Source organism: Rhodovulum sp. DZ06 (genome assembly GCF_050586345.1).
Classification (GTDB): domain Bacteria; phylum Pseudomonadota; class Alphaproteobacteria; order Rhodobacterales; family Rhodobacteraceae; genus JBOCEF01.
This window is the reverse complement of record NZ_JBOCEF010000004.1, coordinates 1-54,864: the sequence shown is the minus strand read 5'-3', so window position 1 is coordinate 54,864 and position 54,864 is coordinate 1. Positions and strand designations below refer to the sequence as shown.

Here is a 54,864-nt window from a genome sequence, read left to right as displayed (position 1 = left end):
ATCGGGCCGGCGAAGAAGCCGACGCCGCCGAGGAAGGTGACCAGCAGGATCGAGCCGGAGGTGGCGAGGTTGAGGTTCTCTTCCGTCAGGATCTCGTAGTTGATCGCGAACAGCGCGCCGGCGACGCCGGCGAAGAAGCCGGAGGCGACGAAGGAGCCGTAGCGGACCCAGCGGGCGGAGTAGCCGAGGAACTCGGCCCGTTCGGCGTTGTCGCGCACGGCGTTGGCCATGCGGCCGAGCGGGGTGCGCGAGAACAGGAACATCCCCAGCGCGGCGATGAAGGTCCAGGCGGCGATCAGGTAGTAGACCTCGATCTGCTGGAGCCATTCGATGCCGAAGAAGGAGGTGTTCCAGGTCCGGTCGCCCGACACGCCTTCCTCGCCGCCGAAGAAGGCGGTGATGATGATCGAGCAGGCGGCCACCAGCTCGCCGATGCCGAGGCTGATCATCGCGAACACCGTGCCCGCGTTGCGGGTGGAGAAGGCGCCGATGACGGTGGCGAAGAACATGCCGAACAGGCCGCCCAGCAGGGGCAGGACCGGCAGCGGCAGGGTGACGTCATAGACCTCGAGGTAGTTGATCACGTGCATGGAGAAGAAGCCCCCCATGCCCATGTAGACCGCGTGGCCGAAGGAGAGCATCCCCCCCTGGCCGAGCAGCATGTTGTAGGCCAGCGCGAACACGATGGTGATCGCCATCTGGTTCATGATGGTGATGTCGCTGTTGGAGCTGAAGATCAGCGGCGCGACGACGAGGAAGATCGCGGCGATGATCCAGGGCATGGCGGCCCTGAACAGGCCGGACGAGGCGGCGGCGGGTCGGGTCATGGTTGTATCGGTCAATGTCCACGCTTTCCGAACAGGCCGTAGGGACGGAACACCAGGACCATCACCATCAGCAGGTAGGGCAGGATCGGACCGACCTGCGGCAGGCTCAGGGTCCAGAGGTCGCGGAACAGGCTGTCATAGACGGCGTCCGGCTTCTCGAAGCCCAGGAACTCCAGCAGGCTCGCCATCTCCAGGTTGTAGGTGGCGGCGAAGGTGGTGATCCAGCCGATCAGCAGCGAGGCGACGAGCGCGCCCCAGAGCGAGCCGAGCCCGCCGATGACGATGGTCACGAAGACGATGGAGCCGAGCACGATGGCCATGCCGGGGAAGGTGCCGAGCACCGGGCCCGCGATCACGCCGGCGACGCCCGCCAGCGCGGTGCCGACGCCGAACACGCCCATGAACACCAGCGGCACGTTGTGCCCCAGCGCCTGCACGGTGGCGGGGTAGGACAGCGCGGCCTGGATGATCAGCCCGACGCGGGTGCGCGTCAGCACCAGCAGCAGCCCGGCGAAGATGGCGATCGAGATGAAGATCATGAAGATCTTGTAGGCCTGGATGTCCATGCCGGAGATCGAGAAGGCGGCGCCTTCGAGGATTTCGGGCTTGGCGAAGGGCACCTGGTTCTTGCCCCAGAAGAACTGCACGATCTCTTCGATCAGCAGCGCGAGGCCGAAGGTGAAGATCAGCTCGGGCACGTGCCCGTACTGGTGCACGCGGCGCAGGCCGTAGCGTTCCACCAGCGCGCCGACGACGCCCACGAGCGGCGGCGCGATGAGAAGGGCCGGCCAGAAGCCGACATAGATGGAGATGGTGTAACCGAAATAGGCGCCCAGCATGTAGAAGCTGGCATGCGCGAAGTTCAGCACGCCCATCATCGAGAAGATCAGGGTCAGACCGCTGGACAGCATGAACAGCAGCAGCCCGGTGACCAGCCCGTCGATGATATTGACGAGGACAAGTTCCATGTCGCCCAGTCCCTCCGGCGAATGGTTCACGGGTATCGGGTGAAGTCGGGGGGCGCGCAGCGGCGGCGCCCGGAAGGGCGCGGGCCGGCCGGGATCCGGCCGGCCCGCTGGCGTCCGACGCGCCCCCCGAGCGCGGGGGGCGCGGGCCGGTCAGGCCGGGATCACGGGCGGCGCATCTTGCAGGTGGTCGGCGCGTCGGCCGAGGCCATCTCGACCGTCGATTCGACCACCGGGGCGTAGCCGGAGTTGTCGTAGTCGTGCACGACGCCCTCGTCGGTGTGGACCATGATGTGCACGTCCTGGATGATCTGGTGATCCTCCGCGCGCATCTTCAGCTTGCTGCCGAAGATCGAGTCGTACTCCATGCCCTCGAGCGCGTAGGCCACCTTGACCACGTCGTCCGCGGTGCCGGCTTCCTCGATCGCCTTGGCCAGCATCCCGACCACGTTCACGATGCGCGACTGGGACATGTTGCCGTCAGGGTAGCGCTTCTCGAACTCGCGCAGCATCGCCACCACGTTCTCGTTCGGGGCCGGGCTCAGCTGGCCCTCGGAGACCAGGCGGATCTTGCCCTTGCCCGCCTCGCCGAACGCCGCGGTGATGCCGTCGGCGGCCCCGTAGTAGGTGTAGATCGGGCCGTCGAAGCCGGCCTCGATGATCGCGGTGCCGAGGCCGAGCATGTCGGTGCCCCAGTTGCCGGTGATCACCGCGTCGGCGCCCGAGGCGACGATCTTGCGCGCGTAGGGGGTGAAGTCCTTCACCTTGCCGATCGGGTGCAGCTCGTCGCCGACGATCTCGACGTTCGGGGCCTTGTCCTTGAGCATCCGGTTCGCCGCGGCCGAGACGGCCTTGCCGAAGGAGTAGTCCTGGCCGATCACGTAGACCTTCTTGATGGACTCGTCCTGCGCGATGATGTCGGTCATCGCGTCCATCTTGATGTCGGCGTTCGCGTCGAAGCGGAAGTGCCAGAAGTTGCAGTCTTCGTTGGTCAGCGCCGGATCGACGGCCGAGTAGTTCAGGAACAGCACGCGGTCGTCGGGGTTGCGGCGGTTATGTTTGTTGATCGCGTCGGTCAGCGCGTGCGCGACGCCCGAGGAGTTGCCCTGGGTGACGTAGCGGATGCCTTGGTCGATGGCGACCTTGAGCTGGATCAGCGATTCCTTGGGGCTGATCTTGTTGTCGAAGCCGATGACTTCCATCTTGGCGCCGCCCAGCAGGCCGCCCTTTTCGTTGACGAAGTAATCGGCGGCGAACTGGTACTGCTTCAGGCCGTTCGAGCCGGTCGAGGCGAAGCCGCCCGACAGCGGGTCGATGAAGGCGATCTTGATGGTGTCGGACGCCATGGCGGTCGTCGCGATGACCGAGGTCGCGGCGGCGAGCGCAAGGCTGCGAAGGGTCTTCTTCATGGGTTTCCTCCCGTGGGTGCGCGCCGGTGGGACCTCCCATGTCCTCCCGACGCCAAACCTGTGCGAAACATCGTTTCACAGTTGCATTCCATGTCAAGCGCCCATCGGCGTCTTGCGCAAGGAAATTGCGTGACCGGCACGTAAACCGGCGTTTCCTGTCAGGATCCGCGCAGGGCGGTCTTCAGGATCTTTCCGTTGGCGTTCCGCGGCAGCGGCTCGGACCGGAAGGTCCAGCGCTCGGGCCGGCGGAAATCGGCGAGGCGGGCGGCGGCCAGCGCCTCGAGCTCGGCCTGCACCTGCGCGGGGTCGGCGCCGTCCTTGAGGACGAGGACCGCGCGCACCCGCTCGCCCAGCACCTCGCAGGGATAGCCGAGCACGGCGCATTCGGCGACGGCGGCGGATTTCATCAGCACGTTCTCGACCTCGGTCGAGAAGATCTTGTAGCCGCCGCGGTTGATCATGTCCTTCTTGCGGTCGAGCACCTCGACGAAGCCGCGGGCGTCGATGCGCCCCAGGTCGCCGGATTTCCACATCCCGCCCGCGAACTCGCTCGCGTTCGCGTCGGGGCGGTTCCAGTAGCCGGGGATGACCAGCGGCCCGCCGATCCAGATCTCGCCGATCTCGCCCGCGGGCAGTTCGCGCCCGTCGTCGTCGAACACGGCGAGGGAGGAGAAATGCATCGCCTTGCCGACCGCGTTGGGCACGGATTTCGTGGCATGGGTGGGCATCATGGTGACGGCGGAGGCGGTTTCGGTGGCGCCGTAGCCCTGCTGGAGCGCGAGGGTGGGCAGGCGCGCCTCCAGCGCCTCGATCACCGGGACGGGCATCGGCGCGCCGCCGAAACCGCCGAGCCGCCAGGCCGACAGGTCCCGGTCGTCGAAGCTCGGGTCCATCAGGCAGAGCTGGTACATCGCCGGGACCATCAGCGAATGGGTCACCCGCTCGCGCTCCATCACCTCCAGGAACGGGCCGGCCTTGAAGGCGCGGACCACCACCACGGTGCAGCCGGCGGTGAGGAAGGCGAGGATGTTGGCGACGAGGCCGGTGACATGGCTGGCCGGGACCGACAGCACGGTGCGGTCGCCGGGGCGGATGTCCATCCCGGCGTGGAACTGCAGGCAGGAATGCACGAGGTTGAAATGCGTGAGCATCGCGCCCTTGGGCTTCCCGGTGGTGCCGGAGGTGTAGAGGATGACGGCGAGGTCTTCCTCCTCCCCCGGGTCGGGATCGGGCGCGGGGCCTTCCCCGGCGAAGAGCGGCGCGCCGTCCTGCACCGCGATGCGGGCGCGCAGGCCGGGGGTGTCGGCTTCGGGCGGCAGCTGGCCCGCCATCTCGGCGTCATGCACCAGGATCGCGGCGCCGCTGTCATTGACGGCGAAGGCGATCTCGGGCGGGGCGTAGCGGGGGTTGAGGGGCAGCATCGCGAGGCCCTGGCGCATGCAGGCCAGGAACAGCTCGATGAACACCGCCTTGTTGCCGATCTGGGCCGCCACCCGGTCGCCCTTGCGCAGGCCGAGCGCGTGCAGGCCGGCGGCGATTTCCGCGGCGCGGGCGTGGAGGGCGTCGTGGGTGAGGCGCGCTTCCTCGGCCGCCACGGCGTCGGCGCCGGGATTGGCGGCGCGGGCGGCGTCGAGCATGGCGTGGAGAGTCGCGGGCCGGTCCGGCGCGCAGGGCATGATCCGCCCGAAATGCAGTTCCCTGCGCGCGGCGACCGGCGCAAGGGTCATCCAGCCATCAGCAAGCCCGCCCGACCCGGCCTGCTGGCCAGGGGTCGCGGCGCCGCCTGCGCGGTCCGATCCGTCCATGGACGACTCCCAATCCTCCCCTGCAGGGCCCCCGTCATTGCTCGCGGGCGCTCCTGCGTCGGGACTCACGCTAGCGGCGAGACGGGCGGGGCGCAATGCCGCAGGCATGGGAAACTGAACAATTGGCCAGCCGCCGGCGCCGGGGCGGGTCCGCGGCGGCGCGGGGTTCCGCGCGGTGGATCGCGGCGCCGTTGATCGGCGGCGCGCGGCGGTCCACTGTGCCGCGCAATGACATGACAACGACAGGGAGAGAGCGTCATGCGGATGGAGGGCAAGCGCTGCATCGTCACCGGCGCGGCGCAGGGATTCGGCCTCGGCATCGCCGAGGCGTTCCTGCGCGAGGGCGGGCAGGTCGCGATGATGGACATCCAGGAGGACAAGGTGGCGGAGGCCGCCGCGGGGCTGGGCGCGGGCGCCCATGCGATTCCCTGCGACGTGTCGGACGGCGCCTCGGTGGCGGCGGCCTGCGATGCGGCGGCGGCGGCGATGGGCGGGATCGACGTGGTGGTGAACAACGCCGGCTGGACCCATGTGAACATGCCGATGCTCGACGTGACGGAAGAGCAGTTCGACCGGGTCTTCGACATCAACGTGAAGTCGATCTACCACTTCGCCAAGGCCGTGGTGCCCCGATGGCGCGCGCAGGGCGGGGGCGTGATGCTGAACATCGGGTCCACGGCGGGGATCCGGCCGCGGCCGGGGCTGACATGGTACAACGCCTCGAAAGGGGCGGTGAACCTGATGAGCCGGTCGATGGCCGTCGAACTGGCGCCCGACCAGATCCGGGTGAACTGCATCGCGCCGGTGGCGGGGGAGACGCCGCTGCTGACCTCCTTCATGGGCGAGGACACGCCCGAGAAACGCGCCGCCTTCCGCGCCACGATCCCGCTGGGGCGGCTGAGCACGCCGCGCGACATCGCCAACGCCTCGGTGTTCCTGTGCTCGGACGAGGCGGACATGGTGACGGGCGTGGTGCTCGAAGTCGACGGCGGCCGCACGATCTGACCGGCGGCCGAGCCGGGACGCGCGGGGCGGCGGGGGGCGTCAGCGTCCCCCGTCGCGTCGCGCCCGCGCCTGCGCCCGACCCTGCGCGGCACCCTGCGCGGAAACCTGCGCGCGAACCTGAGCCCGGGCCCGCCGGGGGCGGCGCAGCGCGGTCAGCCCCAGCAGCCCGAGGGCCGAGGCCATCAGCGCCATCGGCGCGGGCGGGGGCACGTCGGCGGGCGGGGGCGGCGGCTCGGACGTGATGGTGAGCGCGATCATGTCGACCTGGAAACTGCCCGAGGCGGTGTCATTGCTGATATGGGTTCCCGCGAGGCTGACGGTCCCGTCGGCCAGCAGCGGGAAGAATTCCTGGGGCAGCACGTAGTTCACCACCCGCACCTCGTTGGTGTCGAGGCTGGAGAAATAGGTGAAGAACTGGTCCGGGACCGCCAGCCCGTCCAGCACCAGCCGGTTGGGCCCGTCGAACGGGTTGGGCCCGCGGTCGAAGGCGCCCATGCGCATGGTCAGGCGGGCGAAGGTCACCACCCCCTCGGTGCTGAAGACCGGGAAGCCGCCGGTCGGCGCGAAGGGCGGGGCGGCGCAGGCGATCACGCCGCAATCATCGGCGATCAGCCGTGTATCGGTCAGCGGCGCGTCCGAGCCGTCGGCCTGGCTGGTGAGCGGATCGATCACCTCGCCCGTGGCGAACTTGCCGACGCCGAAGCCGTCATCGTCGCCGTAATAGACCGTGATCGTCGCCGCCCCGGCGGAAACGGGCAGGGCGCAGGCGAGGGCCGTCGCGGCCGCGCGGCGCAGCAGGCGCGGAAAAGACATGGGACGCTCCATCATCCTTAAGAAGATGCGAACGAGCCTCGGGCCTCTTGCCTAATGATCCGTTAAGGGCGCGGCCAATTAATGAAGAATTGGCGGTCGGGGCCGCCTCAGAAGCAGGCGGGCGCGACCAGGCCCGGGGGCAGGCGGGTGCCCGCGTCGCCGCAGGCCTCGTCCAGTTGCCGCTGGCTGAGCCCCCCGGCGCCCGAGAGGTCGGCCCCGCGCAGGTCGGTCCGGCGCAGCAGCGCCCCGCGCAGCTCGGCCCCGCGCAGGTCCGCGCCGCGCAGCGCGGCCGAGGACAGCCGCACCCCGGTCAGGTCCGCGCCGCGCAGGTCGGCGCCCGCCGCCTCGGCGCGGTCGAGATCGGCGTCCTGCATCTCGGCCCGGCGCAGATCGGCGCCGATCAGCGTCGCGCGCTCGAGATCCGCCTCGGTCATCCTTGCGCCGGCCAGGTTCGCCTCGGCCAGTTCGGCCCGCCGCAGGAAGGCGCCGCGCATGTCGGCCCCGGCGAAGGAGGCGCGGGCGGCCGCGACATCGGCGAGATCGGCCCGGCGCAGGTCCGCGCCGGTGAAATCGGCCGCCTGCATCGCCGCTTTCTCGAGGTCGGCGCCGCGCAGCTTGGCGCCCGCCAGCCGCGCCTCGGGCAGCGTCGCCTTCTCCATCTCGGCCCGGCGCAGGTCGGCGCCGGCCAGGTCGGCGCCGGTGAAATCGGCGCCCTTCAGGTCCGCCTCGCGCAGGGTGACCCCGCGCAGGTCCGCCCCCGCGGCGGCGAGGCCGCGCAGCGACAGCCCGGCGAGGTCGCAATCCGCGCAGCCGCCCTGCGTTTCGATTCGCGACCGCGCGGTCTGGGAGGGGTCTGCGGCGGCCGCGCCCCCGGCGAGAATCGCGCAAAGGGCGAGGGCGGCGGCCGCGGGACGGGCATGCATGGGCGGATCCTCCGGGTCTTTCGGGGGAATATGGAGCCCCGGGGCCGCCGGGTCCAGATGCGCCGCTCTGCGCCGCCCCGCGGCGCGCCCCTCCCCACCGGCCCCCCCCACCGCGACCCATTGACGATTGACGGCTCGCCGGGCGTCTGGCACTGCGGAGTATGCGTCCGGTCCCGCGACCGCGCCCCGACCGGGGGCGTGCGAGCGGGAGCAAGAGGGAATGCAGTGCGGCGCGCGGGGGCCTTTCCCCCGTTCGCCAAGTCTGCGGCTGCCCCCGCAACTGTAAGCGGTAGCAACGGCCGAGATGCCCACTGGAGCGATCCGGGAAGGGCGGCCCACGCGACGATCCGCGAGCCAGGAGACCTGCCGGGCGCATGTCTCCGCCGTCCCCCGACCGGGGGGCGCGGGGCATTTCCACCGGACGCCGGGGTGCGCGTCTGGCCGGACCGGCGCGCCGCGCCGCCCGCGCCATTCTGTCCCCTCGTCCTTTCATGGCGCGAGTCCCCCTTCCGGGACCGCATCTGGAAGAGGACGTGTATATGACCTTTCCGACGAGGGCCGCGCTTGGCGGCCTCCTCGCCCTCGCCTTCGCGCCCCTGCCGGCGCAGGCGCATTTCCTGTTGCAGCACACGCCCGCGGCGCTGTTCGACCGCCCCGGCGACGTGCCGGTCAAGCTGGTGTTCTGGCACCCGATGGCGGTCGGCCCGGCCATGGACCTGGAGCGCCCGCGCGAGGTGTTCTTCGTCCAGCGCGGCCTGCGCACCGACCTGTCGGACCGCCTGGTCGAGACGGTGTTCGACGGCGGCGGCGAAGCGGCGACGGCCTGGGACCTGACGCTGCCGGTGAAACGCTCGGGCGATTACGTGCTGGTCACCGTGCCGGAGCCTTATTTCGAAGAGGCCGAGGACAAGTACATCCAGCAGATCGCCAAGACGGTGTTCAACCGCAACGGCCTGCCCACCGACTGGGACGCCCCGGTGGGCCTGAAGACCGAGATCCTGCCGCTGACCAAGCCCTATAACGTCATCGCCGGGTCGACCTTCACCGGCCGGGTGCTGGCGGATGGCGCGCCCGTGGCGGGGGCCGAGATCGAGGTGGAGTTCGTCGCCGCCGAGCCGCTGATGGACGGGACCGGCGCCGCGCCCGCCACCGCCTCGGCCCCGCCGGGCGGCGCGATCGTGGTCGTCTCGGACGCCGACGGCGAATTCACCTTCGGCGTGCCGCGCGCCGGGTGGTGGGGCTTCGCCGCGCTTGATGTCGGGCCGGACAAGGAGCATGACGGCAAGCCGCTGAGCCAGGACGCCGTCCTGTGGATCCGCGCCCACGGGATGGACCGCTGAGATGCATGTCGTCGATGACGCGCTGTCCGCCGAGGTGGTGATCGGGGCCGCGGTCCTGGCCGCCGGGGGCGTCGCCATGGGCCTCTCGCGCCTGACGCTGGAGAGGATCCCGACCGCGGGGGTGCTGTCGGCCTGTTTCTTCGTCGCCTCGTTGATCCACGTGCCGCTGGGGCCGAGCTCGGTGCACCTGATCCTCAACGGGCTGGCCGGGCTGGCGCTGGGATGGGCGGCGTTCCCGGCGCTGCTGGTGGGGCTGCTGCTGCAGGCGGTGTTCTTCGGCTTCGGCGGGGTCACGGCGCTGGGGGTCAACGTGCTGGCCATCGCCGGACCCGCGGTGATCGTGGGGATGGCGCTGCGGGGGCCGGTGGCAAGGGCGACCCCGCGGGGGGCGGCGGTGCTGGGCGGGATCGCCGGGGCCGGGTCCATCGCGCTGACCGCGATCTTCGTGGCCGGGGCGCTGGCGCTGACCGGCGACGCGTTCCTGCCCGCGGCGCAGCTGGTGCTCGCCGCCCATGTGCCGGTGATGGTGGTGGAGGGGCTGGTGACCGCCGCCGCCGTGCACCTGGCGCGCAAGGTGAAGCCCGAACTCTTCGCGGCGCTGGCATGAGGGGCGCGGCCATGATCCCCCGCGCCCCCCTCGCCGCGCTGGCCCTGTGCGCGGCGCTGGCGGTCCCATCGGCCGCGCTGGCGCACAAGGTGATCGCGGGCCTGTTCCCCGGCGGCGACGTGATCGAGGGCGAGATCGGCCTGTCCAACGGCGCCATGGCCGTGGACACCCCGGTCGAGGTGTTCGGCCCGGGCGGCGAGAAGCTGGGCGAGACGCGCACCGATGCCGACGGGTTCTTCCGCTGGACCCCGACCGCGCCGGTCGCGCACAGCTTCCGCGTCGACATGGGCGCGGGCCATGTCGCGGTGGTGGAGATGCCGGCGGAGGAGGTCGCGGCGCTGATGCCCGCGGCGGACGCCGCCGCCCCGGCCGCCCCGACGAGCGCCGCCGCGCCCGCCCCCTCGGCCGCCTCCTCGACTCCCGTGGCGCAGGCCGCGCCGCAGGTCGTGGCCGCGTCCCTGACCGAGGAGGAGAAGCGCGCCATCGCCACGCTTCTGCGGGACGAGATCCGCCCCCTTCGGCGCGAGATCGCGGCCTACAAGGAGAAGAACGACCTGCAGACCATCCTCGGCGGGCTTGGATATATCGCCGGGCTGTTCGGTCTGGGCTTTTATCTGGCCGCAAGGCGCCGCATGGAAGGGTCCGGATCATGACCCACGTTCTCGCCCCCTCCAGCGCCGAGCTGACGGACCCCTCCGTCCTCGGCGCCCCCGTCCCCGGCGCGCCCTGGCGGCTGTCGGGGCTGGACCCGCGCATGCGCATCGCCGCGGCGGGGCTGTTCGCCGTGTTCACCGTGGCGCTGTCGGACCTCTCGGCGCTGGCGCTGTGCCTTGCGGTCGCCGTGGGGCTGCTGGCGCTGTCGCGGCGGCCGATGGGCGCGACGCTCAAGCGGATGGCGATGATGGACGGGTTCATCTTCGCCATGCTCGCCATGCTGCCCTTCACCACCCCCGGAACCCCGATCGCCGAGATCTGGGGCCTGACCGCCAGCGCCGAGGGGCTGCGCCACGCGGCCGAGATCGCGCTGACGGCCAACGCGGTGATCCTGGCGCTGATGGCGCTTGCGGGGGGGATGGAGCCGGTGACGCTGGGCCACGCGCTGCACGCGCTGCGCTGCCCGGAAAAGCTGGTGCACCTGATGATGTTCACCATCCGCTACGTGGACGTGCTGCGGCAGGAATACCTGCGGCTGCGGACCTCGATGAAGGTGCGCGGGTTCCGGCCGGGGATGAACATGCACACCTACCGCAGCTACGGCTACCTGGTGGGGATGATGCTGGTGCGGGCGGTGGAACGCTCGGAACGGGTGATGGACGCGATGAAATGCCGGGGCTTCGCGGGGCGGCTGGTGCTGCTCGACCGCTTCGCCCTGCGCCCGCGGGACTACGTCTTCGCGGCGCTGTTCCTGGCGGCGCTTGCGGCGCCCGGCGCGGTGGAGCTGTTCGGGTGAGCGGGGACGCGCCGCTGCTGGCCCTCTCAAGCGTCCATTTCTCCTATCCCGGGCAGGCCCCGGTGCTGGCGGGCGCGTCGCTGTCCCTCGCCCCCGGCGCGCGGCTGGCGGTCGAGGGCGCGAACGGCGCCGGCAAGTCGACGCTGCTGAAGCTCCTGGTCGGCCTCGTGCGTCCCGATGCGGGCGAGGTGATCGCCTTCGGCGCCAGGCGGCGCGAGGAGGCGGACTTCCACGAGGTTCGCCGCCGCGCGGGGCTGGTGTTCCAGGACCCGGACGACCAGCTGTTCTGCCCCACGGTGGCCGAGGACGTGGCCTTCGGGCCGCTCAATATCGGCAAGAGCAAGGACGAGGCGCTGGCGCTGGTGGACGCGGCGCTGGCGCAGCTCGACCTCATGCACCTGCGGGACCGGGTGACGCACAAGCTGTCGGGCGGCGAGAAGCGGCTGGTGGCGCTGGCGGCGGTGCTGGCGATGGAGCCGGACGCGCTGCTGCTCGATGAGCCGTCGAATGCGCTGGACGAGGCGAACGAGGCCCGGTTGGTGGAGATCCTGACCCACCTGCCGCAGGCGATGATCCTGGTCAGCCACGACGCGCGGTTCCGCGAGAAGATCGCGACCGAGGGGCTGCGGCTGCGGGACGGGGCGCTGACGCCGGTCTGAGGCGGGCGCCGGGGGCGGCGCCGGGTCAGAACCCGTCGCCGACCCGCAGAAGATAGGTGTCCATGATCCAGCCATGCGCGGCCCGCGCCTCGGCCCGCCGCGCCACGATGCGCGGCCCGGCCTCGGGCAAGGGCCCATGGTCGAGGATCTGTTCCGGCATCCCCAGATAGGCGCCCCACCAGATCTGCAGCCCCGGCACGTCCAGCGCCTGGAAGCTGCATTCGCCGTCGAGCATGACGATGACGGTCGAGGCGCCCTCGGGCCAGCCATGGTCGCGCAGCCGCCGCCCGGTGGTGACCTGCACCGCGCCGTTGACGGAATTGAACGGGATCGCGTGGGCCGAGGTCAGGGCCTGCAGCGCGGTGACGCCGGGAATGACGCGGACCTTCGGCGCGGGCGAGAGGCGCCGGGCGATGCGCAGGGTGGAATCGTACAGGCCCGGATCGCCCCAGACCAGCAGCGCCACGGGGCCGTCGGGCGCGCCCGCCCCGTCGCAGGCCCGCGCGATGGCGTCGATCCAGCGGTCCGCGATGGCGTCATGCCAGCGGGCGACCCGCTCCTGGTAGGGCAGGGCGGGGTCGCGCACCGGGTAGTCGAACTCCACCACCTTGGCCTCCGCCCCCGCGTCGCGCAGGATCGCGTGGCGCAGGTGGGCGAGGTCTTCCTTGCCCTCTCCCTTCCTCGGCACCAGCACCAGCGCCGCCTCGCGCAGGGCGCGCACGGCTTCGAGCGTCACGTGCCCCGGCGCGCCGGTTCCGATCCCGACCAGCAGCAGCTCCATCCCGCTCATGCCTGCACCATCACTCGGGGTCGGCCAGCGGGCCGTACATGATCAGCGCGGGCGTGGTCGCGTATTCCTCGGAAAGCTGCTTGGCCAGCCCCGCCACGGTGGAGCGCACGATGCGCTGGTCGGCCTTGCTCACGTCCTCGGCCAGGAGGGCGGGGGTGTCGGGCGAGAGGCCCTTCTCGATCAGCATGGCGGCGAGGCGCGGGAAGGTGCGCTTGCCCATGAACACCACCGTGCAGGCGCCCTTGTCGGCGAGCGCGTCGAGGTCGATGTCCGTCGGCAGGTCTCCGGTCACGTCATGGCCGGTCACGAACTGCACCCGCCGCGCGGTGAGGCGCCGGGTCAGCGGGATCCCCGCGGCGGCGGCGGCGGCGTTGGCCGAGGGCACGCCGGGGATGATCTCATGCGCGATGCCCCTGGCGCGGATCGCGGTCAGCTCTTCCTCCAGCCGCCCGAACACGCCCGGATCGCCGGACTTGAGGCGCACGACGCGCTTGCCCGCCAGCGCGTGCTCCAGCAGCAGCGCGTTGACATGCTCCTGCTTGGCCGAGGGGCGCCCGGCGCGCTTGCCGACGGCGATCAGCTCGGCGCCCTCGCCGGCATGTTCCAGCATCCGACCCGAGGAGAGGTCGTCGAACAGCACCACCTCGGCGCGTTGCAGCCGGTCGCGGCCCTTGAGGGTCAGCAGTTCAGGGTCGCCGGGGCCGGAGCCCACGAAGCTGATGAAGCCGCTCATGCCGCTTCCTCCGCGATAAGGTGGAAGAAGGACCCGGTGACGTGGCCGCGGGCCGAGCCGGTTTCCGGCGTCGGGTTCCCGTCCGCATCGGCGATCTGCGCCAGCGGGGCGTCGGGTTCTTCGAGAATGGTGGAGTAGTGGAATTCGTGCCCGCGCAGCGCCGCGCCGGGGGCGAAGCCGGGCATGGGCGCGCTCAGCACCGCGCGGCGATACCCGAGGTGGAACTTGCGTTTTTCGTAAGACGTGACGAGGCCGAGGAGGCCCGCCATCTCGTGCCGCACGCCCGCCTTGTCGATCAGCGCCTGCCCGAGGGCCATATAGCCGCCGCACTCGCCATGCACGGGCTTCGTCTCGGCGTGCTTGCGCAGGCCCGCGCGGTAGGTGGCGGCGGCGGCGAGCGTGCCGCCGTGAAGCTCGGGGTAGCCGCCGGGCAGCCACACGAGGTCGGCGTCCGGGGCGGGGGCTTCATCGGCGAGGGGCGAGAAGGGCAGGATCTCGGCCCCCGCGTCGCGCCAGCCCTGCAGCACGTGCGGATAGGTGAAGGAGAACGCCGCGTCCTGCGCCAGCGCGATGCGCTGCGCCGGGGGGCGCGGCAGGGCGCCGGGCGCGGGGGCCGCGCCCGCGGCGGCGGCGGCGCGGATGGCGGCGACGTCCACGTGCTCGCGCAGGAAACCGGCATAGCCCTTGATGGCGGCGTCGAGGTCGGGGTGCTCGACCGCCTGGATCAGCCCGAGATGCCGTTCGGGCAGCGCGAGATCCCCGCGGCGGGGCAGGACGCCGAGGACGTTGAGGCCCACATGCTCCATGCCGCGGCGGATCAGGCGTTCGTGCCGCGGGGAAGCGACGCGGTTCAGGATCACCCCCGCGAAGGGCAGGTCGGGCGCGTAATTGGCGAAGCCGAGCGCGGTGGCGGCGGCGGATTGCGCCTGCCCCCCGGCGTCGACGACCAGCACGACGGGCCAGCCCATGGCGCGGGCGGTCTCGGCCGAGGAGCCGAACCCGGTCATCCCCTTCGTCGCGACCCCGTCATAAAGGCCCATGGACCCCTCGCCGACGCAGATATCGGCGCCCGCGGCCTGCGCGGCGACGGCGCCGAACAGGGCCGGGCCCATGGCCCAGCTGTCCAGGTTGAAGCTCGCCCGTCCCGCCGCCGCGCGGTGAAAGGCGGGGTCGATATAGTCCGGGCCGCTCTTGAACGGCTGGACGGTCAGGCCGTCATCGGCCAGCGCCCGCAGAAGCCCCAGCGTCACGGTGGTCTTGCCGGTTCCCGAGGCGGGGGCCGAGATCATCACGCCCTTGGGGGCGCCGCCGCCCGTCATCTCGTCAGTCATCGCCATGTCGCCACTCCGACCAGGGGCTGTCCGCGGTCTGCGGCCGGTACCGCCGGTCGTAATCGGCCGCGTAAAGGCGGCTTTCGGTGAAACCTTCGCCCGCCAGCGCCGGGCCGACAAGGATCAGGGCGGTGCGCTTGACGTCCCCCGGAGTCGCAGCCTCGAGGGTGGAGAGGGTCGCGCGCACGATCTTCTCATCCGGCCAGGAGGCGCGGTAGACGATGGCGACGGGGCAGTCGGGGCCGTAATGGGGGGTCAGCTCGCGCACCACCTTGGGCAGGTTCCCGATCGACAGGTGCAGCGCCAGCGTGGCGCCGGTGCGGCCGAAATTCTCCAGGGTCTCGCCTTCCGGCATGGACGAGGCGCGGCCCTGGGTGCGGGTCAGGATGACGGACTGGCCGAGGCCGGGCAGCGTCAGCTCGGTCCCGAGCGAGGCCGCGGCGGCGGCGAAGGCGGGCACGCCGGGGGTGACGGTGAAGGGGATGCCCTCGGCGCGCAGGCGCCGGATCTGCTCGCCCATCGCCGACCAGACCGAGAGGTCGCCGGAATGGAGCCGCGCCACGTCCTGGCCCGCCGCGTGCGCCGCCTTGATCTCCTCGATGATGGCGTCGAGGTCCATGGGCGCGGTGTTGACGATCTTCGCGCCCTCGGGGCAGTGGCCGAGGATGGCTTCGGGGACCAGCGAGCCGGCATAGAGGCAGACCGGGCAGGCGGCGATCAGGTCGCGCCCGCGCAGGGTCAGCAGGTCGGGCGCGCCGGGGCCGGCGCCGATGAAATGCACGGTCATGGGGTGGGTCCTTCCATCAGGGCGAGCGCGCAGGTGGCCATGCCGCAGGGCGAGACCGCCCGCGGGGCCAGCAGCCGCGCGCCGGGGCCGAGGGCGGCGAGGGCGGAGGCCTCGGCCACGCTGCCCACGCCGCGGGCGGCCTCGCTGGCGGCGGAGCGGGTGAGGCAGGCGGGATCGGCGGCGGCCAGCGCGTCCTGCGGGATCGGGGCGGCGGGCAGGCCGAGCGTGTCGGCCAGCGCCTCGAAGGCCGGGCCCTGCGCCTTGTCGGCGGGGGCGGCGAGCATCCAGGGGGCGGCGCCGCTTTGTCCGGGCGCGCCTGCCATCGCCGCATCCAGCGCGGCGCGCAGGGCGGCGGGGGACGCGCCCTCGCGGAAGCCGAAACCGGCGACGATCATCATAGCGTCACGCTCCACTGCACCACGGGATAGGAGGACTTCCAGCCGCGTTTCGGCCCGATGGGCGCGGCGCGGGCGAGTTCGATGCGCAGCAGCTCCCCGCCATGCGCGGCATGGGCGGCGGCGAGGGCGGCCTCGGATTCCAGCGTCACGGCGTTGATGACGAGGCGCACGCCTTTCGGAAGCGCCACCAGCGTGTCCAGCAGCTCCGCCGACAGCCCGCCGCCGACGAAGACCACGTCTGGGGCGGGAAGATCGGCGAGGGCGGCGGGGGCGGCGCCGTGGACGACCTGCAGGCGGTCCACGCCAAGCGCGGCGGCGTTGGCGGCGATGCGCTCGGCCCGGTCGGCGCGGGGCTCGACGCTGACGGCCTGCAGCGTCGGATGCGCCAGCAGCCACTCGATGGCGATCGACCCCGACCCGCCGCCGATGTCCCACAGCCGCTCGCCCTGCCGCGGCGCGAGGGCCGAGAGGGTGAGGGCGCGCACCGGCCGCTTGGTGATCTGCCCGTCATTGGCGAAGAGCGCGTCGGGACGGCCGGAGGCGAGCGGGATCGGCTCGCCCGGCCCCGCGACCTCGATGGCGGCCAGCACCGGGTGGGCGATGCCGGCGGCGTCGAAGGTCTCGGCCACGCCCTCGCGGATCTTCTCGCGCGGGCCGCCCAGGGCCTGCAGCGCGTGGATGCGCGAGGCGCCGAAGCCCGCGTCGCAGAGGGTCTCGCACAGGGCCTCGACGGAAGCGCCTTCGCGCAGGGTGCAGAGGATGCGCGCGCCCGGGTGCAGGTGGGGCCGCAGGCGCGCGAGCGGCGCGGCATGGAGGCCGAGCACGGTGCAACGCTCCAGCGGCCAGGCGAGGCGCGCGGCGGCGAGGGCGAAGGAGGAGGGGCCGGGGATCGCCCGCCACTCCGCGCGCCCGAGGCGCCGGGCGATGACCGAGCCGGCGCCGAACCAGAACGGGTCGCCCGAGGCGAGGGCGACGGTTCGCCGCCCGCGGAACCCTTCCAGCAGGGCGAGGCCGTCCACGAAGGGGACGGGCCATTCCACGCGCTCGGCGGAGAGCTCCGGCAGCAGCGACAGGTGGCGGGGGGGCGCGACGATGACCTCGGCGGCGTCCAGCGCGGCGCGGCTTGCAGGGGGGAGGCCGTCCGGGCCATCTTCGCCCATTCCCACGATGGTCAGCCAGGGCTCAGACATGCGAAACCCCCTTGTGCTCGGAGGCGCCACGGAAGGCGCGGCGCTGGCGAAGGCCATGGCCGAGGCGGGGATCCCCGGAACGGTGTCCCTTGCGGGCCGCGTGGCGCGGCCCAGGCCGCTGCCGCTGCCCACCCGCGTGGGCGGCTTCGGCGGGGCGGCGGGGCTGGCGGATTACATCCGCCTGCATGGCGTGACCCACGTGATCGACGCGACCCACCCCTTCGCCGCGCGGATGTCGCGCAACGCGGCGGAGGCCTGCGCGGCGACCGGGGCGCCGCTGCTCGCCCTCACCCGCGCGCCCTGGGCGGCGGTTGCGGGGGATGACTGGCGCGCGGTCCCGGACATCGCGGGGGCGGTCGAGGCGCTGGCGGGGATGCCCCCCGCGACCGTCTTCCTCGGCACCGGGCGCAATGACCTCGAGGCGTTCCGGCCCGTTGCCGCCCGCCATCGCCTTATCCTGCGCGTCGTGGACGATCCGGGCGCGGCGCCGCTGCCGGGCGCCGAGGTGATCGTGGCCCGCGGGCCCTTCGACGCGGATGCGGACCGGGAGATGCTGGAGGCGCGGGGCGTGGGCGTCGTGGTGTCGAAGAACTCCGGCGGGACGGGCGCTTACGCCAAGATCGCCGCCGCCCGCGCGCTGGGCCTGCCGGTGGTCATGGTGGATCGCCCCCCAAGCCCGGAGCGGGCGGAGGTCCATGATATCGGCGAGGTCCTGCGCTGGCTCGCTCATGCCGGGATGGAGCGCGGGGTGTAGACGATGGGCGCCCCCTCCGGCCGCGCGATCAGCCGGGTGCGGGAGGAGCCGAGGATCACCATGGTGCGCATGTCCGCCATCTCGGGCCGCGCGTCGGGGAGGGGGACGATGCGGATCGCTTCCTCGGGGGTCGAGACGGCGCGGGCGAAGATGATCGGGCGGGCGTCGCCGCAGGCGTCTTTCAGGATTTCCAGCGCCGCCGCGAAGCCCTCGGGGCGGGACTTGGAGCGCGGGTTGTAGAAGGCCATGGCGAAATCCGCCTCGGCCGCCAGCCGCAGCCGCGCCTCGATCACCGCCCAGGGCTTGAGGTTGTCCGACAGGTTGATGACGCAGAAGTCGTGCCCCAGCGGCGCCCCGGCGCGGGCCGAGGCGGCGAGGCAGGCGGTGATGCCGGGCAGGACCTGGATGTCGATGGCGCGCCACGCGGCGGGGCCTGCTTCCAGCGCCTCGAACACCGCCGAGGCCATGGCGAAGACGCCGGGATCGCCGGAGGAGACGACGATGACGTCCCGCCCCGCGGCGGCCAGTTCCAGCGCGTGGCGGGAGCGGTCGATCTCGACGCGGTTGTCGGTGGCGTGTTTCACCAGCCCCTCGCGGTCCGGCACGCGGGCGACATAGGGGATGTAGCCGATGACGTCGGTGGCCTCTTCCATGGCGGCGGAGACCTCGGGGGTCACCAGCGCCTCGGCGCCCGGGCCGAGGCCGAGGATGCGCAGCCGGCCCGTCATGGTCCCCGCGCTCATGGCCGCCGCCCTTCGCCATGCACGACGATGATCGAGAAATAGGGGGTGGGCTTGCCCTCGACCTCCGACAGGCGCTGGACGGTCTGGCCTTCCATGCTGGCATATTCCACCAGCCAGGCGCGCTCGTATTTCCCGGCGCGCTTCAGCGCGTTGCGCACGCGGTCGATGTTGCGGCCGATCTTCATCACCACCACGGCCTCGGCGGCGCCCAGGCGCTCGGCCAGCTCGTCTTCCGGCAGGGTCGCCATGCAGACCGAGAGCATGTCGTCGCCCCAGGTCACCGGCGCGCCGGTGGCGGTCCAGGCGGCGGACATGCCGGTGATGGCGGGGACCACCTGCACCGGGCGGATGTCCTTGAGGCGCTCATAGAGATGCATGAAGGAGCCGTAGAAGAACGGGTCGCCCTCGCAGAGCACCACGACATCCTCGCCCGCGTCCGAGAGGGCGGCGAGATGGGCGGCGGCGGCGGCGTAGAACTCGGACAGGATCTCGTTGTAGCGGGGGTCCGAGAAGTGGATTTCCGTGGTCACGGGGTATTCCATGGGGAATTCCACCGCGCCGGGGGCGAGCATCCCCTCGACGATGCCGCGGGCGCGGCCGGAGCGGCCCGCCTTGCGGAAATAGGCGACGTGGCGGGCGTTTCGCACCAGCCGGTCGGCGCGCACGCTCATCAGGTCGGGGTCGCCGGGGCCGAGGCCGACGCCGTGGATGGTTCCCTGTTTGGGGCCCTGTTTGGCCGTCTCGGTCATCGTCATTCCCTCGGGCTGGCGACGGCGTTGACCGCGGCGACGGTGACGGCGGAGCCGCCGAGGCGGCCCTTGACGATCATGCAGGGGACCGGCTGCGCCTCCCACAGCGCATCCTTGGATTCGCGCGCGCCGACGAAGCCGACGGGGCAGCCGATGATGGCGGCGGGACGCGGGCAGGCCGGGTCCTCGAGCATGTTGAGCAGGTGGAACAGCGCCGTCGGGGCGTTGCCGATGGCGACGACGGCGCCGGCCAGCTTGGGCCGCCACAGTTCGAGCGCGGCGGCGGAGCGGGTGTTGGACATCTCCTTCGCCAGCGGCGGCACGGCGGGATCGTGCAGCGTGCAGATCACCTCGTTATCCGCCGGAAGGCGGGGGCGGGTGATGCCTTCCGAGACCATGCGCGCGTCGCAGAAGATCGGCGCCCCGGCGTTGAGGGCGCCGCGGGCGGCCTCCATGAAATCGGGGGAGATCAGCACGTCCTTTTCCAGCCCCACGAGGCCCGCGGCATGGATCATGCGCACGGCGACCTTCTCTTCCTCCGGGCCGAAACGGGCGAGGTCGGCCTCGGCGCGGATGGTGGCGAAGGACTCGGCATAGATGGCCGCGCCGTCGGTCTCGTATGTGTAGGGCATCAGAACAGCGTATCCGTGAGGTCTTCGGGGCGCAGCGCGCGTCGGGTCGGCTCATCCCATGCGCGCCCGTCCCGGACAAGGTCGAAAAGCCCGCCTCTGGCGGTCAGGGTGGTGTCGGCGGGGCCGGGATGGGCGCATCCCTTGGCGCAGCCGGAGACGTGGAGGGTGCGGCCCGGGGGGACCTGGGGCGCGAGGGCGGCGGCCAGCGCGCGGGTGGGCGCGGCGGCCTGCGGGCAGCCGGGCGCGCCGGTGCAGCAGGAGACGCGCAGGAGCGGGTCGGCGGGGTCGTGGATCAGGGGCGCCTCGGACGCCAGCGCGGCCGGGAGGGTCGAGAGCGGCAGGGCGAGCATCCGGAACGGGGTGACGCCGATGGCGGCGTCTTCCGGGCAGGCGGCGGCGATGGCGCGCAGGGCATGGCTCGGGAACTGGCCGAAGGCGGCGGCGAGGAGGAGGGTCTCGCCGTGGAGGCCGGGGGCGGGATCGGGCGCGGCCTCGGCCGGGGCCTCGGTCCCGGTCAGCCCGGGCGGCGGGACGGCCCCGGCGGCGAGGTGGCGGCGCATCCGCCCCCGCCCGTCGGCGCCGACGCCGCCCGAGGCCACGAACCACTCCGCCAGCGACAGCGCGATGCGGGCGGCGTCCGCGGCATTCGCCGCCGGGGTCCCGGTTTCCGTCCCGTCGGCACGGACCATCAGTGCGCCCGCGTCGTCCCGCTCGATGCGAATGTCGCCGCTGATCCCGGAGAGGCGCCGCTGCGGCCCGCAATCCACGAGGAAGCCGAACTTGCCCGGCAGGCGCGGGGCGTCCGCGGCGGTCAGCGCGGCGCAGAGGGCGCTCGCGATGGCGTCCACCTCCGCCGCCGCGGCGCCGGGGAAGGGGGTGAGGACCACGTTGCGCCGCGCCTCGGCCTCGGCGTCCGGGTCGAGGAGGCCGAGCGGGGCGAGGCCCGCCAGCAGCGCGGCGTGGCCCTCGGCGCTCAGACCGCGGACCTGGAGGTTGGCGCGCGCCGTCGCCTCGACCACGCCCGATCCGTGGGTTTCGGCGAGATCGGCGAGGGCGGAAAGCTGCGCGGGCGAGATGCGCGACAGGGTGGGCCGCACGCGCGCCACCAGCCCGTCGGCGGCCATCATCGGGCGGCGGGCGCCGGGGCACCAGCCCTGCACGACCCAGTCTGCGCCAGGCGCGTCGCCGGGGGCCTGGTCGGCCAGCACGGGGTCCTGTTTCACGCTCATGCCAGCCCCTCCAGCTCGGCGCGGATGGAATTCCTGCGGGTCTGCCACAGCCCGGCCTCCATCAGCGCGCGGAACCGCTCGCGCATCGCGTCCAGCGCCTCGGGATTGGCGTCCTGCATGAAGGCGGTGATCGCCTCGTCCCCCAGCGTCGCGTCGTAATAGAGGTCGAACAGATGCCCCGGCACCGCCTCGGCCAGCTGCGCGAAGGCGCCGAGATGTTCAAGCGTCATGGCGATCTCGGCCGCCCCGCGGAAGCCGTGGCGCTGCATCCCGGCCAGCCAGGCGGGGTTGGCGGCGCGGGCGCGGGTGATGCGGGCGATCTCTTCGGACAGGGTGCGGGCGCGGGGAGAGGACGGGTCGGTGATGTCGAGGTGATAGAGCCGCGCGCTCCCCCCCAGCGCCGCCTTGGCCGCGGCGAAGCCCCCTTCATGGGCCGCGTAGTCCCCGGCCAGCAGCAGGTCGGATTCCCCGAGGTCCTGCGCATGCACGAAGCTGTCGGCGGCGGCGACGCGGGCGCGGATCCCGGCCTCGTCCCGCGCGGCCTCGGCCCCGTCCAGCGCCCAGGACGATCCCTTCAGCCAGGCCTCTCCGGCGGCGATGCGCGCGTCGGTCCCGTAGGCGGCGTGGGGGTCGATCCCGAGGCCGTAGGAGGCCGGGGCGGGGCCGTAGACCCGCGCGGCCCCGGCGCCCGCATAAGGGTTCCAGTCCGGCGCCTCGTCCCGCGCGGCCAGCGCCCGGACGGCCTGGTTGAACAGCGTGGACAGCCCGGGGAACACGTCGCGGAACAGGCCCGAGACGCGCAGGGTGACGTCGATGCGGGGGCGGTCGAGCTCGGTGATCGGGATGATCTCGGTGCCGGTGACCCGCTCCGATTTCGGGTCCCAGGTGGGGCGGCAGCCGCAAAGGTGCAGCGCCATGGCGAATTCCTCGCCCGCCGTGCGCATGGTGGCGGAGCCCCAGAGGTCGACGACGAGGCCGCGGGGCCAGTCGCCTTCCTCCTGCAAGTGGCGGCGCACCAGCTCCTCGGCCAGCTTCACGCCCTGGGCGTAGGCGGCGCGTGTGGGCACGGCGCGCGGGTCGACGGCGAAGAGGTTGCGGCCGGTGGGCAGCACGTCCGTCCGCCCCCGGTGCGGGGATCCGGCGGGCCCTGCGGGCAGGCGGCGGGCGGCGAGTGCGTCGGCGATGGACCGCGCCTCGGCGGCCACGGATTCGGCGGGGTTGAAGGCGCAGGGGGCGTGGGGGGCGCGGCCCCAGACGTGGAGGCCGTCGCCGAACTGGCTCTCCTTCACGTCGCAGACGAAGCGGTCGATGCGGGTCAGGGCCTCGGCCGGGGAGGCGTCTTCCGGCAGGCCGAGGTCGGCCTCGACGCCGAGCGCCTGCGCTTCGGCCCGGATGCCGTCCTGCAGCCGGTCGCGGCGCTTGGGGTCGAGGCCGTCGGCATTGGAGAACTCGTCGAGCAGGGCCTCGAGCCGGGCGAAGCGTTCGGGGGTCCCGGCCTCGCGCAGCGGCGGGGGCAGGTGGCCGAGGGTGACGGCGCCGATGCGGCGGCGGGCCTGGGCGGCCTCGCCCGGGTCGTTGACGATGAAGGGGTAGATGACGGGAAGGGCGCCGGTCAGCGCCTCGGGCCAGCAGGCGCCGGAGAGGGCGACGGCCTTGCCCGGCAGCCATTCGAGGGTGCCATGGGCGCCCATGTGGATCAGCGCGTCGGCCTGTGTGCGCAGCCAGAGGTAGAAGGCGACATAGGCGTGGCGCGGGGTGCGGGACAGGTCGTGGTAGTCGTCGTCGCGGGCCGCGGGGGTCCCGCGCTCGGGCTGCAGGGCGACCAGCGCCTTGCCGCGGCGGAGGGCGGGGAAGGCGAAGGCCTCGCCCGTGCAGTCCGGGTCGGTTTCCGGGGCGCCCCAGGCGGCCGCCAGGTCGTCCTGCAGGGGCTGGGGCAGGGTGGCGAGCGCGGCGCGGTAGTCGGAGAGGGGGAAGGTGATGCGCTCGGAGGCCAGCGCCTTCTCCAGCGGCGCGCCGGGGGGCGTGTCATGGCCCGCGGCGGCGAGGTCTTCGAGCGCCGCCTCGGCCGAGGCGAGCGGGTCGAGGCCGACCGCGTGCGCCATGTTCCAGTCGCGCCCGGGATAGGTGGAGAGGACCAGCGCCACGCGGCGGTCCCCGGGGGCGCGCGCCCCAAGCCGATGCCAGGCGGCGGCGCGGTCGGCGATGGCGGCGATGCGCTCTTGGTCCGGCGCATGGGCGAAACGGGCGAATTGCAGGTCTTCGTCGCGGGCCTGCGGCTGCTTGAAGCTGGCGACCCCGGCGAAGACGCGGCCGTCGACCTCGGGGAGGACGACATGCATGGCGAGATCGGCGGGGGAGAGGCCGCGCTCCGCCTCGGCCCACGCCTTGCGCGGGTTGGTGGCGAGGGCGACCTGGAAGACGGGGACCCCGGCGGCGTCGAGGGGCGAGGGGCCGCCGTCGACGCGCGCCGAGAAGGCGGTGGCGTTGACCACCAGCGCCGGGCGCAGGGCGCGCAGCTGCCGGGCGATCCACGGGGCCGCGCCGGGCGCCTTCAGCGACGGGGCGAAGAGGCCGAGGACCCGGAAGCCGCGCGCCTCGAACGCCTCGGCCAGCGCCTCGATCGGGCCCATGTCGGCGGCGGCGAGGTAGGAGCGGTAGAAGGACAGCGCCACCAGCGGGCGGTCGTCCGCGATCTGCACCAGCGGGCAGCAGGGGCCGTGCGACAGGCTCCAGGCCCCGACCTGCGGCAGGGCGGCGGCGCCGAGGGCGCGGGGCGCGGGGGCGGCGTCCAGCCCCGCGGCCCCGGCCAGCGCCGCAAGCGCCGCGCGGGCCGCCCCGGCGCCGCCGGCGTCGCACAGGGCGGTGAGGCGCAGGCGCAGGGCCTCGTCCACCGTGCAGTAGCCGTCAAGCTGCGGGTCCGGGCGGCCATCGGCGGGCAGGACGGCCAGCGCAATGCCCTTGCGGCGGGCCAGCGACAGCACGCTGCGCAGCCCGTATTCCCAATAGGGCGCGCCGCCGATCAGCCGGATCAGCACCGCCTTCGCGCCCTCCAGCGTGTTCTCCACGTAGGTGTCGACCGACAGCGGGTGTTTCAGCGCCGCGAGGTTCGCCAGCCGCAGCGTCGGCAGCCCGCCCTCCGGCCCGCCGCCCTTGCGCCAGGCCTCCGCGAAGGCCCCGAGGTCGGAATCCGAGAAGGACAGCACCACCGTCTCCGCGGGCGTCTGCCCGAGGTCCTGCGGCGTCTCGGTTTCCTCGAGGCCATGGCTTTCGCGGAACACGACATGCATTTGCGTCAGTCCTCGCCCACCAGCGTGACGGTCGCGCCGATCCGGTCCTGGAGGCCCGGCAGCATGTCGGTGGTCGCATCCAGCAGCAGGCCCAGCTTGCTCTCGTCCGGGGTCGCCTCGTCTTCGCCCGGCAGGCGGCGGCGGGGGGTGTCGACGCCGCGCACGCCGTGGCGCGCGCCGTCGATGAGCACGGAAAGGACGCGCGCGGGAACCGGGTCGACCCGGTTCACCACGATGGCCAGCCCCCCGCCGGGGGTGAGCATCACGGCGGCGAGGCTGCTCGCCGCCATCCGCGCCGCGCCCATGGTTATTCCGCCGCCTCGGCCGCGGGGACCAGCACGCCGCGGATGGCGTCCGCGGAGATGTCGTCATGCTCGGCGATCACCACGACGCGGGAGCGGCGCTCCTCGCCCGCCTCCCACATCCGGTCATACTGCCAGCGCACGCGGGCGCCGACGGCCTGGACCAGCAGGCGCATCGGCTTGCCCTTCACCGCGGCATAGCCCTTCACGCGCAGGATGTTCTGGGCGTTGGCGAGCTCCTCGATCCGGGCGACGAGGGTCTCGGGGGCGTCCTGCTCGGGCAGCTCGATGACGACGGATTCGAAATCGTCATGCTCGTGGTCGTCATGGTCGTCGTGGTGCGAGGGGCGCGCGTCCATGTCGTCCTCGGCCGCGGCTTCCAGCCCGAGGATCACGCGCGGGTCCACCGCGCCCTCGGCCACTTCCACGACCGGCAGGGGGCGGGGGGCTTCCCTGGCGATGATCTCCTTCGCCTTCGCCACCCCCTCCGGCCCCGCGAGGTCCGGCTTGGTCAGCAGGATGATGTCGGCGCAGGAGATCTGGTCCTCGAACACCTCCGACAGCGGCGTTTCGTGGTCGAGGCTGTCATCCGCGGCGCGCTGGGCGTCGACGGCGGCCACGTCGGGGGCGAAGCGGCCCGCGGCCACGGCCTCGGCGTCCGCCAGCGCGATCACGCCGTCCACGGTGATGCGGGAGCGGATGTCGGGCCAGTCGAAGGCCTTCAGCAGCGGTTTCGGGAGCGCCAGCCCCGAGGTTTCGATCAGGATGTGATCGGGGCGGGGGGAGAGCGCCATCAGCGCCTCGATCGTCGGGATGAAGTCATCGGCCACGGTGCAGCAGATGCAGCCGTTGGCGAGCTCCATGATGTTCTCGGCCGGGCAGTCGGGGATGGCGCAGGATTTCAGGATCTCGCCATCCACGCCCACGTCGCCGAATTCGTTGACGACGACGGCGAGGCGGCGGCCGCCCGGGTTCTGCATCAGGTGGCGGATCAGCGTGGTCTTGCCCGAGCCGAGGAAGCCGGTGACGACGGTGACGGGAAGTTTCGCGAGGTCGGCCATGGTTCAGTCCTCCAGCGGGGGGATGCGGGCGATGCAGTTGCGTTTCAGGTGCTCGGGGCGGGTACGCCAGGGGATCAGCCCGTTCTCGGTGGCGGCATAGAGGGCGACGCCCTCGCGCAGGGTCTCGGCGGTCTCGGCCTCGTGGCAGTTGCCGTAGACATAGGTCCAGCGCTTCGGCCCGCCGCGCAGGGCGACCGAGCAGCCATGATCGCAGTTCGACAGGCACTCGACCGCGCGCAGGGCGACGTTCGGGGGCAGATCTGCGGCGGCGAGCGCGTCGTGGAGCGCCTGTCCGGGGCGGATGCCGCCCTCGGGGGTCTCGCTCCCGCGGCGGCATTTCACGCAGACGAGGAGTTCGACGGGCGCCGTTTCGGGCGTGTTGGGCGCGGGCGCGGCGTCGGCCGCCTGCGCGTCGTCGGTCTGCGGCGTGGCCGCGATCTCGGCGGCGGGGGAATCGGTCATCTCTCGCTCCGGGCCCTTGGGCGCTCTGGTCCGGGGGGCAAGGAGGACGAGACCGGCGGGACGGCGCGCGCGCCCGACCTGCCGATGCCGACGACCGGAGGACCCCCGTCCGGTTTCAGACGCATGCGGCGGCAGGTCTCCCGGCTTGCGGATCTCGGGGGCGCGGGCGGATGGGCCAGGTCCCCCGGCGGGCGCCCCGCCTTCCCGGTCCCGTCAGGGGGCCAGTGGCGGATGGGGCGACCTCTCCGGTCACGGTCGCGGGGGCGGCTGCGTTCGGGGGGCGTTGCGGCCCGCGGTCCCTTCGGCATTCCCTCTTCGGCCCGCTCTCGCGGGCGCCGTCGCAATCCTTGGCTTGGTGGGGCGCCGCGATGCGTGAGTCAATGGGGCGGAAAGGCGGGGTCATTGACGCGCCCGGCGCGGTCGGGCACGCATTGCCCCTTCCCCCGCGCGCAGGAGCCCTTCATGACCGATGCCGACGACGCCGCCCGCCACGCCGAGAAGATGAAGAAGATCAAGGCCGCGCGCGACCGGATGATGGAGACGAAGACCGAGGAGAAGGGCCTGATCATGGTCCATACCGGCAAGGGGAAGGGCAAGTCCTCGGCCGGGTTCGGGATGATCTTCCGCTGCATCGCCCATGACATGCCCTGCGCCGTGGTGCAGTTCATCAAGGGCGGCATGGCGACCGGGGAGCGGGACCTGATCCGCGGGCATTTCGCCGATAAATGCGAGTTCGTCGTCTCGGGCGAGGGGTTTACGTGGGAGACGCAGGACAAGGCCCGCGACAAAGAGATGGCCGAGGCGGGGTGGGAGAAGGCCAAGGCGCTGATCCTCGACCCGCGCATCCGCTTCGTGCTGCTCGACGAGATCAACATCGCCCTGCGCTACGACTATCTCGATATCGACGCGGTGGTGGACTTCCTGCTGCACGAGAAGCCGCGCATGACCCATGTGTGCCTGACGGGCCGCAACGCGAAGCCCGAGCTGCTCGAGGCGGCGGATCTCGTGACCGAGATGGAGCTGATCAAGCACCCCTTCCGCGACGGGGTGAAGGCGCAGGCGGGGGTGGAGTTTTAGAAATTCACCGGGCTGGGTGGCACGGAACTCACAAGTGCCAGAAAACCCCTCTCTGCCCTTTGAGATAGCGTCCATTCTCGGGTCTTAGGGGGGATGCGAATTTCATCACCGCGGACATCGTCTTCAATGCGAATTAGGCGTCGCTCCTCGAGCAGTAGGAGCGCCTCTTTCGCAAAATCCGTGTTCCACTGCGAACTGTGGCACATCGAGAAATCTGGTAGGCCTGTCAGACGTTCGAGTTTGTAGTGAAGGTTCAAAAAGACCCCACTGCGAGACCCAGAGCCGAGCAACTCCTCAAGTGCAAGGAAGCAGATAGAACGTGCAGGCCAATGGCCCTCTCTCCAGCCATCTGGCATAGGCGCGCGTAAGGGGATGTCATCGAAGGCGGTTTGGACGTCATCTCGGGAAAGGGTGTCTTCGTCTCCCTGCAGTCGCAGGAAATTTACAGGTAGCCACCCAACTGCAGGCTTGTGCTTCTGCAGCCATGTTAGCCCAAGAATGACATGCTGCCCCAGCTCCTTCGGGTCTTCCCAGAACTTCACCAGCGACCCGGCGCCCACCTTGGCCCGGAACGCCTCCAGCTTCCGCCGCCCTTCGTCCGACCGCTCCAGATGCGTTCCCGGCAGGCGGTCCGGCGCCTTGTGCAGCAACCGCAGCACCGGCGTGCCGGTGTCCACCGCGTAGTCGTACTCCATCTCGGTGTAGCTCAGCCCCGTCTCGGGGTGGATCGAGCCATAGCGGCCAGCCGAGATCAGGACGTAGTAGTCCGACTCGTCGATGATCCGCTTGATGAACTCGAACTGTTCCTCGTCCGCGGCGGGGAACAGCTCCATGCCCGCGGGGAAGCAGTCGGTCTGAAGCAGCGCCTGGCTGACCTCCTGCCGCGCGCCTTCGAGGTCGGTGAAGGTCGAGCTGATGAAGACCTGGTACCGCTTGTCCATCTGGCGCCCCCGCGCGTCGTCCCATACACAGGCTGAACAAACCCCAAGAATATCCCCACTGGCAACATTTCAGAGGACCGCATGACCAAGGCGCTGATGATCCAGGGCTGCGGCTCGAATGTCGGGAAATCCATGCTGGTGGCGGGGCTGTGCCGGGCGGCGCTGCGCCGGGGCGTCTCCGTGGCGCCGTTCAAACCGCAGAACATGTCCAACAACGCCGCCGTCACCGCGGATGGGGGCGAGATCGGCCGCGCGCAGGCGCTGCAGGCCATGGCCTGCCGCCTGCCGGCCCATACCGACATGAACCCGGTGCTGCTGAAGCCCGAATCCGACATGGGCTCCCAGGTCGTGGTGCAGGGGCGGCGGATCGCGACGGTTAAGGCGCGGGACTACGCGGCGCTGAAGCCCAAGCTGCTGGAGGCGGTGCTGGAGAGCTTCGGGCGCCTGAAGGCCTCCCATGACCTGGTGATCGTCGAAGGTGCGGGGAGCCCGGCGGAGGTGAACCTGCGGGCAGGCGACATCGCCAACATGGGCTTCGCCTGCGCCGCCGATGTGCCGGTGATCCTGGCGGGCGACATCGACCGCGGCGGGGTGATCGCGCAGGTGGTGGGCACGCAGGCGGTGATGGACGCGCGCGACAACGCCATGGTCGCGGGCTTCCTGGTCAACAAGTTCCGCGGCGACCCGCGCCTCTTCGACGACGGCTATGCGATGATCGAGGCGCGCACGGGCTGGAAGGGCTTCGGCGTCGCGCCCTGGTTCGACGGGGCCTGGAGGCTTCCGGCGGAGGATGCGCAGGACCTCGGGCGGACCGGGGGCGGAGAGGGGCTGCACGTGGTCTGCCTCGCCCTGTCGCGCATCGCCAATTTCGACGACATGGACCCGCTGATGCAGGAACCCGGGGTGCGCCTGACCATGCTGCGCGCAGGCCAGGCGATCCCCGGCGACGCGGACGTGGTGATCGTGCCGGGCAGCAAGTCGACGCGCGGGGACCTCGCCTACCTGCGGGCGCAGGGCTGGGACGTGGACCTGCTCGCCCATCGGCGGCGCGGCGGGCACGTGCTGGGCATCTGCGGCGGGTTCCAGATGCTCGGGGCCGAGGTGAGCGATCCCGAGGGGATCGAGGGCGCGGCGGGCGCGGATCCGGGCCTCGGGCTGCTGGACGTCGCCACGGTGATGACCGGCGACAAGCGGCTGACCGAGGTCGAGGCCGCCCATGCCGCCACCGGCGCGGGGTTCCGCGGCTACGAGATCCATATCGGCCGCACCGACGGGCCGGACCGCGCCCGCCCCTTCGCCCATGTGGACGGCCGCCCCGAGGGCGCCGTCAGCGCCGACGGCAAGGTCGAGGGCAGCTACCTGCACGGCATGTTCCGCGACGACGGGTTCCGCGCGGCCTGGCTGGGGCGCTTCGGCGCCGCCTCGGGGCTGTCCTATGACGACGGGGTGGAAGCGGCGCTCGAGGCGCTGGCCGACCACGTGGAGGCGCATCTCGACGTGGCGGGGATGCTGGCGGCGGCGCGGTAAGGGGCGCCCGCTCGCGCTTCACCCCCCCAGCGCCACCTCGAGCCGCAGCCAGCCGTTGACGTCGCCGGGCAGGCCGAGGCGGATCCAGCCCTCGGAATAGGGGAAGATGCGCGACCAGGTGCGGGCCTTCGCCAGCCGCTCCTGCGCCGCCTGCGCGTCCCCGGTCTCATAGGTGCGGAACAGGGGGCTGCCGCCCACCAGGGTCCAGCCCGCGCGGGCGGCGAGGGCGTCGAGCCGCGCGGCCTCCTCGCGCAGCCGCGCCGTGGTCGCGTCCTGCCAGGCCCGGTCGGCCAGCGCCTTGCAGCCGATCTCCACCGCCGCGCCGCTGACGGGCCAGGGGCCGGCCAGCTCGGCGATCCGCCCGGCCAGCGCGTCCCCGGCGAGCGCGAAGCCCAGCCGCAGCCCCGCCAGCCCGTAGAACTTGCCGAAGGAGCGCATGACGAGCAGGCCCCCGGTGTCTGGCGTCATGGCGGGGATGACGGAGAGGCCGTCCTCGGTGTCGGCGAAGCTTTCATCCACGACCAGCAGGCCGACCTTGGGGGCGAGCGCCAGCAGGGCCTCCGGCGCATGGCTGCGCCCGTCGGGATTGTTGGGGTTCACCACGACGGCGAGGTCCGCGCCCTCGAGCGCGGCGAGCTCGGAGACGGTTTCCACCGCCCAGCCCGCGGTCGCGAGGGCGGCGGCGTGTTCGTTATAGGTCGGGCCCAGCACCCGCGCCTTGCCCGGCGCGGCGAGGAGCGGCGCGAGCTGGATCGCGCCCGAGGCCCCGGCGAGCGGGATCGCCCTCACCCCCGCGCCGTAAGCCGCGCGGGCGGCGTCTTCGAGCGCGCGCAGGTCCGATTTGGTCGGCAGCGCGCCCCAGGCATGGGCCGAGAGCTTCGGGACCGGGTAGGGAACGGCGTTGATGCCGGTGGACAGGTCCACCCAGGCCTCCGCCGCGCCGCCATGGCGGGCGATGGCCGCGTCGAGGTCTCCGCCATGGTCGCGCATCGTGCTGGGTCCTTGCCCCGGGCGGGTCCGCTCGCCCGCGCCCGCCCGATACGGCGCCTTGCGGGGCCGGGTCAACGCGGATGGGGGCGGGGCGCCGCGGACCGAAGGGCCGCGCGGGCGGGCGAGCGGGGGCGTCATGCCCCCCCGAGCCCGGCCGCCCCTGCGAGAGGCCGCCGCCGCAGGGGGGCCATGCCCCCCAGTCGCCGCCGGAGGCGCCGCTGCACGCCGCCGGGCGCGCCCTCAGACCAGCGCCAGCCCCAGCAGCGCCGCCGCCATCAGCCCCATCGCCTTGAGATACATGTCGAGCCCGGCCCACATCGCCGCCCCGTCCGGGTCCGGCGCGCCCGCGTTCAGCCAGGGCTCCTCGGCCACCCGGTCGCCATAGACCCGCGGCCCGGACAGCCGCACGCCCAGCCCCGCGGCCATCGCCGCCTCGGGCCAGCCCGCATTGGGCGAGCGGTGCCGCGGCGCGTCGCGCAGCATCGCCCGCCAGGCGCCGCCGAACCGCCCGGAGACCGCGGCGAACAGCAGCCCCGTCAGCCGCGCGGGCAGGATGTTCACCGCGTCGTCGAGCCGCGCCGCCGCCCAGCCGAACGCCTCGTGCCGCGGGGTGCGGTGGCCGATCATCGAATCCATCGTGTTGATCGCCTTGTAGGCCGCGATCCCCGGCAGCCCCAGCAGCAGCCCCCAGAACACCGGCGCGACGATCCCGTCCGAGGCGTTCTCGGCAAGGCTCTCGAGCCCCGCGCGCGCCACGGCGGGGGCGTCCAGCGTCTCGGGGTCGCGCCCGACGATCATCGACACCGCCCGGCGGGCGCCCGCCAGGTCCCCGGCGGCGAGGGGGCGGGCGACCTCGGCCACGTGTTCGTGCAGGGACCGCGCGGCGACCAGCGGCCAGGCCAGCAGGCCGACCAGCAGCGCCTGCGCCCAGCCGCCGGGCAGCGCCGCCTGCAGCGCCAGCGCGGGCAGGGCGGCGGCGGCGGTGACGATCAGCACGGTCAGGACCCCGGCGGCGCGGCGGCGGGCGTCGGGGTCCCCGTCCCGGTTCAGCCCGCGGTCGAGCGCGCCGATCTGCGCCCCGATCCAGGTCACCGGGTGGCCGATCCGGCGGAACAGCGCGTCGGGCCAGCCGATCAGCGCGTCGGCGACCAGGGCGACCAGCATGGCGGCGGCGAAGATCATGCGCGGGGCCCCGGGGTCGCGGCGCCGGGGGCGTCGTCCGGGGCGTCGTCCGCGTCGCCCATGGGGGCCGCGGGCCGCCCGGCGGCGCTGCCGGAGGTGAAGCGGAACACCCGCTCGAACCCCGCGGCGCGCAGGGCGTCCCCGGCCCCGTCCGGGACCGTGCCGGGGGCGAAGACCAGCCCCCGCGCCGGGCCGGTATGCGCCCGGGCATGGCCGAGCGCCCCGAGGGCCCGTGCCAGGTCCGCGGTCGGATCGCCGGACGGCCCGCGCAGCGCGGTGCAGCGGTCGGCCGAGGCGGCGGCGAGGCGGGCGAGGGCGGGCAGGTCCCCGGCCCCGGCGGCGGCGCGCCACGGGCCCACGAGGTCCGAGATGTCGGGAAAGCGGTCGTCCGCGGGGTTCGTCGCCTCGGGCGCGCCCCAGAGGCCGCCGATGATCTCGGCCGGCGGCGGGGGCGGCAGGACCTCCAGCGCCTGCGCCTTGCGCGAGGCCCAGAGCAGCGCGTCGGGCGCCGGGGCCCAGAGCGGGTCGGACGCGCCCTCGGCGGCGAGGCAGGCGGCGGCGAGCGCCCCCGGCCCGGGCGCCTCGCGGCCATGGAGGGCGGCGGCGGCGCGGGCGGCGGCGACCAGCGCGGCGGTGGAGAAGCCGGCCCCCGCCCCCGGCGGCATCGGCGCGCGGAAGCGGAACGACGCCTCGGGCAGCGACAGGGCCGAGAGCAGGGCGCGCAGCACCGGCGCGGCCTCGCCCGCCTGCATGGGCACGAAGACCGCGGGGGGCGCGCCGGGGGCGGAGGCGTCCCCGGGGGGCGCGGCGATCTCGACCGCGGCGGAGAGGGGGCCGGGGCGGGCCTCGGCCGACAGGCTCAGCGCCGGGCAGGGCAGGGTGATCAGCGCCACCGGGCCGTTTTCGCCGATCCGGCCCTGCATCCACTCGCCCCAATGGCCCGGGGCCCGCGCGACGGCGCGGGCGGGGGCGGGCGGCACGCCGGGCTCGGGCTGGGACATGGGCGGGGCCTCGGGGCGTTGGGCGACGGGCGTCAGGCGTCGGGCGCGGGGCGGGAACGAAACCGGGCTTTCCGTTTGTCACGGGGGGGCGGGAAAGTCGATCCTCGCGCGCGCGGGAAGGCGTATGGGGGCGCGGGAGGGCGTATGGGGGGCGCGGGAGGGCGTATGGGGGGCGCGGGAGGGCGCGGAAGGGCGGGCGTTCGGAGGGCGTTGCCGGGCGTGGTTCGGGGCGCGGTTCGGGGCGGCCGCGCGCGGCGAAACCCGCCCTGTCCGCCCGGTCCCCGCGGCCAGGGCGGAGATCAAGACGGCGATCACGCGCGCGCGCGCCGGGCCGCCGCCCCGAGATGCCGCTGGACAGCGCCCGCGCCCGGCGGCAGCATTCGCGCCATGCCCCACGATCATCACCACGACCACCCGCACACGCTCCTGCCCTCGGACCCCGCCCTGCGGGTGAAGGCGCTGGAGACCATCCTGGCCGACAAGGGCCTCGTCGACCCGAAGGCGGTGGACGAGATCATCGACCTCTACCAGAACCGCATCGGCCCGCAGGGCGGCGCTTCGGTGGTGGCGAAGGCCTGGGCGGACCCGGCGTTCCTCGAGGCCCTGCGCGCCGACCCCTCGGGGGTGATCGCGGGGATGGGCCTTGGCGGGCGCCAGGCCGAGCACGTGATGATCGCCGAGAACACGCCGGAGCGGCACAACATGGTCGTGTGCACGCTCTGCTCCTGCTACCCGTGGGGCCTGCTGGGGATCCCGCCGGGCTGGTACAAGTCCGACGCCTACCGCGCCCGCGTGGTGCGCGACCCGCGCGGGGTTCTGGCCGAGTTCGGCGTGACCCTGCCGGAGGAGACGAAGATCCGCGTCTGGGATTCGACGGCCGAGGTGCGCTACCTGGTGATCCCGATGCGCCCCGCGGGGACCGAGGGGTGGGACGAGGCGCGCCTCGCCGCCCTCGTCACCCGCGATTCGATGATCGGGACGGGCCTGCCGCTCTCGCCCGCGGAGGCCTCGGCATGACCCGCGCGCATGACATGGGCGGGCGGTTCGGCGACGGCCCGGTGACGCCCGGCCCGGCGGACGAACCCGTCTTCGCCACCGACTGGCACGCCCGCGCCTGCGCGGTGACCGTGGCGGCGGGGGGGCTGGGGGCCTGGTCCATCGACCGCTCCCGCTTCTTCCGCGAGGCGCTGGCGCCGACGGATTACGCGGGCTTTTCCTATTACGAGAAATGGCTGGCCGGGCTGGCCGACCTGCTGGTCGATGCCGGGCTGGTGACGCGCGAGGAGCTGGCCGCCGGGAAGGCGGCCCCCGCCGCCGAACCGCATCCGAAGCGCCTGGCGCCCGAGCGGGTGGCCCCGGCCATGGCCGCCGGATCGCCCTATGTCCGGCCCGGCCCCGACCCGCGCTTCGCCGTCGGCGCGCGGGTCCGCACCCGGCTTCCGGCGCGCAACACGCTGGTCGAGGGCGGCCACACCCGCCTTCCCGCCTATGCCGCGGGGCATGTCGGCACGGTGATCGCCCGCCACGGATCGCACGTGTTCCCCGACGCCTCGGCCCACCGGCTCGGCGAGGCGCCGGAGCCGCTCTATACGCTCGTCTTCGACGCCGCCGACCTCTGGGGCGATCCCGGGCGGGCCGGGGACGAGGTGACGCTGGACCTGTGGGAGAGCTATCTCGAGGCGGTGGAATGAGCGCCTCCGCCGACGCAGCCGCCGCCGCCGATCCCTTCGCGCCGGGCCGGTTCGAGGAGCCGTGGCACGCCCAGGTCTTCGCGCTGACCGTGGCGCTGTCCGAGGCGGGGCGTTTCGCCTGGCCGGAATGGGCCGAGGCCTTCGGCGCCACGCTGGCCCGCAACGGCGCCGCGCAGGGGCCGCTGGACGGGGGCGAGGATTACTTCATGGCCTGGCTCGAGACGCTGGAGGCGCTGCTCGAGGAAAAGGGCGCGGCGGAGGCGAAGGAGCTTCGCGCGATGAAGGCGGCCTGGGCGGCGGCCTACGCGGCGACGCCGCATGGCGAGCCGGTGAAGCTCTCGCGCTGAGGCGGGGGCGCGCCGGGGCGGGGGTCGGAGCGCGCCGCGCCCGGCGCAGGCGTCCTCGCCCACGCCGAGGCCGGTGGGGGCGCGGCCGGGCGGCCGAGCGGGAGGGCGTGGCCCTCCCCGAGGACGGCCGCATTCGTTGCGCGGGCGGCGCGCGCCCAGGGGGGCGATGCCCCGCATTCGCGCGCGCCGGGCGGCGGTCGCCGCCCGCACCCCGGCCCCCGACGCCATATCGCATGGAAAAGGGGCGCCGACCCAAGGCCGACGCCCCCCGTTTCGTCCCATCCGGCCCGGGCGGCCTCAGCCCCGCCCGACCCGCCGCAGCAGCGCCCGGCGCAGCGGGGCCGCCGCGCCGCCCTCGCGCGCCACCGGCCGGGCCCGCGCCCGCAGCCGCGGCGCCGCCGAGACCGCCGCGCGCATCGCCCCCGCCGGGACCCGCCCCGACAGCAGCGCCGCCAGCCGCCGCCGCGCCGCCCGGTCGCCGGCGCCCTCGCCGCGCATCAGCGCGAACCCGGTCGCGCCGGGCATCGCCGCCTCCGGCGCCCGCGGCGCCAGCTCGGGCGCCGGGACCGACTGCGCCGCCCCGTGCACCAGCCGCGTCGCGGCCCAGAGCGCGCCGGGCATGTCCCGCCGCCGCGGCGTCGCCAGCCAGCGCACCGACCAGTCGGGGCGGAACCCTTCCTTGAACCGGCGCAGGCCCTGCAGCCCCTTGCCCGCCTTGCTGCGGGCATAGAACGCCCCCAGCGCCTTCGAGAACGGCCCCCCGGCCTCGTCCAGCCCCGAGAGCGGCGCCATGCACAGGTTGAACCGCTCGGCCCCCGCGTCCCGCGCCGCCCCGATCCCCGCGGCGATCAGCGCGTGCATCGCGCCGTCCGGGATCTCCGGCAGCTGGCGCATCAGGTCCACCGACCACTCGGCGCCGGAGCCGGAGCGCCAGAGGCTCAGGAACGCCACCGCCGCGCCGCCGACCCGCGCCACGACCACGTGGTGCCGCGCGAGGAAGGCCGGGTCCCAGGCGCCCATCGAGAACCGCCGCTCGCCGCCGCGGGCCGCCGCCCAGGCCCGCGCCACCGGGCGCAGGTCGTCCAGCGGCACGGCGCCGGGCGCGTGCAGCGTCACCTCGACCCCCGCCTTCTTCGCCTTGGCCAGCTTGCGGCGCAGCTCGCGCCGCTCGGGGCCGTCGAGGGTGAACCCGGCGGCATCCACAAGCGCCTCCTCGCCCAGCGGCTGCAGCGCCATGCCGTGCCGGGCCCAGAAGTCGGCGTCCTCGGCCTTGTAGACCGCGACGCGGCGCTTTTCCGCCGCCGCGCCCGCCTGCATCGCCGCCCAGGCGCCGTCCCAGGCCTCGCGCGGGCCATGCGGGTCGCCCAGCATCACCCGCCAGCCGCCGATCACGCCATACATGGCGAAGGCGCGGCCGGTGGGGTCGAAGACCACGTGCTTGTCGCCCGAGAGAACCAGCGCGGCCTCGGCCCGCTCGGCCGCCTCCAGCACCGCCGAGATCCGCGCGCGCAGGGCCGCATCGGCCTTGGCCGGGGCCGCTTTCGGCGCCCGCGCCAGCAGCCGCAGCCCGACCAGCACCGCCGGGCCATGGAAGGCCGCGCGGTAGAGGAGCAGCGCCGCGGCCATCTCGGCGGCGGGCTGCGAGGGGAAGGCGGCGAGCATCACCGCCTCGAACGCGCCGACGCCGCCCGGGGCGCCGGTGGCCAGCGCCAGCGCGATGGCGGCGGCATAGACCACGGCGAATTCCGCGAAGCCCGGCGGATTGGGCAGCAGCAGCCAGAAGCACAGCGCCGCGGGGACCAGGTCGGCGGCGGTCAGCGCCGCGGCCCCGAGCAGCCAGCCCCCGTCCGGCAGGGTCAGCCTGCGCCCGCCCACGTGCAGCGCGGGCGCCCGGCGCAGCGCGATCCCCGCGCCCAGCGCCGCGGCGAAGCCCAGCAGCGCGGCGGCGCGCAGGTCGCCCTCGGACGCCCCCGTGGCCGCCGACAGCATCCCCGGCGCCAGCAGCGCCGCCAGCCCCGCCAGCACGGCGAGGCCCATGTAGAACCCGAGGCTGACCGCGCCGGACAGGGCCGCGCATTCGCCCGCGCCCATGCCCGCGCCGCGGTGCATCCGCCAGCGCGCCGCCGTGCCGGTCAGCAGCCCCAGCCCCAGCGCCTGCGAGATCGCCACCGCCGCGAAGCCGCCGCGCAGGGAATCCCCCACCGGCATCGCGCGTCCCAGCCGTTTCATCGCCTGCGCGTCATACCCGGCGGCGGCGAGATGCGAGAGCAGCCCCGCCACGCAGGCCAGCGCCATCGCCCAGGGCGCGACGCCCCCGAGGGCGGCGAGGAAGGCGTCGCCGTCGACCTCGGCCAACCGCTCGCGCGCCAGCCAGAGGCCGCCGAGGCAGGCCGCCGCCGCCGCCAGCGCGCGCCCGGCATTGGAGCGCAGCCCGGCGGGCAGGCGCAGGCGCGCCGGGACCGCGCCCGGCTGCACCGCGTCCATCGCCCCCGCCAGCGCGGCGACGGCGCCCGCCCCGGCGCGCGCGGCGTCCCGGTCGGCGTTTCGGTCGGCGTTTCGGTCGGCGTCCCAGGCCGCCTGCTCGGTCGCCCGGGCCGCCTCGGCGCATTCGCGCGCAAGGTCCTCGGACCACGCCGACAGCTCCGCCGCCGCGATCCCGTCCGACCCGATGTGGTTGATGTCATCCCCCGAGCCGCAAACCTGCAGCCCGTCCTGCGCGATCCCGCGCGACGCAGCGTAGCCCATTACGCAACACCCCTTGCTTCACCCGGGGTGCAGAATGGGGCCGCGCGCTTTCATCCGGGTTAAGCGCGCGCCCCCGCGCCCGCAGCGGAGGGATGGGTCCCTTGCGCATTCGGACAGGTCCCCGCGCTTGCGCGCCGCCCCCGCCCATGTCCCAATCCGGGCCGCCATCCCCGGGCCGCACCCCGCCGCCGAAAGGACCCGCCATGCGCCGTTTCGAGGAGATCTTCGCCATCGCCGCCGACCGCCATGGCGGCCCCGCGGCGGTGGAAGCCCTTCTGCCGGTTCCGAAACCCGCCGCCGCGCTCCGTGCCATTCCCGCCGATCGCTGGCTGGCCTGCATGACCCGCTGCGTGTTCCAGGCGGGCTTCTCCTGGTCCGTGATCGACGCCAAGTGGCCGGGCTTCGAAGCGGCGTTCCACGGCTTCGACATCGACTGGTGCGCGGGGATGGGCGAGGCGGAGCTCGACGCGCTCCTCTGCGATTCGCGAATCGTGCGCAACGGGGCCAAGATCGGCGCCGTGCAGGCCAACGCCGCGCTTTTGCAGGCGCTCGAGGCGCAGGGCGGCGCGGGGGCGGTCTTCGCCGACTGGCCCGCCGCGGACTATGCGGGGCTGCTGGCGATGCTGAAGACGCGCGGCGGGCGGCTCGGCGGCCTCGCCGGGGCCCGCGCGATGCGCGAGATGGGGCGCGACGGCTGGGTCCTGTCGCCCGACGTGACCGCGCGGCTGGCGGCCGAGGGGGTGATCGCGGGGCCGCCCACCTCGAAAAAGGCGCAGGCGGCGGTGCAGGCGGCCTTCGACGGCTGGGCGGCGGAAACGGGCCGCCCCTTCGCCGCGATCAGCCGGGTGCTGGCGCTGTCGATCGACGGCTGAGGCGCCCCCGCCGGCGTCTCCCCCGCCGGCTTTCCCCCCGTTGGGGCTTTCCCTCCGGCCCCCGGCGTTGCAGCCTGCGGGGGATGAACGAAACCGTCAGGGAGGCGACGTCATGATCCCATGCGGCCGGAAGGGGGGCGCATGAACCCCGCGCTATGGCTTGTCCGCACCGCCGCGCTGCGCCCCGAGGCGCCGGCGCTTCTGCGCGGCGCCAAACAGGTCGCCGATTACGAGACCTTCGCGGCCCGCGCGCTGTCCATCGGCGCGGCGCTGGCGGCGCGCGGCGTGGTTCCGGGCGACCGGGTGGCCGTGGTGATGAAGAACCGGGTCGAATACCTCGAAGCCATGTACGGCATCTGGGCCGCCGGGGCCGCCGCCGTGCCGGTCAACGCCAAGCTGCACGCGAAGGAGGCGGCGTGGATCGCCGCCCATGCCGGGGCGGGCGTCGCCTTCGTGTCCGAGGAGCTGACCGAGGAGCTTTCCGCCGCGGCGCCCGAGCTGAAGCTGATCGAGGCGGGGGGCGGCGAGTACGAGGCGATGGCCGCCCACGCGCCCCTCGCGGCCCCGCAGGAGATGTCGCGGGACGCGCTGGCCTGGCTGTTCTACACCTCCGGCACCACCGGGCGGCCCAAGGGGGTGATGATCACCGCCGGGATGATCGAGGCCGCGGCGCTGACCTATTTCGTCGACGTGGACGAGGTGCACGCGACGGACTGCATCCTCTATGCCGCGCCGATGTCCCATGGCGCGGGCCTGTACAACTTCATGCACGTGATCCGCGGCGCCCGGCACTGCGCGCCCGACAGCGGCGGCTTCGATCCGGGGGAGATCCTGGAGCTGGCCCCGCGGCTGGGGGATGTGCATTTCTTCGCCGCGCCCACCATGGTCCACCGGCTGGTGGCGGAGGCGAAGGCGCGCGGCGCGACGGGCGAGGGGATCCGCACCATCGTCTATGGCGGCGGGCCGATGTACGTGGCGGATATCGAGGACGCGCTGGACGTGCTGGGCCCGCGCTTCGTGCAGATCTATGGCCAGGGCGAGGCGCCGATGTCGATCACCGCCCTGCCGCGCGAGGTGGTGGCCGATCGCGACGACCCGCGGCGGGCAGTGCGGCTCGGGTCCGTCGGGCGGGCGATGTCCTGCGTGGAGGTGCGGATCGGCGACGAGGCCGGGCGCCCCCTGCCGGTGGGCGAGGCGGGCGAGGTGATGGTGCGCGGCGCCCCCGTCATGCCGGGCTACTGGCAGGCGCCCGAGGCGACGGCGTCGGCGCTGCAGGACGGCTGGCTGCGCACCGGCGACGTGGGGGTCCTGGACGCGGACGGGTTCCTGACGCTGAAGGACCGCAGCAAGGATCTCATCATCTCGGGCGGGACCAACATCTATCCGCGCGAGGTGGAGGAGGCGCTGCTGACCCATCCCGAGGTCTCGGAGGTCGCGGTGGTCGGCGCCCCGCACCCGGACTGGGGCGAGGAGGTGGTCGCCTTCGTGGTCGCCGCGCCGGGGGCCGAGGCCGCGGTCGCGACGCTGGACGCGCATTGCCGCAGCCAGATCGCGCGGTTCAAGCGGCCGAAGCGGTATCTGCATGTCGATGCGCTGCCCAAGAACAATTACGGCAAGGTGCTGAAGACGGCGCTGCGCGAGCGGCTTTCGGGGTGAGGCGCCGCCGGGGGCGGCGGCGGCCGGGCGGGGGAGGCGGCCCGGATCGCGCCGTCGCTCTGCGCTGCGCCCGCGCTGCCCGGGGGCGGCCCGCCTCAGGGGGGACGAGCCCCCCGTTCGCCGGGCCGCGCGCGCCGGGGCGCGCGGGCGCCTGGCGCGGGGCGCGGCGAACGGGGGCGGGGCGCGGCGCCCGGGACGTCGCCGGTGCGCCCGGCCTGCGCCGCGGGCGCGCCCGGCGGACCCGGCCTGGGTCCCGGGGCCGCCTCCATGCGCTCCCCCCCCCGGCGTCCCCCGCGCCGCCCCGGCGCGGGGGGCGGCGCCGCTGCGCGGAAACCCGTCCCGCGACGCTGGCGTCCCGGGGGCGGCCCCTGCTAAGGACCCCTTACTTGCTGCTGACTGATGCTGGAGCCGAGCCGCCATGGACGCCTATTCCACCGCCGAGATCGCCGCCCTCGTGGGCGGGCTGCTCGCCGCCTCGGTCCTGGGGGGTCTGCTGGCCGGCCTCCTCGGCGTCGGCGGCGGCATCGTCATCGTGCCCGCGCTGTTCTGGCTGTTCACGCTGGTGAAGTTCGACCCGGCGCTGTCCATGCACATGGCGGTGGCGACCTCGCTGGCGACCATCGTCGCGACCTCGATCAGCTCGGCCCGGGCGCATCACAAGAAGGGCGGGGTGGATGCCGACCTGCTGCGCCGCTGGGCGCCGTTCATGGCCTTCGGCGCGCTGGCGGGGGGGCTCGGGGCCAAGTTCATCGACCCGGCGGGGCTGAAGGCGATCTTCGGCGTGATCGCGCTGCTGGTGGCGGCGAACCTCGCGACCCCGAAGACGCTGGTGGTGGCGCAGTCGCTGCCCGCCTCGCGCGCCGGGCAGGGCGGGATCGCCACCTTCATCGGCGGGCTCTCGGCGCTGATGGGCATCGGCGGCGGCACGTTGTCGGTGCCGATCCTGGCCGCCTTCTCCTACCCGATCCGCCGGGCGGTGGGCACGGCGGCGGCCTTCGGCTTCGTCATCGCCGTCCCCGCGGCCATCGGCTTCGTGATCGCGGGCTGGGGCGTGCCGGACCGCCCGCCGCTGTCGCTCGGCTACGTCTCGGTCCCCGCGGCGCTGCTGATCCTGCCGGTGACCACCTTCTGCGCCCCTTACGGCGCCAGGCTGGCCCACGCGGTCGACCCGATCTGGGTCAAGCGCGCCTTCGCGCTGTTCCTCGGGATCACCGCCTTCCGCATGCTCTCCGCCGCCTTCGGCTGAGCGGGGCGCCCGCCGCGCCCGCAGGGCTGCGGCGCGGGCGGCCGAGCGGGGGCTTCACGCCCCCCGAGGCCGGCCCCCCCCTCGCCCCCCGTCGCAGGACAGGGCCCCGCCATCCCGCGGGGCCCTTTCGCGTTCCCCCGGCGTCCCGGCGCCCGCCCGCGAAAAGGGGCCCCGTCGTTCCCGACGAGACCCCCGCAGCGACGCCGCGATCCGGCATTGAGAGCGGAGCCCGGACCGCGGCCTCGCGTTCCGATGATCCGTTACATGAGCGCCTCCAGGTTCGGCGCGTCGGGCGCCACGATGTCCACCAGCCCGTCCACGGCGGAGAGCGCGAGGCCCGCGGCTTCCTCCGCGAAGGGGATGTTCGAGAAGCCGGCGCCGACGGTCCCGAGCCAGTCGGGGTTCTGCTCGGCGAAATAGAGCTCGGTCGCCGTCGCCTCGCCCGCGTGCTCGATGAACTCCAGCATGTCCCAGTCGCCGCTCTCCCAGGCCGCGCCGATGTCGTAATCGACATAGCCATCGGTCCCGACGACCCGCAGCGTCTCGATTCGCGCATCCGCGTCGTCCATGTTCCGCAGGCGGATGGAGCCGGAGGAGGCGACGCCGTCGAAGGCGACCAGCAGGTCGGTCCCCTCGTCGATGGTGAAGCTCAGGTCCTCGATCGACAGGTCATAGATCCCGCCCCAGGCCCGCAGCTCGAGCACGTCCTGGCCCCCGGCCCCGCCGGTCATCTCGTCGAGCATCCCGTCCCCGAGGCCCAGCAGCTCGCCCCAGTTGCGGAAGGCGTCGAGCCCCGCCTCGTCGACCACGTGGTCGCCGCCGAAGCCGAAGGTGTAGAGGTAGGTGTCATCCCCGAGGCCCCCGACCAGGTCGCCCCCGGCCGAGCCGGCCCCGAGCACGTCCGCCCCGGCGCCGCCGATATACTGCGTCCCGGTGAAGGAGAGGAAATCGTCCAGCTTCAGCAGCGAGGCGGTCTCCGTCACCGCGCTTTCGACAGCCTCCTGCACCTCGTTCAGCGGGTTCAGCGCGGCGATGTCGTCGGCCAGCCCGGTGATGGCGTCGACCGCAGTCTCGACCGGCGCGATCACGGCGTTGGCGATGTCCGCCAGCCCGTCCACCAGGTCCCCGGCGACCTCCTGCGCGAGGAAGGAGCCGTAGACCCACTTGTCGACGATCCAGTCCGTGCCCTCGCCGCCGAACATGAAGTTCAGATGGCCCGAGGAGGCGAGGAACAGGTCCGATCCGGTCCCGCCGAACTGGAAGTTGAAGTCGCCGCCCGAGAGGAACACGTCGTCCCCTTCCTGGCCCAGCTGCACCGCGAAGGCGCCCTCGGCGATGGCGAGGTCCCCGTCCGCGCCGCCCATCTGCACGTTGATCGCGGCGGAGAGGTCCTCCCAGGCGGCGATCACGTTCTCGCCGATCTCGCCGACGCGGTCATAGGCGTTGGCGACCTCGACGGCGGCCTGCGCGGTGTCGGCGTCGCCGCCGAGGAAGGTGAAGAGCTGCGCGACCTGCCCGACCTGGTCGGAAATCGTCACCCGCTCGGACGCCACCTCGGGTTCGCCCTCGGCGCCCTCCTCCGCCTCCTTCGGCTTCACCCCGGCCCAGCCGAGCATCAGGTCCGTGCCCTCATCGCCCATCTGGAGGTTGACCCCGGCCTTGGCGCCGCGGGCGACGCCGAGCAGCACGTCGTCGCCATGGCCGCCATGCTGGACGTTCACCTCACCGATCCCGGCCAGGAAGTCGTCGCCGTCGCCGCCGAACTGCGCGTTGCCGCGCCCGCCGCCGACCAGCACGTCGTCCCCGCCGCCCGCGACCTGGACGTTGCCGCCCTGGATCCCGGCGCCCAGCAGCACGTCCTGCCCCGCGCCGCCGATCTGCAGGTTGCCCTGCCCGCCGGCGAGCATGACGTTGCTCCCCGTCTCTTCATCTCCGAACAGCCCGTCTGCGAGGTCGAGCACCGCCTCGATCCCCTCGGGGAGCGCGCCTTCCGGCACGGCGGAGAAGAAGTTGTCGGCGAACTGCACGTTGCCGCGCCCGGCGCCGATCACCCAGTCATCGCCCGAGCCGCCGACCTGCAGGTTGGCCATCCCCGCGGCCAGCAGCGTGTCACCGCCGGTCCCGCCATGCTGGACGTTGAGCCCGCCGGTCCCGATCAGCCAGTCCGCCCCGGCGCCGCCGATCTGCACGTTGGACGACCCGACGCCGAACATCACGTCCGCGCCCTCGTCGCCCGTCTGGATGTTCCACTGGCCCGCGCCAACCATCACGTCGTCGCCCGCGCCGCCCGACTGCACGTTGTACTGGCCGAGCGCGCCGATCAGGTCGTTCCCCGCGCCGCCCCACTGAAGGTTCGTGCCGCCCACGGCGATGATCGTGTCCTCGCCCGCGCCGCCCCACTGCGAGTTGCCGCCGCCGATGGCGATCAGCGTGTCGTCGCCATCCTCGCCCGACTGGGAATTGCCGAGGCCGCCCGCAATCATCCGGTCGTTCCCGGTCCCGCCGAACATCACGTTGGCGCCGCCCGCGGCCTCCATCACGTCGTCGCCGGCGCCGCCGAACGCGGTGTTCACGCCGCCCACGCCGATGATGCGGTCGTTCCCCGCGTCGCCGTTCAGCACGTTGACGCCGCCGATCCCCTTGATCGTGTCGTTCCCGGCGTCGCCGTTGACGGTGTTCACGCCGCCGATCGCCTCGATCAGGTCGTTCCCGTCGCCGCCCTTCAGGATGTTGACCGCGCCGGTCCCCTTGATGTGGTCGTCGCCGGTCCCGCCCTCGGCCTGGTTCCAGGCGCCCGCGGCGGTCAGCGTGTCGTTCCCCGACCCGCCATAGAGGAAGTTGGTCGCACCCGCGGCGTAGATCGTGTCATGCCCGGCGCCGCCATCGGCCTTGTTCCAGATGCCGACCGCGTGGAACCGGTCGTTCCCGTCCTCGCCATACATGTGGTTGGTGGCGCCGCGGGCATAGAGGTAGTCGTCCCCGGTCCCGCCATACATCCGGCTGTAGGTCCCGTAGCCGTAGAGGCTGTCATTGCCGCTGTCGCCGTCCATGTGGTTCCAGGCGCCCCAGCCCTGCAGCTTGTCCGCGCCGGTCCCGCCATACATGTGGTTGGTCGCGCCCTTGCCGACGAGGTGGTCGTTCCCGCTCTCGCCATACAGCCGGTTGGTGACCCCGGCGCCGTAGACGTAGTCGTTGCCCGAGCCGCCATAGAGCTTGTTGTACCCGCCATAGCCATAGAGCTTGTCGTGCCCCGAGCCGCCATAGAGGTAGTTGGTGGCGCCGTAGCCTTTCAGGGTGTCGTTGCCGCCATAACCCTTGATGTTGTTATAGGGCAGGTAGCCCGTGATGTAGTTGCCGCTGTTGTTGCCGTACTTGTAAGGGCTCAGCGCCTTGACCGTGCTTCCCATGACTCCGCTCCTTCAATCTCTTCACTGACCAATCGATCCGGCGAAACCCGCCGTTGATGGTGTGAAGATGCCGACGAAGCGCGCGGCGCTGTATGGGGCGATCACCCCATTTTGCCCAAGACCCTGGTCTGGAAAGGTGATTTCAGGCGCTCAGGCGCCGGCAAGCGGCCGGAACACCTGGATCCGGCGCACCGACCCGTCCGGGGCGCGCCGGGCGCCGCGGCCGACGGCGCCGCGCGGGATCACGTCGCGCGACGCGCGCACGATGGAGGCGAGATGACCGAACGGGGCGACGAAATCGGGAAACCACAGGCGGTCCCCGCCCTGCCACTCCTCGGGGGCCACGGCGCGCTCGCCCTCCAGGTGCGCCGCCTCGGCTCCTTCCGTGAACCAGGCCCAGGTCACGAGGCCGACGGGCCGCGGCCCCACGGCGTAGAGCCGCGCCTGCCCCAGCGTCGCGGGGACCACGAACAGCGCCTCGGCATCCGCCAGCCGCAGCGGGCGGTGCAGGTCGGACTGCATCAGCAGATACATGGCGGCGCCGAGCCATGTGAGCCGCTCCGCCTCGGTCCGCGGCGACGGCACGGCGACGGGGCCGCCGCCCCGCGCTTGCCCCGCGGGCGCGGGGGCCGCTTGCCCAGCGGGGGGTGGCGCCCCCATGCTCATCCCTCGTGCGTTCCGTCGGCCTGGAGCAGGCCGAGCCGGACGCCCGTCATCACCAGCTCGGCCGTCGAATGGGCCCCGAGCTTGCGCATGAGGTTGGTGCGATGCTTGTCCACCGTCTTGGGGCTGATCCCCAGCGTCTCGGCCGCCTGCGCATTGGTGGCGCCGCGGGCCACGGCCTGCAGCATCTGCAATTCGCGCGCCGTCAGCCCCTCGGCCGCCGCCGCCTGTTCCAGCAGCCCCTGCGCGGCGGCGGAGAACACCTGCCCGCCCTGCATGATCCGCGGCAGGGCGCGGATCAGCTCCTCCGGGTCGCCGGTCTTCAGGAACAGCCCGCTGACGCCTTCCTCGGCCAGCGCCGCCGCGGCGGCGGGGGTGAGCGCGCCCGAGAACAGCACGAAGCGGGTGCCGGGCGACCAGCGCCGGGCCTCGAGATACGCCTCCATCCCGTTGGCATGGGGCATGGCGAGGTCGAGGATCGCGAGGTCGGGTTTCTCGCGGCTCACCGCCGCGATGGCGGCGAGCCCGTCGGCGGCGGTCGCCACCACCTCGACCCGCCCCGAGGCTTCGAGCATCGCCCGCACGCCCGAGAGCATCAGCTGGTGGTCATCCGCGATCACCGTGCGCCAGGGGGCGAGTGACATGGGCGGGGTCCTTCATCGGCTCCGGCGCGGAGCGGGGGCGGGGGCGGTCCCGCGCCGCGCGGCGGCGGCGCTGGTCCTTGTCTGGGCGCTGCTGGCCGCGGGGATCGCGGGCGCGCAGCAGGGCGGGGCGGGCGCGGGCGCAGCCGCGCAGACCGCGCCGCTGGTCCTGGCGGGAGAGGCGTCGCCCGCCAGCCTCTCCGGCGCGCTGTCGCATTTGCTGGACCCCACCCGGTCCATGACCTTGCCCGAGGCGCAGGCCGCCGCGCAAGCCGGCGCCTTCGCCCCGACCCCGGGCGGGCGGCCGAATTTCGGCCCGATCAAGGACCTGATCTGGCTGCGCCTGCCGCTGCAGAGCGCCGAGGACGCGCGCCGGACCTGGGTGCTCGACACCAACATCAACTTCTTCCAGGGCCTGACCATCGCCATCGAGCATGAAGACGGGGCGGTGGAGGCGCTGGTGGCGCAGGACGAGGACAGCGGGTTCGAGACCCGCCCCCTCGCCGTCGACCGGGTCGCCGCGCGCTTCACGCTCGAGCCGCGGGAGGAGGCGGTCCTGTGGATCAGCTACTGGTCCGGCGGCGCCACGGGGATGCCGATGCAGCTGCTGCGGCAGAACGATTTCCTGCGCACGCTGGCGGCGCAATCGGCGCGCAGCTACGCCTATTACGGGATGATGGGGATGCTGGCGGCGGTGGGCCTGCTGGCGGCGGGGCTGACCCGGCAGGGGGTGTTCATCTATTTCTCGGCCTATGCGGGGTCGCTGGCGCTTTATATCGCGCATATGGACGGGGCGACCTTCCACCACCTCTGGCCTGATGCGCCGCGGTTCAACGGCTACGCCTCGCTGCCGCTGGGCTGCCTCGCGACGGCGGCGAGCGCGCTTTACGTGCGCGCCTTCCTGCGCGCGATGGGCTGGCGGCTGTGGATCGACCTCGCGCTGCTGGGGCTGGTGGCGGCGTCGGCGGCGCAGGTGCTGCTGTCGGCGGTGATGGACACGCAGACGCTGAAGATGACCAGCACGGCGATCGCGTCCTTCGCGCCGCTCCTGTACCTCCTGGCCGGGCTGTCGGCGGGGCGCGGGCGCTGGCGCGAGGTGCGGTTCTTCCTGCTCGGCTGGGCGGCGGTGACCGCCTCGGGGACGGCGATGGCGGCCTCGTTGCCGCTGGGGCTGTCGCTGCCGCGGGACCTGGTGTTCGACCTGATCCGGGCGGTGACGGTGTTCGAGGCGCTGATGCTCGCCACCGCCATCGTGGATCGCTACCAGCAGCTGCGGCGGGCGCATACGCGGACCCTGCGGCTGCGCAACGCGGCGATGGCGGATGCACTGGAGCTTCAGGGGCGGCTGACGCGGATCGAGGCGCAGCACCGGGACGCGATGGAGGCCGCGCGCCGGGCCGGGCGGCGGGCGGCCGAGACGGCGCATGACCTGCGCCAGCCGATCCACGCGCTGCGCATGACGCTCCAGGCCGAGGCGATGGGCGGCGCGGCCGCCCCCGACCCCGCGCGGCGCGAGATGATCGAGCGCAGCTTCGCCTACCTGGAGGGGATCCTGGCGGCCGAGCTGGAGAACGCGCCGGCGGCGGGCGCGAGGGTTGGGTCGGCGGGTGCGGCGGCGGGTGCGGCTGCGGGCGCCGCGGCAGGGGCGGCGGGGGCGGAGGGGGAGGCCGCCGACGCCCCCCTGTCCCCGCCCGAGCGTTGCCCCCCCGCGTCCCGCCCCCTGGGCGCCGATGCGAACCGGGTTCTGGCGCCGCTGGCGGACATGTTCGGCGCCGACGCCGCCGCGCGGGGGGTGGAGCTTCGGGTGATCCCCTGCTCGGCCCCGCTGTCGGCCGATCCGCTGAAGACCATGCGGGTGCTGAGCAACCTCGTCTCCAACGCGCTGAAATACGGCGGGTCGGGCGGCAAGGTGCTGGTCGGCGCGCGGCGGCGCGGCGGGAAGGTGGATTTCGAGGTGCATGACCTCGGCCCCGGCCTGGGCGCGGCGGAGTGGGAGCAGGCGCTGACCCCCGGCGCCCGGGTCGCGCGCACCGCGGGCGGGGCCGAGGGGCACGGGCTGGGTCTAGGCATCAGCGCCGAGATCGCCGCGGCGCAGGGCCTGCGGCTGGAGCGGATCGCGCGGCGGACCGGCGCCGGGCTGCGGCTGGCGGGGGCGTAAGGCGCGCGCCCCGGGCCGGGCGCCAGGCGGCCGCGGCTCCGCGGGGCAGGCGCGGCCTCGGGGAGGGACGGGCCCTCCCGCTCGGCCGCGCCTCGCGCGCCCCGCGCCGTCGCGCCCGGTGGCGAAGCGTCGGATCGGCGCGCGTGGGCGGCGCCCAGCCGCCCGGCGGCCGCGAACGGGGGGCATGGCCCCCCTGAGCGGGCGCCTCCTCCCCCCGGAGGTCTCCCGGGCGCGCTTCAGTCCACCCGGGCGAAGCTGTCGGCGCGGGCGCGGGCCCAGCGGTCGCCATAGCCGGGATCGTCGCAATCCCCGCGCACCAGGCAGCCGATCGGCAGCTGCGGATAGGCCACGTCGCCGGTGACCACCGCGCCGTCCTTCTGGCGCACGTTGAAATGCATCGGCCCCAGCTCCTGCGGGTCCTCCAGCCCCGCGGCGCCGACCATGTCGCGCACCGCCTTCAGCGTGTTCTCGTGGAACCGCGCCACCCGCTCGGCCTTGTCGCCCACCACCAGCGCGCGCTGGCGCAGCTTGTCCTGCGTCGCCACCCCGGTGGGGCAGGCATTGGTGTGGCAGGCCTGGGCCTGGATGCAGCCGATGGCGAACATGAACCCGCGGGCCGAGTTGCACCAGTCCGCCCCCAGCGCGCAGGTCCGCGCGATGTCGAAGGCCGTCACCAGCTTGCCCGCGGCCCCGATCCGCACCCGGTCGCGCAGCCCCGCGCCGCGCAGGGTGTTGTGGACCCAGGTCAGCCCCTCGACCATCGGCGTGCCGATATGGTTGGAGAATTCCAGCGGCGCCGCGCCGGTGCCGCCCTCGGCCCCGTCGACGACGATGAAGTCCGGGACGATCCCCGTCTCCAGCATCGCCTTGACCATGCACATCAGCTCGCGCCGGTGGCCGACGCAGAACTTGAAGCCCACCGGCTTGCCGCCCGAAAGCTCCCGCAGCTCGCCGAGGAATTCCATCATCCCGGTGGGGGTGGAGAAGGCCGAATGCCCGCCGGGGCTGATGCAGTCGACGCCCATCGGCACGCCGCGGGCCTCGGCGATCTCGGGGGTGATCTTGGCCGCGGGCAGCATCCCGCCATGGCCCGGCTTGGCCCCCTGGCTGAGCTTCAGCTCGATCATCTTCACCTGCGGCAGGGCGGCGGTTTCGCGGAATTTCTCCCGGTCGAACCGCCCCTCGGCGTCGCGGCAGCCGAAATAGCCGGTGCCGACCTGGTACACGAGGTCGCCGCCATTGGCCTTGTGGTAGCAGCTGATCCCGCCCTCGCCGGTGTCATGGGCGAAGCCGCCCATCTTCGCGCCCTTGTTCAGCGCCGCGATGGCGTTGGCCGAGAGGGCGCCGAAGCTCATGGCCGAGATGTTGTAGATCGAGGCGTCATAGGGCTGCTTGCAGTCCGGCCCGCCGATCTTCACCCGGAAATCCCAGGTCTCGGGGTGGCAGCCGACGACGGAATGGGTGAGCCAGGAATAGCCCGAATCATAGACCCGTTGCTGGGTGCCGAAGGGGCGCTTGTCCTCGACCCCCTTGGCGCGCTGGTAGACGATGGAGCGGGCCTCGCGGCTGAACGGCTCCTCGTCCTGGTCGCTTTCGATCAGGTACTGGCGGATCTCGGGGCGGATGCCTTCGAACAGCCAGCGCATGTGGCCGATGACGGGATAGTTGCGCAGCAGCGCGTGCCGCTCCTGCACCAGGTCCTTGATCCCGAGCAGCCCGAGCGCGATCAGCGCCGCCGCGGGCGCCAGCATCCAGGTCCAGAAGATCGACAGGATCAGCGCGACCAGCGCCCCCGCCCAGACCGCGCCGAACACGGTGTATCTCTCAAGGCTCATACTCGTCCCCTCCGTCCTTTCTGGCCGGGTCGCGGCCGCCGGATCGCGCGCCGCGGGCCGATCATGAAGCCCGTCGGCGCCTCATGCTAGGGGGGCATGGTGAACCAATCGCGACCGGACGGCGCGGGGGGCGCGCGGCGGTTTGCAAGGGGAGACATATTGTAAATTGACATAACAATTATCCCCCATATCATGCCGCGCAGGAAACCGGTCCCCCATGCAGGGGCCGCAGCATGCGTGGGGCGCGCCCCCGCGGCAAGAGATCCCCGGGAGGACTTCGCATGACCGCCACCACCGGCGCGCCGATGCTCGACATCGAAATCCAGGACCGGATCGCGGTCCTGACCATGAACCGCCCCGGCAAGCGCAACGCCATGTGCGACCAGCTGCTGCACGAGATCGACGCCTTCTTCTCGGCCCCGCCCGAGGGGGTGAAGGCCGCGGTGCTGACCGGGGTCGAGGGGCATTACTGCTCGGGCCTGGACCTCGCGCAGCACGTCTCGCGCGATGCCGAGGGCACGATGCGCCATTCGCGCGCCTGGCACGTGATCATGGACAAGATCCAGTTCGGCGGCCTGCCGGTGGTCTCGGCGATGAACGGCGCGGTGATCGGCGGGGGGCTGGAGCTGGCGACCTCGACCCATGTGCGCATCGCCGAGCCGGACGTGATCTTCCAGCTCCCCGAGGGGCGCCGGGGCATCTTCGTCGGCGGCGGCGCGACCGCCCGCGTGGGCCGCATCCTCGGCCCCGACCGGATGACGGAAATGATGCTGACGGGCCGCAAATACGGCGCGGACGAGGGGCTGGCGCTGGGCCTGTGCCATTACAGCGTCGGCATGGGCGAGGCGCTGCCGCTGGCGATGGAGCTGGCGAACAAGATCGCCGACAACTCCAGCCTGTGCAATTACACGATGATCCACGGCATCAGCCGCATCAATGACATGTCCCGCGTCGACGGGCTGTTCACCGAGAGCCTGTGCGCCGCGCTGACCCAGACCGGCCCGGACGCCGAGGAGGGCCTGAAGGCGTTCCTCGAGAAACGCCAGCCGAAGTTCAACTGATCCCGCGCGCGGGTGGCTCCCCCCCCACCCCGCCGCGTCCCCCCGACGAGAGGAGCACGCCATGGCACGCCGCCGCACCCAGGCCGACGCCGCCGCCGACGCGCCGGGCGACGCCGCCCTGCGCGGCTTCACCGGCTATGCCCTCAAGCGGGCCTACATGGCGATCCAGTCGGATTTCACCGCCACCCTCGCGCCGTTCGAGCTGCGCATCGCCACCTTCTCGGCGCTGATGCTGATCATCGACCGGCCGGACATGACCCAGAGCCAGCTGGCCGCGGCCCTGTCCATCGAACGGTCGGGCGTGGTGCTGATGATCGACGAACTGGAAGGCCGCGACCTGATCACCCGCAACAAGGTGCCGACCGACCGGCGCACCTATGCGCTGCGCGCGACCCTCGCCGGGCTGCGGCTGGGCGAACAGGCGATGGCCGCCTGCCGCGCGCACGAGGCGCGGATGCTGGCCGGGCTGGACGAGGAGGAGCGCGCCCGGCTTCACGCCATGCTGGCGAAGATCGAGGCCGCGGCGGGCTGATCCCGGCCCCGCGCCGCAAGACGGACCCGGGATCCGGGACCCGAGACAACCGAGGGCCGCGCCAAGGCGGCCCCGCCCCCATACCGGCCGACCTTTGGGAGGAGACGCCGCCATGACGACCCGCGTCGTAAAGCACCGCACCGAGGGGCTCATCCCCCAGTCCGTGACCCGCGAGGACCGCGCCGACGGCAGCATCCTGCTGCGCTCGGACGTGCCCCTGGGCCCGGTCTTCGAGACCACGCTGCACATGCTGCGCCACTGGGCGGCCGAGGCCCCGGAGCGCGTCTTCATCGCCGAGCGCGACGGGGAGGGCTGGCGCGAGGTGAGCTACGCCGCGGCGCTGGAGGAGGTGCAGGCGCTGGCCGCCGGCCTCGCCGCCCATGGCATCGGCCCGGACAAGCCGGTCTGCGCGCTGTCGGGCAACGGGGTCGACCACGCGCTGGTCTCGCTCGCCTGCCAGTATATCGGCGCGCCCTTCTCGCCGGTGGCCGAGCAGTACTCGCTGATCCCCGGCGCCCATCACCGCCTCCAGCACGTGCTGGAGATGATGCAGCCCGGCGCGGTGTTCGTGTATGACGCCGATCCCTATGCCGACGCGCTGGCCCTGCCGCAGCTGGACGGGGTGGAGAAGATCGCCGCGAAGCCCGGGGCGACCGGCGCGACCGCGCTCTCGGACCTGAAGGCGAATGGCGACGCGGGCAAGGCGTCGACCCTGCATGCGGCCGTCGGCCCGGGCACCCTTGCAAAAGTGCTGTTCACCTCCGGCTCCTCCGGCGCGCCCAAGGGCGTGCGCACGACGCAGAAGATGATGTGCGTGAACCAGGCCCAGATCGCCTCGGTGTTCCCGTTCCTGCGCGAACGCCCGCCGCGGATCCTCGACTGGCTGCCCTGGAACCACGTCTTCGGCGGCTCGCACAACTTCAACATGATGCTCGCCAATGGCGGGTCGATCTATGTCGACGACGGCAAGCCGACCCCCGACGGGTTCAAGCGCAGCCTCGAGAACCTTGCGATGAAGCCCGGCACGATCAGCTTCAACGTCCCCGTCGCCTTCGCCAAGCAGGTCGAGGCGATGAAGACGGACGAGGGGCTGCGCCGGAAGTATTTCGAGAACCTCGACCTGATGCTCTATGCCGGCGCCTCGCTGCCGCAGGACGTGTGGCACGCGCTCGAGGACATGGCGATGGAGGTGCGCGGGGACGCGCCCCTGATGGTGTCGTCCTGGGGGATGACCGAGACCGCCCCGGCGACGCTGATCGTGCATGAGCCGATCTCCTCCTCCGGCATCATCGGCGTGCCGATGCCGGGCGTGACGATCAAGCTGCTGCCCGATGACGAGCTGCGCTCGGAGCTGCGCTGCGCCGGGCCGAACATCATGGAAGGGTATTTCCGCGACGCGCTGAAGACCAAGGAGACCTTCGACGAGGAAGGCTTCATGATCACCGGCGACGCGGTGCGCTTCGTGGATGATGGCGACATGGACCGGGGCCTGCGCTTCGACGGCCGGATCTCCGAGGATTTCAAGCTGCTGACCGGCACCTGGGTCCATGCGAGCAAGCTGCGCGGCGCGGCGCATGACGCGCTGGCGCCCGTCGCCCATGACCTGGTGATCTGCGGCCAGGACCGGAACGAGATCGGCGCGCTGGTGTTCCCGGCCGACCCGCTCGACGGCGCCTCGGACGGGAACGGCGCGATGGTGGGCGAGAAGCTGGCCGCGACCCTGTCGGCCAAGCTGGCCGAACTGGCGAAATCCGCCACCGGGTCCTCGACCAGGGTGGCCCGCCTGCTGGTGGTGGACGCGCCGCCCTCGCTGACCGAGGGCGAGATCACCGCCAAGGGCAACCTGAACCCGCGCAAGGTGCAGACCGTGCGCAAGGCGATGGTCGAGCGGCTTTACGACGATGCCGACCCGGCGGTGATCCGGGTCTGACGCCTGTACCGGGCGCGCCGCGTCGCGCCCGCAACCCGCGCCCGCAGAGGCGCCCAAGGGGGAAACACGAGATGGTCGATTTTTCCAAGGTCCGCGCGATCGACTTCCACACCCATGCCGAGGAGCCCTGCGGCTGCCATGCCGATGACGGCTATGACGACCTGCAGTCGACCATGGCGAAATACTTCGGCGCCCCGTGGCAGCACCCGCCGACGATCCACGAGACGGCGGCCCATTACCGCGAGCAGAACATCGCCGCGGTGATCTTCCCGGTGGATGCGGAGCGGGAGACCGGCTATCGGCGCTACAACAACTACGAGGTCGCCGAGACCTGCGCCGAGCATTCGGACATCCTGATCCCCTTCGCCTCGATCGACCCGCACAAGGGCAAGCTGGGCGCGCGCGAGGCGCGGGACCTGGTGCAGAACCACGGCATCCAGGGCTTCAAGCTGCACCCGACCATGCAGGGCTTCTACCCCTATGACCGCATGGCCTACACGCTGTACGAGGCCATCGCCGAGACCGGCAAGCCGGTGCTGTTCCACACCGGCCAGACCGGCGTCGGGTCGGGCATGCGCGGCGGCAACGGGATGCGGCTGAAATACTCCAACCCGATGTACATGGACGACGTGGCCGTGGACTTCCCGGACATGCCGATCATCCTGGCGCACCCCTCCTTCCCCTGGCAGGAAGAGGCGCTCTCGGTCGCCCAGCACAAGCCCAACGTCTATATCGACCTGTCGGGCTGGTCGCCGAAATACTTCCCCGAGATCCTCGTGCGCTATGCCAACACGATGCTGAAGAAGAAGATGCTGTTCGGCTCGGACTGGCCGATGATCTCGCCCGAGAAATGGCTCGGCGCGTTCGAGAAGGCGGCGTTCCGCGACGAGGTGCGCCCGCTGATTCTCAAGGAGAACGCGATGCGCCTGCTCGGCGTCAGCTGAGCGGGCGGGGCGGGTCCGCGCGGGCCGTCCCCCGCCCCCGCCCCCGCGCCGGGTCCGCCCGGCCCGGCCCGCGCCGCCGGGATCCGCCAGGGTCCCGGTGGACGAGGGGCTCGACATGCTCGCCGAAAGCGTCGACCGCCAGCTGAAGGAAGCGGGCCTGGGCTGAT

General features: G+C 73.1%; 49 protein-coding genes and 2 riboswitches (1 of these 51 only partly in view). Of the genes, 20 read left to right on the top strand and 29 right to left on the bottom strand.

The window, feature by feature from the left end:
- From ACQ5SO_RS03065 to ACQ5SO_RS03050, 4 genes are all read right to left on the bottom strand, one after another.
- Positions 1-827 carry the 5' portion of a branched-chain amino acid ABC transporter permease gene (locus ACQ5SO_RS03065; RefSeq protein WP_430940101.1) on the bottom strand. The gene continues 457 nt to the left of window position 1, outside the view, so only the first 827 of its 1,284 coding nucleotides appear in the window; the start codon lies at positions 825-827; its stop codon lies off the left edge, out of view.
- 11 nt (positions 828-838) lie between these two features.
- Positions 839-1,795 (bottom strand): branched-chain amino acid ABC transporter permease, encoded by a 957-nt coding sequence (locus ACQ5SO_RS03060; RefSeq protein ID WP_430940100.1) that lies wholly within the window; start codon positions 1,793-1,795, stop codon positions 839-841.
- 161 nt (positions 1,796-1,956) lie between these two features.
- Entirely contained in the window at positions 1,957-3,201 is a 1,245-nt protein-coding gene (locus ACQ5SO_RS03055; RefSeq protein WP_430940099.1) for a branched-chain amino acid ABC transporter substrate-binding protein, read from the bottom strand.
- A gap of 158 nt (positions 3,202-3,359) precedes the next feature.
- A complete protein-coding gene (locus ACQ5SO_RS03050; protein WP_430940098.1) occupies positions 3,360-5,006 on the bottom strand; it encodes a class I adenylate-forming enzyme family protein in 1,647 nt (548 codons plus the stop codon).
- A 258-nt stretch (positions 5,007-5,264) separates the two neighbouring features.
- Here ACQ5SO_RS03050 and ACQ5SO_RS03045 point away from each other — a divergent pair, with 258 nt between their 5' ends.
- A complete protein-coding gene (locus ACQ5SO_RS03045) occupies positions 5,265-6,011 on the top strand; it encodes a glucose 1-dehydrogenase (RefSeq protein ID WP_430940097.1) in 747 nt (248 codons plus the stop codon).
- Positions 6,012-6,050: 39 nt separating this feature from the next.
- Here ACQ5SO_RS03045 and ACQ5SO_RS03040 read toward each other — a convergent pair whose 3' ends face one another.
- Together ACQ5SO_RS03040 and ACQ5SO_RS03035 are read right to left on the bottom strand one after the other, a co-directional pair.
- Complete coding sequence (locus tag ACQ5SO_RS03040; RefSeq protein ID WP_430940096.1) at positions 6,051-6,824, bottom strand: hypothetical protein; 774 nt, start codon at positions 6,822-6,824, stop codon at positions 6,051-6,053.
- A 107-nt stretch (positions 6,825-6,931) separates the two neighbouring features.
- Entirely contained in the window at positions 6,932-7,747 is an 816-nt protein-coding gene (locus ACQ5SO_RS03035) for a pentapeptide repeat-containing protein (protein WP_430940095.1), read from the bottom strand.
- A 151-nt stretch (positions 7,748-7,898) separates the two neighbouring features.
- Positions 7,899-8,132: riboswitch (cobalamin riboswitch) on the top strand.
- Between the two features lie 154 nt (positions 8,133-8,286).
- Between ACQ5SO_RS03035 and ACQ5SO_RS03030 the strand changes: the two genes are divergently transcribed.
- The 5 genes from ACQ5SO_RS03030 to ACQ5SO_RS03010 are packed head-to-tail and all read left to right on the top strand — an operon-like array spanning position 8,287 to position 11,803.
- Positions 8,287-9,087 carry a DUF4198 domain-containing protein gene (locus tag ACQ5SO_RS03030; RefSeq protein ID WP_430940094.1) on the top strand — a complete coding sequence of 267 codons (801 nt, stop codon included), beginning with the start codon at positions 8,287-8,289 and terminating at the stop codon, positions 9,085-9,087.
- Position 9,088: 1 nt separating this feature from the next.
- A complete protein-coding gene (cbiM, locus tag ACQ5SO_RS03025; protein WP_430940093.1) occupies positions 9,089-9,694 on the top strand; it encodes a cobalt transporter CbiM in 606 nt (201 codons plus the stop codon).
- Between the two features lie 11 nt (positions 9,695-9,705).
- Positions 9,706-10,347, top strand: coding sequence for a cobalt ABC transporter permease (locus ACQ5SO_RS03020; RefSeq protein WP_430940092.1), 642 nt, complete (start codon positions 9,706-9,708; stop codon positions 10,345-10,347).
- Positions 10,344-11,144 carry a cobalt ECF transporter T component CbiQ gene (gene cbiQ / locus ACQ5SO_RS03015; protein ID WP_430940091.1) on the top strand — a complete coding sequence of 267 codons (801 nt, stop codon included), beginning with the start codon at positions 10,344-10,346 and terminating at the stop codon, positions 11,142-11,144. The genes ACQ5SO_RS03020 and cbiQ overlap by 4 nt, the downstream gene beginning before the upstream one ends.
- Positions 11,141-11,803 (top strand): energy-coupling factor ABC transporter ATP-binding protein, encoded by a 663-nt coding sequence (locus tag ACQ5SO_RS03010; RefSeq protein ID WP_430940090.1) that lies wholly within the window; start codon positions 11,141-11,143, stop codon positions 11,801-11,803. The genes cbiQ and ACQ5SO_RS03010 overlap by 4 nt, the downstream gene beginning before the upstream one ends.
- Before the next feature lie 25 nt (positions 11,804-11,828).
- Here ACQ5SO_RS03010 and cobF read toward each other — a convergent pair whose 3' ends face one another.
- From cobF to cbiE, 6 genes are read right to left on the bottom strand one after another with little or no spacing between them, the layout of a single operon-like run.
- On the bottom strand, positions 11,829-12,584 hold the full coding sequence (gene cobF / locus ACQ5SO_RS03005; protein ID WP_430940196.1) for a precorrin-6A synthase (deacetylating): 756 nt from the start codon (positions 12,582-12,584) through the stop codon (positions 11,829-11,831).
- Positions 12,585-12,603: 19 nt separating this feature from the next.
- A complete protein-coding gene (gene cobA / locus ACQ5SO_RS03000) occupies positions 12,604-13,326 on the bottom strand; it encodes a uroporphyrinogen-III C-methyltransferase (RefSeq protein ID WP_430940089.1) in 723 nt (240 codons plus the stop codon).
- Complete coding sequence (locus ACQ5SO_RS02995) at positions 13,323-14,657, bottom strand: cobyrinate a,c-diamide synthase (RefSeq protein WP_430940195.1); 1,335 nt, start codon at positions 14,655-14,657, stop codon at positions 13,323-13,325. The genes cobA and ACQ5SO_RS02995 overlap by 4 nt, the downstream gene beginning before the upstream one ends.
- Positions 14,650-15,444 (bottom strand): precorrin-4 C(11)-methyltransferase, encoded by a 795-nt coding sequence (cobM, locus tag ACQ5SO_RS02990; protein ID WP_430940088.1) that lies wholly within the window; start codon positions 15,442-15,444, stop codon positions 14,650-14,652. Before cobM ends, ACQ5SO_RS02995 begins: the two co-directional genes overlap by 8 nt.
- Complete coding sequence (locus ACQ5SO_RS02985; protein ID WP_430940087.1) at positions 15,441-15,842, bottom strand: cobalamin biosynthesis protein; 402 nt, start codon at positions 15,840-15,842, stop codon at positions 15,441-15,443. Before ACQ5SO_RS02985 ends, cobM begins: the two co-directional genes overlap by 4 nt.
- The gene (gene cbiE, locus ACQ5SO_RS02980; RefSeq protein ID WP_430940086.1) at positions 15,839-17,032 is read right to left on the bottom strand and encodes a precorrin-6y C5,15-methyltransferase (decarboxylating) subunit CbiE; all 1,194 of its coding nucleotides are present in this window, start codon (positions 17,030-17,032) and stop codon (positions 15,839-15,841) included. Before cbiE ends, ACQ5SO_RS02985 begins: the two co-directional genes overlap by 4 nt.
- On the opposite strand from cbiE, the gene ACQ5SO_RS02975 reads away from it, so the two are divergent.
- Positions 17,031-17,786, top strand: a complete 756-nt coding sequence (locus ACQ5SO_RS02975; protein ID WP_430940085.1) for a cobalt-precorrin-6A reductase — start codon at positions 17,031-17,033, stop codon at positions 17,784-17,786. The two genes, cbiE and ACQ5SO_RS02975, sit on opposite strands and share 2 nt — an antisense overlap.
- On the opposite strand, the gene cobJ is transcribed toward ACQ5SO_RS02975, so the two are convergent.
- From cobJ to ACQ5SO_RS02935, 8 genes are read right to left on the bottom strand one after another with little or no spacing between them, the layout of a single operon-like run.
- On the bottom strand, positions 17,759-18,514 hold the full coding sequence (gene cobJ / locus ACQ5SO_RS02970) for a precorrin-3B C(17)-methyltransferase (RefSeq protein WP_430940194.1): 756 nt from the start codon (positions 18,512-18,514) through the stop codon (positions 17,759-17,761). The two genes, ACQ5SO_RS02975 and cobJ, sit on opposite strands and share 28 nt — an antisense overlap.
- A gap of 11 nt (positions 18,515-18,525) precedes the next feature.
- Positions 18,526-19,278 carry a precorrin-2 C(20)-methyltransferase gene (locus ACQ5SO_RS02965; RefSeq protein ID WP_430940084.1) on the bottom strand — a complete coding sequence of 251 codons (753 nt, stop codon included), beginning with the start codon at positions 19,276-19,278 and terminating at the stop codon, positions 18,526-18,528.
- A 2-nt stretch (positions 19,279-19,280) separates the two neighbouring features.
- On the bottom strand, positions 19,281-19,910 hold the full coding sequence (locus ACQ5SO_RS02960) for a precorrin-8X methylmutase (protein ID WP_430940083.1): 630 nt from the start codon (positions 19,908-19,910) through the stop codon (positions 19,281-19,283).
- Positions 19,910-21,139 carry a precorrin-3B synthase gene (gene cobG / locus ACQ5SO_RS02955; RefSeq protein WP_430940082.1) on the bottom strand — a complete coding sequence of 410 codons (1,230 nt, stop codon included), beginning with the start codon at positions 21,137-21,139 and terminating at the stop codon, positions 19,910-19,912. The genes ACQ5SO_RS02960 and cobG overlap by 1 nt, the downstream gene beginning before the upstream one ends.
- Entirely contained in the window at positions 21,136-24,426 is a 3,291-nt protein-coding gene (gene cobN, locus ACQ5SO_RS02950; protein WP_430940081.1) for a cobaltochelatase subunit CobN, read from the bottom strand. The genes cobG and cobN overlap by 4 nt, the downstream gene beginning before the upstream one ends.
- A gap of 5 nt (positions 24,427-24,431) precedes the next feature.
- Positions 24,432-24,716 (bottom strand): hypothetical protein, encoded by a 285-nt coding sequence (locus ACQ5SO_RS02945; protein ID WP_430940080.1) that lies wholly within the window; start codon positions 24,714-24,716, stop codon positions 24,432-24,434.
- A 17-nt stretch (positions 24,717-24,733) separates the two neighbouring features.
- A complete protein-coding gene (gene cobW, locus ACQ5SO_RS02940; protein ID WP_430940079.1) occupies positions 24,734-25,789 on the bottom strand; it encodes a cobalamin biosynthesis protein CobW in 1,056 nt (351 codons plus the stop codon).
- Positions 25,790-25,792: 3 nt separating this feature from the next.
- Positions 25,793-26,251 carry a DUF1636 family protein gene (locus ACQ5SO_RS02935; RefSeq protein WP_430940078.1) on the bottom strand — a complete coding sequence of 153 codons (459 nt, stop codon included), beginning with the start codon at positions 26,249-26,251 and terminating at the stop codon, positions 25,793-25,795.
- Positions 26,252-26,364: 113 nt separating this feature from the next.
- Positions 26,365-26,606, bottom strand: a riboswitch (cobalamin riboswitch).
- A 107-nt stretch (positions 26,607-26,713) separates the two neighbouring features.
- On the opposite strand from ACQ5SO_RS02935, the gene cobO reads away from it, so the two are divergent.
- Positions 26,714-27,328, top strand: a complete 615-nt coding sequence (gene cobO / locus ACQ5SO_RS02930) for a cob(I)yrinic acid a,c-diamide adenosyltransferase (protein WP_430940077.1) — start codon at positions 26,714-26,716, stop codon at positions 27,326-27,328.
- Here cobO and ACQ5SO_RS02925 read toward each other — a convergent pair.
- Complete coding sequence (locus ACQ5SO_RS02925) at positions 27,325-28,269, bottom strand: DUF4062 domain-containing protein (protein WP_430940076.1); 945 nt, start codon at positions 28,267-28,269, stop codon at positions 27,325-27,327. The two genes, cobO and ACQ5SO_RS02925, sit on opposite strands and share 4 nt — an antisense overlap.
- Positions 28,270-28,350: 81 nt before the next feature.
- Between ACQ5SO_RS02925 and ACQ5SO_RS02920 the strand changes: the two genes are divergently transcribed.
- Positions 28,351-29,796, top strand: a complete 1,446-nt coding sequence (locus tag ACQ5SO_RS02920) for a cobyric acid synthase (RefSeq protein WP_430940075.1) — start codon at positions 28,351-28,353, stop codon at positions 29,794-29,796.
- An 18-nt stretch (positions 29,797-29,814) separates the two neighbouring features.
- On the opposite strand, the gene cobD is transcribed toward ACQ5SO_RS02920, so the two are convergent.
- The 3 genes from cobD to ACQ5SO_RS02905 form a co-directional block, all read right to left on the bottom strand.
- Positions 29,815-30,786: a threonine-phosphate decarboxylase CobD gene (gene cobD, locus ACQ5SO_RS02915; RefSeq protein WP_430940074.1), complete on the bottom strand. Its 972-nt coding sequence runs from the start codon at positions 30,784-30,786 to the stop codon at positions 29,815-29,817.
- Between the two features lie 240 nt (positions 30,787-31,026).
- Positions 31,027-31,968, bottom strand: coding sequence for an adenosylcobinamide-phosphate synthase CbiB (gene cbiB, locus ACQ5SO_RS02910; RefSeq protein ID WP_430940073.1), 942 nt, complete (start codon positions 31,966-31,968; stop codon positions 31,027-31,029).
- The gene (locus ACQ5SO_RS02905; protein ID WP_430940072.1) at positions 31,965-32,969 is read right to left on the bottom strand and encodes a propanediol utilization protein; all 1,005 of its coding nucleotides are present in this window, start codon (positions 32,967-32,969) and stop codon (positions 31,965-31,967) included. Before ACQ5SO_RS02905 ends, cbiB begins: the two co-directional genes overlap by 4 nt.
- 387 nt (positions 32,970-33,356) lie before the next feature.
- Between ACQ5SO_RS02905 and nthA the strand changes: the two genes are divergently transcribed.
- The 3 genes from nthA to ACQ5SO_RS02890 are packed head-to-tail and all read left to right on the top strand — an operon-like array spanning position 33,357 to position 35,007.
- Positions 33,357-33,986, top strand: coding sequence for a nitrile hydratase subunit alpha (gene nthA / locus ACQ5SO_RS02900; protein WP_430940071.1), 630 nt, complete (start codon positions 33,357-33,359; stop codon positions 33,984-33,986).
- Positions 33,983-34,660: a nitrile hydratase subunit beta gene (nthB, locus tag ACQ5SO_RS02895; protein ID WP_430940070.1), complete on the top strand. Its 678-nt coding sequence runs from the start codon at positions 33,983-33,985 to the stop codon at positions 34,658-34,660. Before nthA ends, nthB begins: the two co-directional genes overlap by 4 nt.
- On the top strand, positions 34,657-35,007 hold the full coding sequence (locus tag ACQ5SO_RS02890) for a nitrile hydratase accessory protein (RefSeq protein WP_430940069.1): 351 nt from the start codon (positions 34,657-34,659) through the stop codon (positions 35,005-35,007). Before nthB ends, ACQ5SO_RS02890 begins: the two co-directional genes overlap by 4 nt.
- Positions 35,008-35,304: 297 nt before the next feature.
- Here the strand turns inward: ACQ5SO_RS02890 and ACQ5SO_RS02885 are convergent, their stop codons facing one another.
- Positions 35,305-37,752 (bottom strand): phosphatidylglycerol lysyltransferase domain-containing protein, encoded by a 2,448-nt coding sequence (locus ACQ5SO_RS02885; protein WP_430940068.1) that lies wholly within the window; start codon positions 37,750-37,752, stop codon positions 35,305-35,307.
- A gap of 203 nt (positions 37,753-37,955) precedes the next feature.
- Between ACQ5SO_RS02885 and ACQ5SO_RS02880 the strand changes: the two genes are divergently transcribed.
- From ACQ5SO_RS02880 to ACQ5SO_RS02870, 3 genes are all read left to right on the top strand, one after another.
- On the top strand, positions 37,956-38,624 hold the full coding sequence (locus tag ACQ5SO_RS02880; RefSeq protein WP_430940067.1) for a DNA-3-methyladenine glycosylase I: 669 nt from the start codon (positions 37,956-37,958) through the stop codon (positions 38,622-38,624).
- 141 nt (positions 38,625-38,765) lie between these two features.
- Entirely contained in the window at positions 38,766-40,280 is a 1,515-nt protein-coding gene (locus tag ACQ5SO_RS02875) for a class I adenylate-forming enzyme family protein (protein WP_430940066.1), read from the top strand.
- 418 nt (positions 40,281-40,698) lie between these two features.
- Positions 40,699-41,526 carry a sulfite exporter TauE/SafE family protein gene (locus ACQ5SO_RS02870; protein WP_430940065.1) on the top strand — a complete coding sequence of 276 codons (828 nt, stop codon included), beginning with the start codon at positions 40,699-40,701 and terminating at the stop codon, positions 41,524-41,526.
- Positions 41,527-41,786: 260 nt separating this feature from the next.
- On the opposite strand, the gene ACQ5SO_RS02865 is transcribed toward ACQ5SO_RS02870, so the two are convergent.
- The 3 genes from ACQ5SO_RS02865 to ACQ5SO_RS02855 form a co-directional block, all read right to left on the bottom strand.
- Positions 41,787-44,933 carry a calcium-binding protein gene (locus ACQ5SO_RS02865; protein ID WP_430940064.1) on the bottom strand — a complete coding sequence of 1,049 codons (3,147 nt, stop codon included), beginning with the start codon at positions 44,931-44,933 and terminating at the stop codon, positions 41,787-41,789.
- Between the two features lie 150 nt (positions 44,934-45,083).
- A complete protein-coding gene (locus ACQ5SO_RS02860) occupies positions 45,084-45,518 on the bottom strand; it encodes a toxin-activating lysine-acyltransferase (RefSeq protein WP_430940063.1) in 435 nt (144 codons plus the stop codon).
- A gap of 77 nt (positions 45,519-45,595) precedes the next feature.
- Entirely contained in the window at positions 45,596-46,240 is a 645-nt protein-coding gene (locus ACQ5SO_RS02855) for a response regulator (protein ID WP_430940062.1), read from the bottom strand.
- On the opposite strand from ACQ5SO_RS02855, the gene ACQ5SO_RS02850 reads away from it, so the two are divergent.
- Complete coding sequence (locus tag ACQ5SO_RS02850; protein WP_430940061.1) at positions 46,239-48,395, top strand: sensor histidine kinase; 2,157 nt, start codon at positions 46,239-46,241, stop codon at positions 48,393-48,395. The two genes, ACQ5SO_RS02855 and ACQ5SO_RS02850, sit on opposite strands and share 2 nt — an antisense overlap.
- Positions 48,396-48,631: 236 nt before the next feature.
- On the opposite strand, the gene ACQ5SO_RS02845 is transcribed toward ACQ5SO_RS02850, so the two are convergent.
- Positions 48,632-50,230: an FMN-binding glutamate synthase family protein gene (locus ACQ5SO_RS02845; RefSeq protein WP_430940060.1), complete on the bottom strand. Its 1,599-nt coding sequence runs from the start codon at positions 50,228-50,230 to the stop codon at positions 48,632-48,634.
- A gap of 281 nt (positions 50,231-50,511) precedes the next feature.
- Between ACQ5SO_RS02845 and ACQ5SO_RS02840 the strand changes: the two genes are divergently transcribed.
- The 4 genes from ACQ5SO_RS02840 to ACQ5SO_RS02825 all read left to right on the top strand — a co-directional run bounded on the left by ACQ5SO_RS02840 (position 50,512) and on the right by ACQ5SO_RS02825 (position 54,697).
- The gene (locus ACQ5SO_RS02840; protein WP_430940059.1) at positions 50,512-51,291 is read left to right on the top strand and encodes a crotonase/enoyl-CoA hydratase family protein; all 780 of its coding nucleotides are present in this window, start codon (positions 50,512-50,514) and stop codon (positions 51,289-51,291) included.
- A 61-nt stretch (positions 51,292-51,352) separates the two neighbouring features.
- Positions 51,353-51,823, top strand: a complete 471-nt coding sequence (locus tag ACQ5SO_RS02835) for a MarR family winged helix-turn-helix transcriptional regulator (RefSeq protein ID WP_430940058.1) — start codon at positions 51,353-51,355, stop codon at positions 51,821-51,823.
- 112 nt (positions 51,824-51,935) lie between these two features.
- Positions 51,936-53,753, top strand: coding sequence for a feruloyl-CoA synthase (locus ACQ5SO_RS02830; protein WP_430940057.1), 1,818 nt, complete (start codon positions 51,936-51,938; stop codon positions 53,751-53,753).
- A gap of 71 nt (positions 53,754-53,824) precedes the next feature.
- Positions 53,825-54,697 (top strand): amidohydrolase family protein, encoded by an 873-nt coding sequence (locus ACQ5SO_RS02825; RefSeq protein ID WP_430940056.1) that lies wholly within the window; start codon positions 53,825-53,827, stop codon positions 54,695-54,697.
- Positions 54,698-54,864: the final 167 nt, after the last annotated feature.

Coding starts and splice junctions, on each gene's coding strand:
- cobM (WP_430940088.1), bottom strand. CDS start 15,444: ATGACCGTGCATTTCATCGGCGCCGGCCCCGGCGCGCCCGACCTGCTG.
- ACQ5SO_RS02905 (WP_430940072.1), bottom strand. CDS start 32,969: ATGTCCCAGCCCGAGCCCGGCGTGCCGCCCGCCCCCGCCCGCGCCGTC.
- cbiE (WP_430940086.1), bottom strand. CDS start 17,032: ATGTCTGAGCCCTGGCTGACCATCGTGGGAATGGGCGAAGATGGCCCG.
- nthB (WP_430940070.1), top strand. CDS start 33,983: ATGACCCGCGCGCATGACATGGGCGGGCGGTTCGGCGACGGCCCGGTG.
- ACQ5SO_RS02925 (WP_430940076.1), bottom strand. CDS start 28,269: ATGGACAAGCGGTACCAGGTCTTCATCAGCTCGACCTTCACCGACCTC.
- nthA (WP_430940071.1), top strand. CDS start 33,357: ATGCCCCACGATCATCACCACGACCACCCGCACACGCTCCTGCCCTCG.
- cobW (WP_430940079.1), bottom strand. CDS start 25,789: ATGGCCGACCTCGCGAAACTTCCCGTCACCGTCGTCACCGGCTTCCTC.
- ACQ5SO_RS02830 (WP_430940057.1), top strand. CDS start 51,936: ATGACGACCCGCGTCGTAAAGCACCGCACCGAGGGGCTCATCCCCCAG.
- ACQ5SO_RS02945 (WP_430940080.1), bottom strand. CDS start 24,716: ATGGCGGCGAGCAGCCTCGCCGCCGTGATGCTCACCCCCGGCGGGGGG.
- ACQ5SO_RS02965 (WP_430940084.1), bottom strand. CDS start 19,278: ATGACCGAGACGGCCAAACAGGGCCCCAAACAGGGAACCATCCACGGC.
- ACQ5SO_RS02885 (WP_430940068.1), bottom strand. CDS start 37,752: ATGGGCTACGCTGCGTCGCGCGGGATCGCGCAGGACGGGCTGCAGGTT.
- ACQ5SO_RS03045 (WP_430940097.1), top strand. CDS start 5,265: ATGCGGATGGAGGGCAAGCGCTGCATCGTCACCGGCGCGGCGCAGGGA.
- ACQ5SO_RS02855 (WP_430940062.1), bottom strand. CDS start 46,240: ATGTCACTCGCCCCCTGGCGCACGGTGATCGCGGATGACCACCAGCTG.
- ACQ5SO_RS02840 (WP_430940059.1), top strand. CDS start 50,512: ATGACCGCCACCACCGGCGCGCCGATGCTCGACATCGAAATCCAGGAC.
- cobD (WP_430940074.1), bottom strand. CDS start 30,786: ATGCGCGACCATGGCGGAGACCTCGACGCGGCCATCGCCCGCCATGGC.
- ACQ5SO_RS02995 (WP_430940195.1), bottom strand. CDS start 14,657: ATGACTGACGAGATGACGGGCGGCGGCGCCCCCAAGGGCGTGATGATC.
- ACQ5SO_RS02935 (WP_430940078.1), bottom strand. CDS start 26,251: ATGACCGATTCCCCCGCCGCCGAGATCGCGGCCACGCCGCAGACCGAC.
- ACQ5SO_RS03030 (WP_430940094.1), top strand. CDS start 8,287: ATGACCTTTCCGACGAGGGCCGCGCTTGGCGGCCTCCTCGCCCTCGCC.
- cobF (WP_430940196.1), bottom strand. CDS start 12,584: ATGGAGCTGCTGCTGGTCGGGATCGGAACCGGCGCGCCGGGGCACGTG.
- ACQ5SO_RS02870 (WP_430940065.1), top strand. CDS start 40,699: ATGGACGCCTATTCCACCGCCGAGATCGCCGCCCTCGTGGGCGGGCTG.
- ACQ5SO_RS02890 (WP_430940069.1), top strand. CDS start 34,657: ATGAGCGCCTCCGCCGACGCAGCCGCCGCCGCCGATCCCTTCGCGCCG.
- cobJ (WP_430940194.1), bottom strand. CDS start 18,514: ATGACGGGCCGGCTGCGCATCCTCGGCCTCGGCCCGGGCGCCGAGGCG.
- cobO (WP_430940077.1), top strand. CDS start 26,714: ATGACCGATGCCGACGACGCCGCCCGCCACGCCGAGAAGATGAAGAAG.
- cbiQ (WP_430940091.1), top strand. CDS start 10,344: ATGACCCACGTTCTCGCCCCCTCCAGCGCCGAGCTGACGGACCCCTCC.
- cbiM (WP_430940093.1), top strand. CDS start 9,089: ATGCATGTCGTCGATGACGCGCTGTCCGCCGAGGTGGTGATCGGGGCC.
- ACQ5SO_RS02845 (WP_430940060.1), bottom strand. CDS start 50,230: ATGAGCCTTGAGAGATACACCGTGTTCGGCGCGGTCTGGGCGGGGGCG.
- cobA (WP_430940089.1), bottom strand. CDS start 13,326: ATGAGCGGCTTCATCAGCTTCGTGGGCTCCGGCCCCGGCGACCCTGAA.
- ACQ5SO_RS02975 (WP_430940085.1), top strand. CDS start 17,031: ATGCGAAACCCCCTTGTGCTCGGAGGCGCCACGGAAGGCGCGGCGCTG.
- ACQ5SO_RS02825 (WP_430940056.1), top strand. CDS start 53,825: ATGGTCGATTTTTCCAAGGTCCGCGCGATCGACTTCCACACCCATGCC.
- cbiB (WP_430940073.1), bottom strand. CDS start 31,968: ATGATCTTCGCCGCCGCCATGCTGGTCGCCCTGGTCGCCGACGCGCTG.
- ACQ5SO_RS03020 (WP_430940092.1), top strand. CDS start 9,706: ATGATCCCCCGCGCCCCCCTCGCCGCGCTGGCCCTGTGCGCGGCGCTG.
- ACQ5SO_RS03060 (WP_430940100.1), bottom strand. CDS start 1,795: ATGGAACTTGTCCTCGTCAATATCATCGACGGGCTGGTCACCGGGCTG.
- cobN (WP_430940081.1), bottom strand. CDS start 24,426: ATGCATGTCGTGTTCCGCGAAAGCCATGGCCTCGAGGAAACCGAGACG.
- ACQ5SO_RS02865 (WP_430940064.1), bottom strand. CDS start 44,933: ATGGGAAGCACGGTCAAGGCGCTGAGCCCTTACAAGTACGGCAACAAC.
- ACQ5SO_RS02850 (WP_430940061.1), top strand. CDS start 46,239: ATGGGCGGGGTCCTTCATCGGCTCCGGCGCGGAGCGGGGGCGGGGGCG.
- ACQ5SO_RS03035 (WP_430940095.1), bottom strand. CDS start 7,747: ATGCATGCCCGTCCCGCGGCCGCCGCCCTCGCCCTTTGCGCGATTCTC.
- ACQ5SO_RS02960 (WP_430940083.1), bottom strand. CDS start 19,910: ATGCCCTACACATACGAGACCGACGGCGCGGCCATCTATGCCGAGTCC.
- cobG (WP_430940082.1), bottom strand. CDS start 21,139: ATGAGCGTGAAACAGGACCCCGTGCTGGCCGACCAGGCCCCCGGCGAC.
- ACQ5SO_RS02920 (WP_430940075.1), top strand. CDS start 28,351: ATGACCAAGGCGCTGATGATCCAGGGCTGCGGCTCGAATGTCGGGAAA.
- ACQ5SO_RS02880 (WP_430940067.1), top strand. CDS start 37,956: ATGCGCCGTTTCGAGGAGATCTTCGCCATCGCCGCCGACCGCCATGGC.
- ACQ5SO_RS03050 (WP_430940098.1), bottom strand. CDS start 5,006: ATGGACGGATCGGACCGCGCAGGCGGCGCCGCGACCCCTGGCCAGCAG.
- ACQ5SO_RS03055 (WP_430940099.1), bottom strand. CDS start 3,201: ATGAAGAAGACCCTTCGCAGCCTTGCGCTCGCCGCCGCGACCTCGGTC.
- ACQ5SO_RS02985 (WP_430940087.1), bottom strand. CDS start 15,842: ATGATGATCGTCGCCGGTTTCGGCTTCCGCGAGGGCGCGTCCCCCGCC.
- ACQ5SO_RS02835 (WP_430940058.1), top strand. CDS start 51,353: ATGGCACGCCGCCGCACCCAGGCCGACGCCGCCGCCGACGCGCCGGGC.
- ACQ5SO_RS03040 (WP_430940096.1), bottom strand. CDS start 6,824: ATGTCTTTTCCGCGCCTGCTGCGCCGCGCGGCCGCGACGGCCCTCGCC.
- ACQ5SO_RS02875 (WP_430940066.1), top strand. CDS start 38,766: ATGAACCCCGCGCTATGGCTTGTCCGCACCGCCGCGCTGCGCCCCGAG.